The organism is Pseudomonas sp. SWRI50 (assembly GCF_014269095.1).
Taxonomy (GTDB): Bacteria; Pseudomonadota; Gammaproteobacteria; order Pseudomonadales; family Pseudomonadaceae; genus Aquipseudomonas; species Aquipseudomonas kermanshahensis.
The window spans coordinates 56308-113978 of record NZ_JABWRW010000001.1 but is presented as its reverse complement, the minus strand read 5'-3'; the positions used below and the strand labels follow the sequence as shown (position 1 = coordinate 113978).

At 63.0% G+C, this 57671-nt stretch carries 48 protein-coding genes (2 of these 48 only partly in view); 25 read left to right on the top strand and 23 right to left on the bottom strand.

Going from position 1 to position 57671, the window contains the following annotated elements:
• The 8 genes from tldD to mreB form a co-directional block, all read right to left on the bottom strand.
• Positions 1-673, bottom strand: the beginning of a protein-coding gene (gene tldD, locus HU750_RS00540) for a metalloprotease TldD (protein ID WP_099452990.1). Its footprint begins 767 nt before the window's first position; the window shows 673 of its 1440 coding nt (coding positions 1-673); the start codon lies at positions 671-673; the stop codon falls past the left edge of the window.
• A gap of 2 nt (positions 674-675) precedes the next feature.
• Positions 676-1527: a carbon-nitrogen hydrolase family protein gene (locus tag HU750_RS00535; RefSeq protein ID WP_027595594.1), complete on the bottom strand. Its 852-nt coding sequence runs from the start codon at positions 1525-1527 to the stop codon at positions 676-678.
• A 14-nt stretch (positions 1528-1541) separates the two neighbouring features.
• A complete protein-coding gene (locus tag HU750_RS00530; RefSeq protein WP_186675616.1) occupies positions 1542-5357 on the bottom strand; it encodes a YhdP family protein in 3816 nt (1271 codons plus the stop codon).
• A gap of 82 nt (positions 5358-5439) precedes the next feature.
• Entirely contained in the window at positions 5440-6897 is a 1458-nt protein-coding gene (rng, locus tag HU750_RS00525) for a ribonuclease G (protein WP_027595592.1), read from the bottom strand.
• Between the two features lie 54 nt (positions 6898-6951).
• Positions 6952-7563: a Maf family protein gene (locus HU750_RS00520; RefSeq protein WP_186675612.1), complete on the bottom strand. Its 612-nt coding sequence runs from the start codon at positions 7561-7563 to the stop codon at positions 6952-6954.
• A gap of 33 nt (positions 7564-7596) precedes the next feature.
• Positions 7597-8085, bottom strand: a complete 489-nt coding sequence (gene mreD / locus HU750_RS00515) for a rod shape-determining protein MreD (RefSeq protein WP_027595590.1) — start codon at positions 8083-8085, stop codon at positions 7597-7599.
• Complete coding sequence (mreC, locus tag HU750_RS00510; RefSeq protein WP_189674420.1) at positions 8085-9098, bottom strand: rod shape-determining protein MreC; 1014 nt, start codon at positions 9096-9098, stop codon at positions 8085-8087. Before mreC ends, mreD begins: the two co-directional genes overlap by 1 nt.
• 195 nt (positions 9099-9293) lie before the next feature.
• Positions 9294-10331: a rod shape-determining protein MreB gene (gene mreB / locus HU750_RS00505; RefSeq protein ID WP_003255163.1), complete on the bottom strand. Its 1038-nt coding sequence runs from the start codon at positions 10329-10331 to the stop codon at positions 9294-9296.
• A gap of 205 nt (positions 10332-10536) precedes the next feature.
• Here mreB and gatC point away from each other — a divergent pair, with 205 nt between their 5' ends.
• The 5 genes from gatC (at position 10537) to HU750_RS00480 (ending at position 15383) form a co-directional block, all read left to right on the top strand.
• The gene (gene gatC, locus HU750_RS00500) at positions 10537-10824 is read left to right on the top strand and encodes an Asp-tRNA(Asn)/Glu-tRNA(Gln) amidotransferase subunit GatC (RefSeq protein WP_027595588.1); all 288 of its coding nucleotides are present in this window, start codon (positions 10537-10539) and stop codon (positions 10822-10824) included.
• Positions 10825-10839: 15 nt separating this feature from the next.
• The gene (gatA, locus tag HU750_RS00495) at positions 10840-12291 is read left to right on the top strand and encodes an Asp-tRNA(Asn)/Glu-tRNA(Gln) amidotransferase subunit GatA (RefSeq protein ID WP_085272654.1); all 1452 of its coding nucleotides are present in this window, start codon (positions 10840-10842) and stop codon (positions 12289-12291) included.
• An 11-nt stretch (positions 12292-12302) separates the two neighbouring features.
• A complete protein-coding gene (gatB, locus tag HU750_RS00490) occupies positions 12303-13748 on the top strand; it encodes an Asp-tRNA(Asn)/Glu-tRNA(Gln) amidotransferase subunit GatB (protein ID WP_085272653.1) in 1446 nt (481 codons plus the stop codon).
• 155 nt (positions 13749-13903) lie between these two features.
• Positions 13904-14278 (top strand): septal ring lytic transglycosylase RlpA family protein, encoded by a 375-nt coding sequence (locus HU750_RS00485; RefSeq protein ID WP_027595585.1) that lies wholly within the window; start codon positions 13904-13906, stop codon positions 14276-14278.
• A 61-nt stretch (positions 14279-14339) separates the two neighbouring features.
• The gene (locus tag HU750_RS00480) at positions 14340-15383 is read left to right on the top strand and encodes a calcium/sodium antiporter (protein WP_027595584.1); all 1044 of its coding nucleotides are present in this window, start codon (positions 14340-14342) and stop codon (positions 15381-15383) included.
• Between the two features lie 25 nt (positions 15384-15408).
• Here HU750_RS00480 and HU750_RS00475 read toward each other — a convergent pair whose 3' ends face one another.
• From HU750_RS00475 to HU750_RS00460, 4 genes are all read right to left on the bottom strand, one after another.
• A complete protein-coding gene (locus HU750_RS00475) occupies positions 15409-16764 on the bottom strand; it encodes an amino acid permease (RefSeq protein ID WP_027595583.1) in 1356 nt (451 codons plus the stop codon).
• A gap of 56 nt (positions 16765-16820) precedes the next feature.
• A complete protein-coding gene (locus tag HU750_RS00470; RefSeq protein ID WP_186675610.1) occupies positions 16821-17762 on the bottom strand; it encodes an AEC family transporter in 942 nt (313 codons plus the stop codon).
• 206 nt (positions 17763-17968) lie between these two features.
• On the bottom strand, positions 17969-18529 hold the full coding sequence (locus tag HU750_RS00465) for a response regulator transcription factor (RefSeq protein ID WP_027595581.1): 561 nt from the start codon (positions 18527-18529) through the stop codon (positions 17969-17971).
• Positions 18529-19785, bottom strand: a complete 1257-nt coding sequence (locus HU750_RS00460; protein ID WP_027595580.1) for an ATP-binding protein — start codon at positions 19783-19785, stop codon at positions 18529-18531. The genes HU750_RS00465 and HU750_RS00460 overlap by 1 nt, the downstream gene beginning before the upstream one ends.
• A 202-nt stretch (positions 19786-19987) precedes the next feature.
• Between HU750_RS00460 and HU750_RS00455 the strand changes: the two genes are divergently transcribed.
• The 9 genes from HU750_RS00455 (at position 19988) to HU750_RS00415 (ending at position 31743) form a co-directional block, all read left to right on the top strand.
• On the top strand, positions 19988-20704 hold the full coding sequence (locus HU750_RS00455; RefSeq protein WP_027595579.1) for an SIMPL domain-containing protein: 717 nt from the start codon (positions 19988-19990) through the stop codon (positions 20702-20704).
• A 398-nt stretch (positions 20705-21102) separates the two neighbouring features.
• The gene (locus HU750_RS00450) at positions 21103-22728 is read left to right on the top strand and encodes an ABC transporter substrate-binding protein (RefSeq protein WP_186675606.1); all 1626 of its coding nucleotides are present in this window, start codon (positions 21103-21105) and stop codon (positions 22726-22728) included.
• 153 nt (positions 22729-22881) lie between these two features.
• Positions 22882-24474, top strand: coding sequence for an ABC transporter substrate-binding protein (locus HU750_RS00445; RefSeq protein ID WP_186675604.1), 1593 nt, complete (start codon positions 22882-22884; stop codon positions 24472-24474).
• A gap of 223 nt (positions 24475-24697) precedes the next feature.
• Complete coding sequence (locus HU750_RS00440) at positions 24698-26077, top strand: OprD family porin (protein WP_186675602.1); 1380 nt, start codon at positions 24698-24700, stop codon at positions 26075-26077.
• Between the two features lie 84 nt (positions 26078-26161).
• Positions 26162-27757, top strand: a complete 1596-nt coding sequence (locus HU750_RS00435) for an ABC transporter substrate-binding protein (protein WP_186675600.1) — start codon at positions 26162-26164, stop codon at positions 27755-27757.
• A gap of 91 nt (positions 27758-27848) precedes the next feature.
• The gene (locus HU750_RS00430; RefSeq protein WP_016485006.1) at positions 27849-28859 is read left to right on the top strand and encodes an ABC transporter permease subunit; all 1011 of its coding nucleotides are present in this window, start codon (positions 27849-27851) and stop codon (positions 28857-28859) included.
• A 10-nt stretch (positions 28860-28869) separates the two neighbouring features.
• Positions 28870-29796: an ABC transporter permease subunit gene (locus HU750_RS00425; RefSeq protein WP_027595574.1), complete on the top strand. Its 927-nt coding sequence runs from the start codon at positions 28870-28872 to the stop codon at positions 29794-29796.
• Between the two features lie 10 nt (positions 29797-29806).
• The gene (locus HU750_RS00420; RefSeq protein ID WP_027595573.1) at positions 29807-30775 is read left to right on the top strand and encodes an ABC transporter ATP-binding protein; all 969 of its coding nucleotides are present in this window, start codon (positions 29807-29809) and stop codon (positions 30773-30775) included.
• Positions 30775-31743 carry a peptide ABC transporter ATP-binding protein gene (locus tag HU750_RS00415; RefSeq protein WP_186675598.1) on the top strand — a complete coding sequence of 323 codons (969 nt, stop codon included), beginning with the start codon at positions 30775-30777 and terminating at the stop codon, positions 31741-31743. The genes HU750_RS00420 and HU750_RS00415 overlap by 1 nt, the downstream gene beginning before the upstream one ends.
• A 210-nt stretch (positions 31744-31953) precedes the next feature.
• Here HU750_RS00415 and HU750_RS00410 read toward each other — a convergent pair whose 3' ends face one another.
• Positions 31954-32844: a hypothetical protein gene (locus tag HU750_RS00410; protein ID WP_186675596.1), complete on the bottom strand. Its 891-nt coding sequence runs from the start codon at positions 32842-32844 to the stop codon at positions 31954-31956.
• 231 nt (positions 32845-33075) lie between these two features.
• Here HU750_RS00410 and HU750_RS00405 point away from each other — a divergent pair, with 231 nt between their 5' ends.
• From HU750_RS00405 to HU750_RS00390, 4 genes are all read left to right on the top strand, one after another.
• The gene (locus HU750_RS00405) at positions 33076-33885 is read left to right on the top strand and encodes an AraC family transcriptional regulator (protein ID WP_186675594.1); all 810 of its coding nucleotides are present in this window, start codon (positions 33076-33078) and stop codon (positions 33883-33885) included.
• A 64-nt stretch (positions 33886-33949) separates the two neighbouring features.
• Positions 33950-35356 carry an NAD(P)/FAD-dependent oxidoreductase gene (locus HU750_RS00400; protein WP_186675591.1) on the top strand — a complete coding sequence of 469 codons (1407 nt, stop codon included), beginning with the start codon at positions 33950-33952 and terminating at the stop codon, positions 35354-35356.
• A gap of 32 nt (positions 35357-35388) precedes the next feature.
• Entirely contained in the window at positions 35389-35730 is a 342-nt protein-coding gene (locus tag HU750_RS00395) for a cupin domain-containing protein (protein WP_099452974.1), read from the top strand.
• 52 nt (positions 35731-35782) lie between these two features.
• The gene (locus HU750_RS00390; protein WP_186675584.1) at positions 35783-36862 is read left to right on the top strand and encodes a polyamine ABC transporter substrate-binding protein; all 1080 of its coding nucleotides are present in this window, start codon (positions 35783-35785) and stop codon (positions 36860-36862) included.
• An 85-nt stretch (positions 36863-36947) separates the two neighbouring features.
• Here the strand turns inward: HU750_RS00390 and HU750_RS00385 are convergent, their stop codons facing one another.
• The 3 genes from HU750_RS00385 to HU750_RS00375 form a co-directional block, all read right to left on the bottom strand.
• Positions 36948-38531: a peptide chain release factor 3 gene (locus tag HU750_RS00385; protein ID WP_027595568.1), complete on the bottom strand. Its 1584-nt coding sequence runs from the start codon at positions 38529-38531 to the stop codon at positions 36948-36950.
• 100 nt (positions 38532-38631) lie between these two features.
• Positions 38632-38961, bottom strand: a complete 330-nt coding sequence (gene relB / locus HU750_RS00380) for a type II toxin-antitoxin system RelB family anti-toxin (RefSeq protein ID WP_186675581.1) — start codon at positions 38959-38961, stop codon at positions 38632-38634.
• Positions 38945-39313 (bottom strand): type II toxin-antitoxin system RelE/ParE family toxin, encoded by a 369-nt coding sequence (locus HU750_RS00375; RefSeq protein WP_186675578.1) that lies wholly within the window; start codon positions 39311-39313, stop codon positions 38945-38947. Before HU750_RS00375 ends, relB begins: the two co-directional genes overlap by 17 nt.
• Before the next feature lie 400 nt (positions 39314-39713).
• Between HU750_RS00375 and HU750_RS00370 the strand changes: the two genes are divergently transcribed.
• The 4 genes from HU750_RS00370 to HU750_RS00355 are packed head-to-tail and all read left to right on the top strand — an operon-like array spanning position 39714 to position 43156.
• Positions 39714-40427 (top strand): ABC transporter permease, encoded by a 714-nt coding sequence (locus HU750_RS00370; protein WP_027595567.1) that lies wholly within the window; start codon positions 39714-39716, stop codon positions 40425-40427.
• A 13-nt stretch (positions 40428-40440) separates the two neighbouring features.
• Positions 40441-41352, top strand: a complete 912-nt coding sequence (locus tag HU750_RS00365) for a glycine betaine ABC transporter substrate-binding protein (RefSeq protein ID WP_186675574.1) — start codon at positions 40441-40443, stop codon at positions 41350-41352.
• Positions 41349-42002, top strand: a complete 654-nt coding sequence (locus HU750_RS00360; protein ID WP_008090677.1) for an ABC transporter permease — start codon at positions 41349-41351, stop codon at positions 42000-42002. Before HU750_RS00365 ends, HU750_RS00360 begins: the two co-directional genes overlap by 4 nt.
• Complete coding sequence (locus tag HU750_RS00355) at positions 41999-43156, top strand: osmoprotectant ABC transporter ATP-binding protein OsmV (RefSeq protein ID WP_186675571.1); 1158 nt, start codon at positions 41999-42001, stop codon at positions 43154-43156. Before HU750_RS00360 ends, HU750_RS00355 begins: the two co-directional genes overlap by 4 nt.
• 123 nt (positions 43157-43279) lie before the next feature.
• Here the strand turns inward: HU750_RS00355 and HU750_RS00350 are convergent, their stop codons facing one another.
• The 3 genes from HU750_RS00350 to HU750_RS00340 form a co-directional block, all read right to left on the bottom strand.
• The gene (locus HU750_RS00350; protein ID WP_186675568.1) at positions 43280-45709 is read right to left on the bottom strand and encodes a TonB-dependent siderophore receptor; all 2430 of its coding nucleotides are present in this window, start codon (positions 45707-45709) and stop codon (positions 43280-43282) included.
• 108 nt (positions 45710-45817) lie between these two features.
• Positions 45818-46780, bottom strand: coding sequence for a FecR family protein (locus HU750_RS00345; RefSeq protein WP_186675565.1), 963 nt, complete (start codon positions 46778-46780; stop codon positions 45818-45820).
• 17 nt (positions 46781-46797) lie between these two features.
• Entirely contained in the window at positions 46798-47280 is a 483-nt protein-coding gene (locus HU750_RS00340) for a sigma-70 family RNA polymerase sigma factor (RefSeq protein WP_186675562.1), read from the bottom strand.
• Between the two features lie 504 nt (positions 47281-47784).
• Here HU750_RS00340 and HU750_RS00335 point away from each other — a divergent pair.
• Positions 47785-48948: a type III PLP-dependent enzyme gene (locus tag HU750_RS00335; protein WP_027595561.1), complete on the top strand. Its 1164-nt coding sequence runs from the start codon at positions 47785-47787 to the stop codon at positions 48946-48948.
• Between the two features lie 156 nt (positions 48949-49104).
• Here HU750_RS00335 and HU750_RS00330 read toward each other — a convergent pair whose 3' ends face one another.
• Together HU750_RS00330 and HU750_RS00325 are read right to left on the bottom strand one after the other, a co-directional pair.
• Positions 49105-49854 (bottom strand): SEL1-like repeat protein, encoded by a 750-nt coding sequence (locus HU750_RS00330; protein ID WP_186675559.1) that lies wholly within the window; start codon positions 49852-49854, stop codon positions 49105-49107.
• Positions 49855-49857: 3 nt separating this feature from the next.
• Entirely contained in the window at positions 49858-50538 is a 681-nt protein-coding gene (locus tag HU750_RS00325) for a Fe2+-dependent dioxygenase (protein WP_186675557.1), read from the bottom strand.
• Between the two features lie 221 nt (positions 50539-50759).
• Between HU750_RS00325 and HU750_RS00320 the strand changes: the two genes are divergently transcribed.
• Together HU750_RS00320 and HU750_RS00315 are read left to right on the top strand one after the other, a co-directional pair.
• Positions 50760-53066, top strand: coding sequence for a TonB-dependent receptor (locus HU750_RS00320; protein WP_186675555.1), 2307 nt, complete (start codon positions 50760-50762; stop codon positions 53064-53066).
• Between the two features lie 102 nt (positions 53067-53168).
• Entirely contained in the window at positions 53169-55724 is a 2556-nt protein-coding gene (locus tag HU750_RS00315) for a PepSY domain-containing protein (protein WP_186676177.1), read from the top strand.
• 162 nt (positions 55725-55886) lie between these two features.
• Here HU750_RS00315 and HU750_RS00310 read toward each other — a convergent pair whose 3' ends face one another.
• Complete coding sequence (locus tag HU750_RS00310; RefSeq protein ID WP_085272641.1) at positions 55887-56678, bottom strand: amidohydrolase; 792 nt, start codon at positions 56676-56678, stop codon at positions 55887-55889.
• Positions 56666-57671: the 3' portion of a pyridoxal phosphate-dependent aminotransferase gene (locus tag HU750_RS00305; protein ID WP_186675553.1), read on the bottom strand. 143 nt of this gene lie beyond the right edge of the window; 1006 of the gene's 1149 nt are visible here — the last part of the coding sequence; its start codon lies off the right edge, out of view — the gene reads right to left on this strand; its stop codon occupies positions 56666-56668. The genes HU750_RS00310 and HU750_RS00305 overlap by 13 nt, the downstream gene beginning before the upstream one ends.

Below are 57671 nucleotides of genomic sequence, written 5' to 3'. Positions count from 1 at the left end.
GGGCATAGCCCATGACCTTCTCTTCGGTGAAGAACCGGTAGTCGGTACGCCCGCCACCGCCCTGGCCACCGCGTTCGCGACGGCCATTCTGTTCGACGATGACACTGACGTTGAAACGCACCAGCGGGCGCACGTCGGCGGCCAGGCTGCCATCAGCCGCGGCGATGAGAATGCGCTCCCAGACCCCGGCCATGCTCACGCTGACCTGCTGGATACGCGGGTCCAGCGCACGGGTCGCCGCGTCGACACGCTTGAGCAGGTCGACCTTTTCGGCGCGCGTCAGCACATCCAGCGGGTTGTCCGGAGCATACAGGGCGGTCACATCCTGGCTACGGAACGCCTGTACCGTGCCATTCTGCCCAGCGCGGGAAATCGAACGCGCGGCGCGGGCGGCCGAGGTCAAGGCTTCCAGGTTGATAGCATTGCTGTAGGCGAAGCCGGTCTTTTCACCGGATTGGGCACGTACGCCCACGCCCTGATCCAGGTTGAAGCTGCCCTCTTTGACGATGCCGTCCTCGAGCGCCCAGGTTTCCGAGATCTGGCCCTGGAAATACAAGTCGGCGGCATCGATGCCCGGGCCGGCCAACTCACCCAGCACAGCCTGCAGGCTGTCCAGGGTCAATCCGCCTGGGGCCAGGAGCTGCTCGCTGACGGTGGATAACATCTGGCTCATAGTCACTCCGAGGTGTGCGCAGGCCGCAAGGCGTCCTGCGAGAAAAAGCGCCGGTGCGATACCACCGGCATGCGCGCCCGAATGGACGCTTGTTCGTCAATGTCGCGCTCGGCGAGCAATACCGCTTCGCCCTGCGCCTGCTGCGCAACGATCCGCCCCCAAGGGTCGATGATCGCTGCATGGCCATGGGTTTCCCGTGGCCCTGGATGGGTGCCGCCCTGTGCTGCGGCCAACAGGTAGCACTGGGTCTCGATGGCGCGCGCGCGAATCAGCACGTCCCAGTGCGCCGCCCCCGTCACCGCCGTGAAGGCGGCAGGTGCGGTGATCAGTTCTGCCCCGGCTGCGCGCAATGCGCTGTACAACTCGGGGAAGCGCAGGTCATAGCATACGCTCAAGCCCAGGCGCCCCACCGGGGTATCGGCCACCACCACCTGTGCGCCATGGGCATAATCGTCAGACTCGCGATAACGGCCGCGGTTGTCGGCGACGTCCACGTCGAACAGGTGCAACTTGTCATAGCGCGCGGCCACTTCACCGTCTTCATCGATCAACAACGAGCAGGCATGGGCCTTGGCATCAGGTTGGCCGACCGGTGGCAACGGCAACGTGCCGGCGACAATCCATAACTTGAGGTCGCGCGCCGTGCGTTTCAACCAGGGCAGGATCGGCCCTTCCCCCAAGGCTTCGGCACGCCCGATCGCCGCAGCATCCTTGCGCCCCATCGCAGCGAAGTTCTCTGGCAGCACGGCCAGGCGTGCGCCACCGAGCGCGGCCTGCTCAAGCAGGGCGCCGGCCCGCTGCAGGTTGGCCAGCACGTCGTCCTGGCTGACCATCTGGATCACCGCTGCCTTCATGACTACTCCTGGCGCTATTTCTCGAAAGGTTTCACAAATGTGATTCTAGGCTCTTTCCACGGCCCCTCGACGCGGTAATGCACGCTGGCAAAACGTGAGACCCGGTCGCCGATCAACCGATCCACAAGGAACAGCGCGCCCCCGACCGCTGGAGCACCGACGATCAACGCAGCCAGCGGCAGGTTGTTGGTGACCGGCAGGGTCACCTGCAGGTTGGCATCCACCCGGTCACGGACCATGTCCAAGGTGCCCTCGAGCTCGAAGTTGCTCGAAGGGCCGGTCACCGTAATCGGTTCACGGGTCACGTACACGCCATTACTGGCCACCAGCAGGCCCTTGACCCGGTCATAGGCCAGCCCTTTTTCGAACAGGTCGGAGAAGTCCAGGCGCAGGCGACGACCGATGGAGTTGAAATTGAGCAGGCCGAACACGCGCAAGGCCTGGGCACTGCCTTCGACTTCGACAAACTGGCCGGTACGCAATGCCGCGTCCATGCTCCCAGAGAAGCGGTTCAGGCCCACCCAGGCAGGTGAACCGGGCCAACGGCCATCGACATCCAGGCGGAAATCGCGGCTGGTCACGGTAGGCGCGAACCCCCACGCCTTGAGCACATCGGCCAGGTTTTTGCCATCCAGGCGCCCTTTGTACCAGCTGCTGGTGCTGCCCGGCTGGCCTTCCCAGCCACCGCCGCCATCGATGCGCAGGCCTTTGAAGTCCAGGTCGATATCGTCTGCCGACACGCCGCGCGCGGTTGGGCGCAGCTTGATCGAGGCGCTGCCGAACAGGTCGTCGCCGCGGTAGAGCTTGTCGATGCTCAGGTCCAGCGCAGGTACCTTGCGCGGGTCGAACGAGGCTAACGGGTCAGGCCCTTCCTCGGCCTGGGCCTGGGCCGGGTCGGCCGCCGGCAGGCGCAAGGTCTGCAAGCGAATCGACATGGGCGCGCCCTTGGCATCCGGCACGCGTGCGTTGCCGATGACTTCCTTGCTGTCCAGCCGCAGGTCCCACGCCGGGCCACCCCGGGCCAGGCGTACCACCGCCTGGTTGAGGTCCATGCCGAAGGCCTTCAGTTGGCCAATGCTCAGGTCGACGCTTTGCAGGATCTGCCGCGCACTGCCACCGGGGTCATCACCGCCCAGGCTGGCCACCTTGGCCTGCCACGGGGCCAGGTCGAGTGTTTCCAGTCGCCCACGTACGCGCAAGCCTTGGCCGGCCGGTACTTGTGCCTGGCCCGTGCCCAGCAGCAATTCGCCGCGGCCCTGGGCCAGCTTGTCGGAAGGCGCGGCATAGGCGAAGCGCGCGAGGTCGGCATAACCGGCGTCAATGCGTCGCTCCGAGCCTTGCAGGTTCATGCTGAAACGGCTGTCACGGGTGTCCGCAGCGGCCTTGCCGAAGGGCGCAGGCAAGTCGATGGCAAGGCCCTTGAGTGAGGAATTGACGCTAAGGCTGTTGTCCCGGCTGCCGAGGTTGAGCTGCAACTGATACGGCAAGTCGCCCGAGGCCGGCAAGGCCTGGTTGAATTGCAGCCACTCGGTCAGCGCCTTCAGCGCGACCTGGCCATTGGCGTTGATGCGGGTCTGCATCTGCCCTGGCGCGCCCTCGGCAACGATCTGCGCGGTGACCGGCTTGCCGAACGCCTGCAAGCTGATGTTCTTGCCACTGAGCCCTTTGTCCAAATCGAAGCTGAAGTCGCCTTTCAGGCGGTTCAACTCCAGGCTAGGCGGGGCCACCTTGAGGCGGGCATCAGCGGTGGCGAAGTCCACCTGAACTTTGGGCCGTTCCCCGTGGGCCAGGGGGATATCGAGCTTGACCTTGCCCTTGAGCGGGCCCTCGCCTTCCCAGCCGGCGAAGATCTCGCCCGTGCCGATCGGCGCCTCTTTGAGAATTTTCAGGCCGTCGTCCAGGCTGCCGTCGAAATCGCCATCGAGATACAGGTGGCTGTGCTGGTCACCCTCGACGTGGGGGATATCGACACTGACGTCACTGACCTTGGTGTCGAGCAACAGGCCATGGTGAGCCTTGATGCGCACACCGCTGTCCTCGATCAGCACATCACCGTCCACCTGCTGCACCTGTGGCCAGCCGGGCTGGAAGTCCAATACCGCGTCGCGCACCTTGAAGAACAGGCTGATACTGCGCGCCTCTGGCGCGGCGCCATGGTTCAGCGAGCCTTGGTACTGGAAGTAACCCTCGTCCACGGTGCCTTTGACGATCGCACTGCGCAGCCATTCGTCGAGGGCCGGGCTCAGCACTTCGGGCAGGTACTTGGCCGTGTAGCGGCCATCGCCCTCGGTCAAGCCGACGCGCAGGTCCATGTAGTCCTCGCGGCCCTCTTCGAACAGCAGGCGAATGAGGAAGTCACCGGCGATCTTGCCCTCCTCGCCCAGTACCTTCAGGTAGGGCGCGACGAGGGTGAAGCCTTCTTTGTCGAGGGCCCAGGTCAGGCGCGCATTGGCCTGCTGGTAATGCCAGGGTTTGGCGAAGATCGGGTACAGGTGCAGCATGAACGCATCGGTATCCAGCCGCAGCTCGCCGTGCCCCAGGTCACCACTGACGCTGCCGCTGACATTGCCGGCCGCCGGGGCACCGTGGTATGCGTTGAAACCAACCTTCTCTAGGTTGGCGGCAAACTGCAGGCGCTGGTCGCCTTCGGCTTTGGGCCGCGCCTCCAGGCGCACGTTGCGCAGGGCGCCGGTGACTTTCAGGCCATCAACCACGGCCATGAGGTTGTCCGGCAGCGGTGCCAGGGCATTGATCAACGGGGTCAAAGGGGTGAGGTCGAGGCGGTCGGCCTGCACTTGCCAGCGCTCATCAGCGGGGGCCTGCCCTGGGCGCTGACGTAATTGAAGGTGGGACTCCCAACGGTTCTTGCCGATATTCATGGCCAGGGAATCGACCATCACATCAAAACCTTGCTCGTTGCGCTGGAACCACGCAGACAACGCCAGGTTCTCCACGGTCGCGGCTTTGCGCTCGGCATAAGCGCCTTGTAGCTGGGGCGCATTGAGCCGGACCACGGCTTGCTGCAACTGGCCTTTGCCCCAGTCGACCCAGAACTCGCCACCCGCGCGCAATGCGCTGGCGTGCCACTTGCCCAGCAGGCTCGGCGGCAACCAGCGTGCCCAGTCGCTTTGCGGCAGGCTCAGGTAGGCGGCAACCTGGCCATCGCGCCAGGCCTCGGCCGACGCGCGGCTGCGCAGGTTCAACGCCAGGGGCTGGCCGTCAGGCAGCGTGGCGCGCAGGTCGAGGGCCTGGCGCGAGGCACCGGCCTGCAAGCCCACGCTCACGTAGGTCAAGGTCAGGGGGTCGCGCTGCCAGGGATGCAGGGTTACCTGGCTGTCGAACACATCGATGCGCCCCAGCTGGCGCAGGCGCTGCAGCAACTCGGCGGGGTCGAGCGGGGCATCATCCTTCTTCGGCAGCCCTTCGAGGTTCCAGGCGCCTTGCGCGTCTTCGCGCAGGATCAGTTGCAAGCCACCCAGCTGGATACGTGCCAGGCGCACCTCACGGGAGGTCAGGCTGGCCCAGAGGTCTGGCACCAGCTTGACCTCGTCCAGGCGCAACGCGCCAGCACCTTCGCCCAATTGCAGGTCGCGAACGCGCAGTACAGGCGCAAGCCCGCTCCAGCGGCCCTCCAGGGCACCAACGTGCACCGGCAAGCCCAACGCTTGCTCGGCCTTGTGCTCGACATCGGCCCGGTATTCGGCCACCAGCGGCACCAGTTGCCGGCCAACGCTAACGTACAGCGCCACCAACACCGCCAGCAGCGCGCAAATGCCCAGCCCCCAGCGGGTCGAGGCGACAAGAACGCGGGTCAGACGTCCCATGGCCATGGCCCTCCAGGTCGTTTATCCATGATGGCCCTAAGTGCCGGTTTTGCCAGCCCGGCCATCCTGTGGCGCGTTTCGCGAAACCTCAGAGCAGCACCACATCGTATTGTTCCTGCGAGTACATCGACTCGACCTGGAAGCGGATAGTTCGGCCGATGAAGGTTTCGAGCTCCGCAACGTTGCCGGACTCCTCGTCCAGTAGCCGGTCGACCACCTTCTGATTGGCCAGCACGCGGTAGCCCTCGGCCTGATAGGCACGGGCCTCGCGGAGGATTTCACGGAAGATTTCGTAGCAGATGGTCTCGGGGGTTTTCAGCTTGCCGCGCCCCTGGCAAGCCAAGCACGGCTCGCACAGCACCTGCTCGAGGCTCTCGCGGGTGCGCTTGCGGGTCATCTGCACCAGGCCCAGCTCGGTAATGCCAATGATGTTGGTCTTGGCGTGATCACGCTCGAGCTGTTTTTCCAGGGTGCGCAGCACCTGGCGCTGATGCTCTTCATCTTCCATGTCGATGAAGTCGATGATGATGATGCCGCCGATATTGCGCAGACGCAGTTGCCGGGCAATGGCGGTGGCGGCTTCGAGGTTGGTCTTGAAGATGGTCTCTTCGAGGTTGCGATGGCCGACAAAGGCGCCGGTGTTGACGTCGATGGTGGTCATCGCTTCAGCCGGGTCGACCACCAGGTAGCCACCGGATTTGAGCGGCACCTTGCGCTCCAGGGCGCGCTGGATCTCGTCTTCGACGCCGTACAGGTCAAAGATCGGCCGTTCGCCAGGGTAATGCTCGAGGCGATCGGCGATTTCCGGCATCAGTTCGCCGACGAACTGCGTGGTTTTCTGGAACGTTTCGCGCGAATCGATGCGGATTTTCTCGATCTTCGGGTTGACGAGGTCGCGCAGGGTACGCAGTGCCAGGCCGAGGTCTTCGTAGATTACCGTGGGTGCGCCGCAGCTCTGGATCTGGCTGCCGATCTGCTCCCACAGGCGGCGCAGGTAGCGAATGTCCTGGAGGATTTCTTCAGCGCGCGCGCCTTCGGCGGCAGTACGCAAGATGAAACCACCGGCATCCTTGATGTTCTCGCTGTCCATGCAGCTGCTGACTACCTGCTTGAGGCGATCACGCTCAGCTTCGTCTTCGATCTTCAGGGAAATACCGACATGGCTGCTGCGCGGCATGTACACCAGGTAACGCGAAGGGATCGACAACTGCGTGGTCAGGCGTGCGCCCTTGGTGCCGATCGGGTCTTTGGTCACCTGTACCACCAGGGCCTGGCCTTCATGCACCAGCGCGGTAATGTTCTCTACCGCCGAGCCTTCGCGCTGGGAGATCTCCGAGGCGTGGATGAACGCCGCGCGCTCCAGGCCGATGTCGACGAAGGCCGCCTGCATGCCGGGCAGCACGCGCACCACCTTGCCCTTGTAGATATTGCCGACGATGCCGCGGCGCAGGGTGCGCTCGACGTGCACTTCCTGCAGCACCCCGTTTTCCACCACCGCCACACGTGACTCCATCGGGGTGATGTTGATCAGGATCTCTTCACTCATGGCAGGCTCTCGTCAAAGGTCTTGGATAATGATGGATCGCGTACGCGGTACTGGCTACCGCGGGTTTGTTACCTCTGAAGAAAGCGCGGGCAACTGCCAGCAGGCAATGCCGAACTGGGCCAGCAGATCGGCGGTCTCGCTCAACGGCAAGCCGACCACGGCGGAGTAGCTGCCCGTCAGGGCGGTGACGAATACCGCCGCCAGCCCCTGGATGGCATAGCCACCGGCTTTGTCGGCAGGCTCGCCGCTGGCCCAATAACGGGCAGCTTCATCGGCGCTGATGGTACGAAAACGGACGTTGCTGCTGACGCACAGGCTTTGCCTGCGCTGGCCATCGCTCAGGGCGACAGCCGTCAGCACCTGATGCTCGCGGCCAGACAGGTCGGCCAGCATGGCCAGGGCATGTTCGCGGTTTTCGGGTTTGCCGAGAATACGGCCTTCGAGGACCACCGCCGTATCTGCGCCCAGGACGACAGCCGGGCCCTGGAGGCAGGCCAGGCCAGCCTCTGCCTTGGCCCGGGCAAGGCGCTCGACATAGGCTGCGGCGCCTTCGTCGGCGAGCGGGGTTTCATCGATGGGGGCGCTGACCGCAGTGAACGGTACGCCGATCTGGGTCAGCAATTCACGACGACGTGGCGAGCCAGAGGCCAGGTAAAGCGGGTTCATGTAGACATCTCCCTGTCAGTCGCGGCAACGCCGTCAATTTATACGCAAGCGTCGGCGCAGGTCGCGCAGGGCAAAGCTGATCCATGGCCAGAGCAAGGCACTGATGACGGCTGACCACACCAGCGCCAAGGTCGGCAGGCGGTTACCGGTCAAGGCACTGAGCCACAGCTGGATCAACTGGGCAATACCGAAAATCACCAGAATCACCAGGCTCTGCTGCCACATCGGGAACATGCGCAGGCGCTGTTGCAATGACAGCACCAGGAAGGTGATCAAGGTCAGGATCAGCGCGTTCTGCCCCAGCAACGTGCCATACAGCACATCCTCGGCGAGCCCTAGTACGAAGGCCGTGGTCATGCCGACCTTGCTCGGTACCGCGAGTGTCCAGAACGACACCAGCAACGCCAGCCACATAGGCCGGAACACTTCCATGAACTGCGGCATCGGCGAAACGCTGAGCAGCAGGCCGATGGCGAACGTCAGCCAGATGACCCAGCCATTATTACGGCGTGATGCAGCCATCATTGCCTCCGAGGTTGGGCGGGCGCTGCCGCAGGTGCGGTCGGCGCTATAGGGGCCGCGGTTGGCTGCGGGGTAGCGGCTGCAGGTGCTGCAGGCGTCGCCGCCGGGGTGGCAGGCGCGCCCTGCTCGCCATTGGCGCCAGGCTGGACGCCCACCGACGTGCCTTTGCGGTCGGCCTCTTCCTGCGCGATCGCAGCGTCAGTGGCGCGTTGCTCCGGGCTGCGTCGGTCGCTGAACACCAGCAGCATGTAGCGGCTGCGGTTGAGCGCGGCGGTAGGGATGGCACGAACGATGGCGAACGGCTGGCCGGAGTCGTGAATCACTTCGTTGACCGTGGCCACCGGGTAACCCGCGGGGAAGCGCTGGCCCATGCCGGAACTGACCAGCAGGTCGCCTTCCTTGATGTCGGCGGTATCGGCCACATGGCGTAGCTCCAGGCGCTCCGGGTTGCCGGTGCCACTGGCGATGGCGCGCAGGCCGTTGCGGTTGACCTGTACCGGAATGCTGTGGGTGGTATCGGTCAGCAACAGTACCCGCGAGGTGTAGGGCATCAACTCGACCACTTGGCCCATCAGGCCGCGGGCATCGAGCACCGGCTGGCCGAGGAACACGCCATCGCGCTCGCCCTTGTTGATCAGGATGCGGTGGGTGAACGGGTTAGGGTCGACGCCGATCAACTCGGCCACTTCAACCTTTTCGTTGACCAGGGCGGACGAGTTGAGCAGTTCACGCAAGCGCACGTTCTGCTCGGTCAGGGCCGCCAGCTTCTGCAGGCGCCCCTGCAACAGCAGGGCCTCGGTCTTGAGCTTTTCGTTTTCCGCGATGAGTTCGGTACGGCTGCCGAACTGGCCTGCCACGCCTTGCCACAAACGCTGCGGCAAATCGGTGATCCAGTACGACTCCATCAATACCAGGCCCATCTGGCTGCGCACGGGTTTGAGCACGGCAAAGCGCGCATCGACCACCATCAGCGCGACCGACAGCACCACCAATACGAGCAGACGAACGCCCAGCGAAGGGCCCTTGGAGAAAAGCGGTTTAATGGGCCGTTCCTCGTGGACGACTCAGGAGGTCATTGGACATGGGACAACGCACCAGCCTGGTTGCGGGTTGACGGAAACGACGCCCGGACGGACGCCAGCCCAGCGCATACAGGTAGCACTGTGCGTGCTACCTGTAAACCGGGCGCTCAGGAACAGCGAGCAGCATCACTCGCTGGAGAGCAGGTCCATCGCGTGCTTGTCCATCATCTCCAGGGCGCGACCGCCGCCACGGGCGACACAGGTCAGCGGGTCCTCGGCGACGATCACCGGCAGGCCAGTTTCCTGGGCCAGCAGTTTGTCGAGGTCGCGCAGCAGTGCGCCACCACCGGTCAGCACCAGGCCACGCTCGGCGATGTCGGAGGCCAGCTCCGGCGGCGATTGCTCCAGGGCGCTTTTGACCGCCTGGACGATGGTCGCCAGGGATTCTTGCAGGGCTTCCAGCACTTCGTTGGAATTCAGGGTGAAGGCACGCGGTACGCCTTCGGCCAGGTTACGGCCACGGACATCGACTTCGCGCACTTCGCCACCTGGGTAGGCGGTGCCGATTTCCTGCTTGATGCGCTCGGCGGTGGACTCGCCGATCAGGCTGCCGTAGTTGCGGCGCACGTAGGTCACGATGGCTTCGTCGAAGCGGTCGCCACCCACGCGGACGGATTCGGCGTAAACCACGCCGTTCAACGAGATCAGGGCGATTTCAGTGGTACCACCACCGATATCGACGACCATCGAACCACGGGCTTCTTCGACCGGCAGGCCCGCACCGATGGCGGCGGCCATTGGCTCTTCGATCAAGAACACTTCACGGGCACCGGCACCCAGGGCCGACTCGCGAATCGCGCGGCGCTCTACCTGGGTCGACTTGCACGGCACGCAGATCAGCACGCGAGGGCTGGGCTGCAGGAAGCTGTTCTCGTGAACCTTGTTGATGAAATACTGCAACATTTTTTCACAAACGCTGAAGTCGGCAATGACGCCGTCCTTCATCGGACGAATGGCAGCAATGTTGCCGGGCGTACGGCCCAGCATGCGTTTGGCTTCGGTACCGACGGCGACGACGCTTTTCTGATTGCCATGGGTACGGATGGCAACAACCGAGGGCTCATTCAGGACGATACCGCGCTCACGCACGTAAATAAGGGTGTTGGCAGTACCCAGGTCGATGGAAAGATCGCTGGAAAACATGCCACGCAGTTTCTTGAACATGGGAAAGTGACCCTGGGGAAAGCGTGGGTAAAAAAGTGCGGCAAACTCTAACAATGGCAGGGATTTTGGGCAAGGAGCCAATATGTTAAATTGGTCGTTTTTCCGAGCACGCCAGCAGATGATCGCGGCCGTATGACCGCCAGAATGCCGACATGTTCCTCATCACGGACCCTAATTCCGTTCTTTGTTTCCCCTGGAGATCCCCATGGCGCTTGAACGCTGCGACGTGGAAAAGATCGCCCATCTGGCCCGTCTGGGGCTGAATGATGGCGAACTGCCACGCATTACCGATGCACTGAACAGCATTCTCGGGCTGGTCGACCAGATGCAAGCGGTCGACACCACTGGCATCGAGCCCCTCGCCCACCCCCTGGAGGCCAGCCAGCGACTGCGTCCCGACCAGGTCACCGAAAGCAACCAGCGCGAGGCCTACCAGGCCATCGCACCGTCGACCGAAAGCGGTCTGTACCTGGTTCCCAAAGTCATCGAGTAAGGGATAGAGCCTGCCATGCACCAATTGACCCTGGCCGAGATCGCCCGCGGACTCGCCGACAAGTCGTTTTCCTCCGAAGAGCTGACGGGCGCCCTGCTGGCGCGCATCAAACAGCTCGACCCGCAAATCAACAGCTTCATCAGCGTCACCGAGGAACTGGCCCTGGGCCAGGCCCGTGCCGCTGACGCCCGTCGCGCCGCTGGCGAGGCTGGCGCCCTGCTGGGTGCGCCCATTGCCCACAAGGACCTGTTCTGCACCAACGGCGTACGCACCAGCTGTGGCTCGAAGATGCTCGACAACTTCAAGGCGCCGTACGATGCCACCGTGGTCGCCAAGCTGGCTGAAGCCGGCATGGTCACCCTGGGCAAGACCAACATGGACGAATTCGCCATGGGTTCGGCCAACGAATCCAGCCACTACGGCCCGGTGAAAAACCCGTGGAACCTGGAGCACGTCCCGGGCGGTTCGTCGGGCGGCTCGGCTGCGGCAGTCGCCGCGCGCCTGCTGCCGGCCACCACCGGCACCGACACTGGCGGCTCGATCCGACAGCCGGCAGCGCTGACTAACCTGACTGGCCTGAAACCGACGTACGGTCGTGTTTCGCGCTGGGGCATGATCGCTTACGCCTCCAGCCTCGACCAAGGCGGCCCGCTGGCCCGCACGGCCGAAGACTGCGCGCTGCTGCTGCAAGGCATGGCCGGTTTCGATACCAAGGACTCCACCAGCATCGAAGAGCCGGTGCCGGACTACAGCGCCAACCTCAACGCTTCGCTGCAAGGCCTGCGCATCGGCCTGCCGAAGGAATACTTCGGCGCAGGCCTGGACCCGCGCATCGCTGACCTGGTGCAAGCCAGCGTCAAGGAGCTGGAAAAGCTCGGCGCCGTGGTCAAGGAAATCAGCCTGCCGAACATGCAGCACGCCATCCCGGCGTACTACGTGATCGCGCCTGCTGAGGCATCCTCCAACCTGTCGCGTTTCGACGGCGTGCGCTTCGGCTACCGCTGCGAAGCGCCAAAAGACCTGACCGACCTGTACAAGCGTTCCCGTGGCGAAGGCTTCGGTGCCGAAGTGCAGCGCCGCATCATGGTGGGCACCTACGCCCTGTCGGCCGGTTACTACGACGCCTACTACGTCAAAGCCCAGCAGATTCGTCGCCTGATCAAGAACGACTTCATGGCCGCGTTCGAAGGTGTTGACCTGATCCTCGGCCCGACCACGCCGAACCCGGCCTGGAAGCTCGGCGCCAAGAGCAGCGACCCCGTCGCCGCCTACCTGGAAGACGTCTACACCATCACCGCCAACCTGGCGGGCCTGCCGGGCCTGTCGATGCCGGCTGGCTTCGTCGATGGCCTGCCGGTCGGCGTGCAACTGCTGGCGCCCTACTTCCAGGAAGGCCGCCTGCTCAACGTCGCGCACCGCTACCAGCAAGTGACCGACTGGCACACCCGCGCCCCCAACGGCTTCTGAGGAGTTCACACATGCAATGGGAAGTTGTGATCGGGCTGGAAATTCATACTCAGCTCGCCACCCAGTCGAAGATCTTCTCCGGCAGCGCCACCACCTTCGGCTCCGAGCCGAACACCCAGGCCAGCCTGGTTGACTTGGGCATGCCCGGCGTACTGCCGGTGCTGAACCAGGAAGCCGTGCGCATGGCGTGCATGTTCGGCCTGGCGATCGATGCCGAGATCGGCAAGCGCAACGTGTTCGCGCGCAAGAACTACTTCTACCCCGACCTGCCCAAGGGCTACCAGATCAGCCAGATGGACCTGCCGATCGTCGGCAAGGGCCACCTGGACATCGCCCTGGAAGACGGCACCATCAAGCGCATCGGCGTGACCCGTGCGCACCTGGAGGAAGACGCCGGCAAGAGCCTGCACGAAGACTTCAGCGGCTCCACCGGCATCGACCTGAACCGCGCCGGCACGCCGCTGCTGGAAATCGTTTCCGAGCCGGACATGCGCAGCGCCAAGGAAGCCGTGGCCTACGTCAAGGCGATCCACGCCCTGGTGCGCTACCTGGGCATTTGCGACGGCAACATGGCCGAAGGCTCGCTGCGCTGCGACTGCAACGTGTCGATCCGGCCAAAAGGCCAGGCCGAGTTCGGTACCCGCTGCGAGATCAAGAACGTCAACTCGTTCCGCTTCATCGAACGTGCGATCAACAGCGAGATCCAGCGCCAGATCGACCTGATCGAAGACGGTGGCAAGGTCATCCAGGAAACCCGCCTGTACGACCCGAACAAGGACGAGACCCGCTCCATGCGCAGCAAGGAGGAAGCCAACGACTACCGTTACTTCCCCGACCCAGACCTGCTGCCGGTGGTCATCGAGGACAGCTTCCTCGACACCATCCGCGCCGGCCTGCCAGAGCTGCCGCCGCAGAAGGTCGAGCGCTTCCAGAGCCAGTACGGCCTGTCGGCCTACGACGCGAACGTGCTGGCATCGAGCCGCGAACAGGCAGACTACTTCGAACAAGTGGTGAAGATTGGTGGCGACGCCAAGCTGGCAGCCAACTGGGTCATGGTCGAGCTGGGCAGCCTGCTGAACAAGCTGGGGGTCGAGATTGACCAGGCACCGGTCAGCGCCGAGCAGTTGGGTGGCATGCTGCTGCGTATCAGTGACAACACCATCAGCGGCAAGATCGCCAAAACCGTGTTCGAGGCCATGGCCGCCGGTGAAGGCGATGCCGACAGCATCATCGAGAGCCGTGGCCTGAAGCAGGTCACCGACACCGGTGCGATCGACAAGATGCTCGACGAAATGCTGGCTGCCAATGCCGAACAGGTCGAACAGTACCGCGCCGCCGATGAGGCCAAGCGCGGCAAGATGTTCGGCTTCTTCGTCGGCCAGGCGATGAAGGCGTCGAAGGGCAAGGCCAACCCGGGGCAAGTGAACCAATTGCTCAAAGCCAAGCTCGAAGGGTGAGCTGAAAAATGCGGCGAGGGCTGCGCCCTCGTTCGCGGGGCAAGCCCGCTCCCACAGGTATTTCATTGGCCTCAATGCTGTGGAGTTCCTGTGGGAGCGGGCTTGCCCCGCGAAGGCCGCACAGCGGCCCCAATGGCAGCACCGGAGCATCAGACTTGCTAAAACGATCCCTCGGGACCCTCGCCCTATTCTCCCTGCTGGCCGGCTGTGCCAGCCACGACATCGACCCCCGCGGCTACGACAAGACCGGCACCGCCTCCTATTACGGCTCGCGCCACCACGGCAAACGCACGGCCAGTGGCGAACCGTTCAACCAGCACGGCCTTACCGCCGCTCACCGCAGCCTGCCGTTCGGCAGCCGCGTGCTGGTCACCAACCTCGCCAACCAACGCAGCGTGGTGGTGCGCATCAATGACCGCGGCCCGCATACACGCGGCCGGCTGATTGACCTGTCACGCGCTGCAGCAGAAAAAATCGGCATGCTCCGTAGCGGAACGGCGCGCGTGCGGGTACAAGGTCTGAGCGACTGACCCTACTGGAGCCCTGACCATTTTCGACCTGGCCACCCTTCCCACCTTCAGCCTCCTGCAACTGGGCGTCGCCTTGTTGCTGCTGGCCTGCGGTGCCGAGCTGCTGGTACGCATGGCCCTGCGCCTGGCCTTGCGCCTGCACGTGCGCCCACTGATCATCGGGCTGAGCCTGGTGGCCTTCGGCAGCACCGCACCGCAGCTCACGGTAAGCCTACAGGCCGCCTTCCAGGGCGCACCGGATGTCGCCGTCGGCAGCGTGATTGGCAGCAACATCTTCAACGTACTGGTGATTCTTGGCCTGGCCGCGCTGATCATCCCGCTGCGTGTTTCACGCCAACTGGTTCGTCTGGACATCCCCTTGATGATCGTCGCCAGTGCGCTGGTGTATGCGCTGGCCGCCAATGGCTACCTGGGCCGCGGGGAGGGCCTGCTGCTGTTGCTGGCGCTGGTGGGCTACCTGGTCATGCTCTGGCATCAATCACGCCATTACGCTCGCACCTACCCCGCGCCCAGCAACATCAAGGTCAGTGGTGCACGCTTTTGGTCAAGCACGCTGCTGCAGATTGCGCTTGGCCTTGGCCTGCTGAGCCTGGCCGGCCACTTGCTACTGGAAGCCGCCGTTGAGGTGGCGACTGACCTGGGCCTTTCCGAACGCATCATCGGCCTGACCGTGGTCGCGGTCTGCACGTCATTGCCAGAGCTGGCCGCCGCGATGATTGCCGCCCTTCGCGGCGAACGGGAAATCGCCGTTGGCACGGTGATCGGCAGCAACCTGTTCAACCTGCTGGGCGTGCTGGGCCTGACCGCGCTGATCACCCCTGAACCGCTGTCGATCTCACCCAACGCGCTGGCCTTCGACCTGCCCGTGATGCTGGGCGTCGCCGTCTTGAGCCTACCCGTGTTCTATTCGGGCTACCGGATCACCCGCGCTGAAGGCCTGGTGTTTCTCTGCCTGTACCTGGCCTATGGGCTGCATGTGGTGGCCTTTACCACCGGCATGCCATTGGCCGGCCGCCTGGAGCGGCTCATGCTGTTCTATGTCCTGCCAGTGCTGGCCTTGGTGCTGCTGTACACCACCGTACGTGCGTGGCGGCGGCAGCACTGAGGCCAGCGGAGGGCGCCACAAGCCCTCAGCCCTGCCGGGCCTTCTTCAACCGGAACGCGACCCAAAGCACCGCAATCCAACCCGGAATCAGCATCACCGAGATGCGAATCGGCGGCGTCAGGTACATCACGACCAGAATCAGCACGATGAATGCCAGGCACAGGTAATTGGTAACCGGGTGCCCCCAGCTCTGGTAGAACGGGGTAATACCCGACGCCAGCTTGGCTTTGCGGAATTTGAGGTGGGTGATGCTGATGCTCGCCCAGTTGATCACCAGCGCCGACACTGCCAGGGCCATCAGCAAGCCAAAGGCTTCACCGGGCATCAGGTAGTTGATCAGTACGCACATGCCCGTGGCAAACGCCGAAACACCCAGCGCCGTCAGCGGCACACCACTGCGGCTGACTTTGAGCAGCTGGCGCGGCGCATCACCCTGGCTGGCCAGGCCGAACAGCATGCGGCTGTTGGCGTAGACGCAGCTGTTGTAGACCGACAGCGCCGCCGTCAGCACCACGACATTGAGGATGGTCGCCACCAGGTCGCTGTCCAGCTCATGGAAAATCATCACGAACGGGCTGCCCCCCTGCACCACCTTCTGCCACGGGTACAGCGACAACAGCACCGCCAGGGCGCCGATGTAGAAAATCAGGATGCGGTAGACCACTTGGTTGGTGGCCTTGGGGATGCTCTGACGCGGGTTATCTGCCTCGGCGGCGGTGATACCCACCAGCTCCAGCCCACCGAAAGAGAACATGATCACAGCCAAGGCCATGATCAGGCCAGTGACGCCATTCGGGAAGAACCCGCCGTATTGCCACAGGTTGGCCACGCTGGCGTCCGGGCCGCCGTGGCCGCTGCTCAGCAGCCAGGCACCAAAGCCAATCATGCTGACGATGGCCACTACCTTGACCAGGGCGAACCAGAACTCCATCTCCCCGTAGACCTTCACTTGGGTCAGGTTGATGAGGTTGATCGCCACGAAGAAGATCGCCGCCGTCGCCCAGGTGGGGAAATCGGGCCACCAGTACTGCACATAGATGCCCACGGCGGTCAGTTCGGCCATGCCCACCAGCACGTACACCACCCAGTAGTTCCAGCCCGAAACGAAGCCTGCGAACTCGCTCCAATACTGGTGGGCGAAGTGGCTGAAGCTGCCGGCTACCGGCTCTTCGACCACCATTTCGCCCAGCTGGCGCATGATGAAGAAAGCCATCAGGCCGGCGATGGCGTAGCCCAGCAATACGGAAGGGCCGGCCAGTTGAATGGTCTGGGCGATCCCCAGGAACAGCCCGGTGCCGATGGCCCCACCCAGCGCGATCAGCTGGATATGGCGATTCTTCAGCCCGCGCTGCAAGCGCTCGGGCGTGCTCTGGTCTTGCATGAAGTGTCCTTTAGCTCAGTGAGGCAGTGTTATTGCTGTTATTTGCAGTCAAGGATCTAGATCCATCCGCCCCACTGCAAGATGAAAATACCGATATTGGTGGTGATCGCCGCCATTAGCGTAGTGATCACGATGATCGAAGCCGCCAACTCATGGTTGCCGTTGGCCGCCCGCGCCATGACATAGCTGGCTGCCGCCGTCGGGCTGCCGATGTACAGGAACAGGATGCCCAGCTCGGCACCGCGGAACCCGCACAGCCACGCACCCAGTGTGCCGATCAGCGGCAACCAGACCATCTTCACCAGGCTGGCATCGATGGCCAGCCTGCCACTGTCACGCAGCGCCGCCAGCGACAGGGTGCCACCGATGCACATCAATGCCAGCGGCAAGGTCATCTGCGCCAGGTAGTCGCCTGAAGTGAGCAACCAGTTGGGCAACGGCACCTGGCCATAGGCCATGGGCGTTGCCACCAGCACACTGATGATCAATGGGTTGCTGAAGATGTTCTTGCAGATGCTCCACGGGTCGGACTTGAGGTCCGGGCTGTACACCGCTAGCACCACCGCCGACAGCGAGTTGTACAGGAGGATCACCAGGCCTGCCAGCACCGCGCCCAGCGAGATGCCGTAGTCGCCATACAGGCTGGCGGCCAGGGCCAGGCCGATTACGCCGTTGTTGCCGCGAAATGCGCCTTGGGTGTAGATGCCGCGGTCCGCTGACGGGCAACGCCAGATGGCCAGCCCCCAGGCCACGCCAAAGCCAACCAGGGTGGCCGCGACGAAGTACAGCAACACGCCAGGTTTGACCGCCGTTGCCAGGTCGGCGTGGTAGATGCCGAGGAACAGCAGCGCCGGCATGCAGACGTTGAACACCAGCTGTGAAGCGACGCGGTTGAAGTTGTCGTCGATCAGGTGGATGCGTTTGAGCAGCACGCCCATGAACAGCATGGCGAAGACCGGTGCCGTGATGTTCAGCGTCTGGATAAGAAGGGCGAGCATGCGCAAGCGATCCTGCAGGGTTGCCGTTAGGGGGCTAATGATACGTCAACGGCTGCGAGTTGCGGGGATCGGGATGCGATACAGGGCAATTTCTGTCAGTGGCGACCCCTTCGCGGGGCAAGCCCGCTCCCACAGGTGCCCACCCTTCTCGGGCTCAGTGGTGTCCCTGTGGGAGCGGGCTTGCCCCGCGAAGGGTCAACGCCGATTCAGCGCCGAACCGGCCGCTTCTGCAGTTTGCGCTGCAAGGTCCGCCGGTGCATGCCCAGCGCCCGCGCCGTGGCCGAGATATTGCCCTCGTGCTCGTTCAGCACGCGCTGGATGTGCTCCCACTGCAGGCGGTCGACCGACATCGGGTTTTCTGGCACCAGGGCATCCAGGTCGGCATGCTCGGAAAGCAACGCAGCCAGTACATCGTCGGCATCGGCCGGCTTGCACAGGTAGTTGCAGGCGCCGCGCTTGACCGCCTCCACCGCGGTGGCGATGCTGGAATAACCCGTCAGGATCACCACGCGCATTTCCGGGTCCAGCTCTAGCAGCTTGGGCAGCAGCACAAGCCCCGAGTCGCCTTCCATCTTCAGGTCCAGCGTGGCGTAGTCTGGCAGGTCCTGCTGGGCCAGGATCAGCCCTTCTTCGGCGGAGCCTGCAGTGCTCACGCGGAACCCGCGACGGCTCATGGCGCGCGCCATGACCCGGGTGAAGGTGGCATCGTCATCCACCAGCAGCAGGTGCGGCAGCTCTTCGCTTTCAAGCTGGGTTTCGTCACTCATCATTCATCTCCTCGCTTGCCATGGGGCAGGCGCAATTCGGTCAGGGTGCCACCCTGCTCATGACTATAGAGTTTCACCGAACCGCCCGCACGCGTCACGCTGGCCTTGCTCAAGAACAGGCCCAGGCCGAAGCCTTTGCCCTTGGTGGTAATAAAGGGTTTGCCAATCGCCTCGGCGATCGCTGGGGGTACACCGGGGCCATGGTCACGGATACTGATGACAATGTCCTGGGCGTCCCAGTCAAGGCGCACCTCAAGGTCGTCCGGACACGCGTCGGCTGCATTGTTCAGCAGGTTCAGCAGCGCCTGGGTCAGGTCCGGTGGCGGGGTCAGGCGCGGTACCTGGCCATCCCTGAGGCGCTGGAAGCGGTAGCTGGCCTCGGGCCGCATCAGGTGCCAACGGTTCAGCGCTTCGTCCAGCCAGGCAGTAACGTCCTGCTCGACCATCGCCAGGCGGCGGTTGGCCTCGGCAGCACGCACCAGTTGCTGCAAGGTCTCCTTGCACAGTTTGACCTGGTCCTGAAGGATCTGCAGGTCTTCCTGCAACAGTGGGTCGGGGTGGTCCTGGCGCATTTCATTGAGCAGCACGCTCATGGTCGCCAGCGGGGTGCCCAGTTCGTGGGCAGCGCCAGCAGCCTGGGTGGCCACGGCCAGCAACTGCTCATCGCGCAGGCTCTCCTCACGGCGCTCGGAACGCAGCTGTTCCTGGCGGCGCAGTTCTTCGGCCATGCGCGCGGCAAAGAAGGTAATGACCGCTGCCGCCAGGGCGATGCTCAGCCACATGCCGTAGACCTGCATCTTGTCGCGCGCCAGCGGCAGCCCTTCCAGCGGGTAGAACTGCACCAGCAGCAGGCTGTAGGCCGTCAGGGCAATGCCCGAAAGAATCAGCGAATAGAGCCAGGGCAAGGTCACCGCAGCAATGGCCAGCGGCACCAGGTAATACGAAACGAACGGGTTGGTCGAGCCGCCGGAGTAATACAGCAAGGCACTGTGGATCAGCAGGTCACAGGCAAGCTGCAGTGCATATTCCATTTCGGTGACCGGCAGCGACAGGCGCAGGCGCAACGCGGTGAAGGCGCACAAGATGGACGACAGGGCCAGCGTCGCCGCCAGCGAAAACCACGGCAAGGGCAGCAGGTCGGTCCAGTAGGCGACGCCCACGGAGCCTGCCTGGGCAGCCAGGACCAGCACGCGAATAACAGTCAGGCGCCAGAGGTTCTGACGTGTAGCGGACAACGGTTGTACGTCGGCGAGCATGAGCTCTCCTGATGAGTGCTCCAGAAAATCGGCTGGAGTATACCGAAGCCGGGCGCCTCGCTGCAGCGATGCGGCAAAGCGCCACACTTTGTCACAGGTTCATGATGGCACTTTTGAACCCACTACACTGTTCCCGGTCTGATGGGCCATGCGTGGAATGGAGAGCCAGCACCCACGCCCTTTTATTGCCAAGGAGTCTTACATGCAAATCCCTCGTCGCGGCACTGCCTTGATCCTGTCTTGCGGCCTGCTCGCCAGCCTGCCTGCGCTGGCGGCCGATGAGCCGCGCTTCAACCAGGTGTCGCTGCGTGCCGAAGTCAGCAAGGAAGTGCCACGCGACCTGATGGTCGTGACCCTCTACAGCGAAGCGCAGAACACCGACCCGGGCAAACTTGCCAAAGAGATCACCGAGACCATGAACAAGGCTGTGCAGCAGTCTCGCCAGGTCAAGGATGTGAAGATCAGCCAGGGCAGCCGCAACAGCTACCCGGTCTATGACAGCAAAGGGCAGAAGATCACCGGCTGGCGTGAACGCGCCGAGCTGCGCCTGGAAAGCGCCAACTTCCCAGCCCTGTCGCAATTGACCGCCGACCTGCTGCAAGACCTGAAAATGGGCGGCATGGACTTCTCCATCGCCCCGGCCACGCGCAAGGCCAGCGAAGATGATTTGCTCAAGGACGCGGTCAATGCCTTCAAGGCACGCGCACAGCTGGCCACCGAGGCGCTGGGGGGCAAGGGCTACAAAGTGGTCAACCTGAACCTCAACAGCAGCGGCTACCCACGCCCGTACCTGCGCAGCGCACCGATGGCCATGAAAGCCATGGGCGCTGACGAAGCGGCGCCGGCCCCGGATATCGAAGCGGGTACCAGCGAAGTGAGCATGAATGCCGATGGTTTGATCGAAGTTCAGATGCCCTGATCTGAATGGGGCCGCCTTGCGGCCCAATCGCCGGCAAGCCGACTCCCACAGGGGCAGCGCAGATCCTAAGGCTTGCGCTGCAGCTGTAGGAGCGGCCTTGCGTCGCGATGGGCTGCAAAGCAGCCCCAATTCTGCAATTTAAGACATTTCCTACGCACTTTTAAGGTGCAGCTTACATATCCCTCCCCCTCGAAACATGCTGCAATTGCCATCATTTTGCCCGCGCAAACGTTCAACTTCGTCGAAAGTTATACCGATGCGACATCCATGTACGCTCGTGCCACCTTTCTGGCGCCAACTATCCTTCTGAGTGTTGCATTGGGAACAGCCCCTGCATAAGTATCCTCAGGTCGGCTCACGAGGCCACCTCAATCAAAAATGACAACAATGAGGCCACCATGCTCAAACACGCAGTCATTCCGTTCTTGCTAGGCGCAGGTTTGCTGGCCGGCGCCCCGCTCGCCCACGCAGCGTCCAACCTGGTGTTCTGCTCCGAAGGCAGCCCGGCTGGCTTCGACCCAGGGCAATACACGACGGGAACCGACTTCGACGCCTCGGCCGAGACCGTGTTCAACCGCCTGACCCAGTTCGAACGCGGCGGTACCGCCGTGATCCCGGGCCTGGCGACTAAATGGGAAGTGTCCGACGACGGCAAGACCTACACCTTCCACCTGCGCGAAGGGGTCAAGTTCCACACCACCGACTACTTCAAGCCCACCCGCACATTCAATGCCGATGACGTGCTGTTCACGTTCAACCGCATGCTCGACAAGAACCACCCGTTCCGTAAGGCCTACCCCACCGAATTCCCCTACTTCACCGACATGGGCATGGACAAGAACATCGCCAAGCTCGAGAAGGTCGACGAGCACACCGTGCGCTTCACCCTCAACGAGGTGGACGCCGCGTTCATCCAGAACCTGGCGATGAGCTTCGCGTCCATCCAGTCGGCCGAGTACGCCGACCAACTGCTGAAAGGCGGCAAGGCCGCCGACCTCAACCAGAAACCGATCGGCACCGGCCCATTCGTGTTCAGCAAGTACCAGAAAGACGCGCAAATCCGCTTCAAGGGCAACAAGGACTACTGGAAACCCGAGGACGTGAAGCTCGAAAACCTGATCTTCGCCATCACCACCGATGCCTCGGTGCGCATGCAGAAGCTCAAGAAAGGCGAGTGCCAGGTCACGCTGTTCCCGCGCCCGGCCGACATCGAGCCGCTCAAGGCCGACAAGAGCCTGCAGATGCCGCAACAGGCCGGCTTCAACCTCGGCTACATTGCCTACAACGTGATGGACAAGATCAAGGGCAGCAGCGTGCCCAACCCCATGGCCAAGCTCGAAGTGCGTCAGGCACTGGACATGGCGGTGGACAAGAAGAAGATCATCGAATCGGTTTACCAGGGGGCCGGCCAGCTGGCGGTAAACGGCATGCCGCCTACCCAGTGGTCCTATGACGACAGCATCAAGGACGCCCCCTACGACCCGGAAAAGGCCAAGCAGTTGCTCAAGCAAGCCGGCATCCCGGAGGGCACCGAGATCACCCTGTGGGCCATGCCCGTGCAACGCCCGTACAACCCCAATGCCAAGCTGATGGCCGAAATGCTGCAATCGGACTGGGCCAAGATCGGCATCAAGGCGAAGATCGTCAGTTATGAATGGGGCGAATACATCAAGCGCTCCAAAGGCGGTGAACAGGGCGCCATGCTAATCGGCTGGAGCGGCGACAACGGTGACCCGGACAACTGGCTAGGTACGCTTTATGGCTGCGATGCGATCGACGGCAACAACTTCTCCAAGTGGTGCTACAAGCCCTACGACGACCTGATCAAACAGGCCAAAGCCACCTCTGACCAAGCCAAACGCACCGAGTTGTATCAACAGGCGCAGCACATCCTCAAGCAGCAGGTGCCGATCACTCCGATCGCCCACTCCACCGTGTACCAGCCCATGAGTGTCAAGGTGAAGGACTTCAAGATCAGTCCGTTTGGGCTGAATGCCTTCTACGGCGTCAGCGTGGACAACTAATAGGGTAGCCCCCGGCACCCGGCGCGCGGCGGGTGCCTGCCCCACCACAGCCAACCTCCATAACGCCTGCCTGCTGCTACCCGCAGCGGGATAGGCAACCTGTTGCCGCCATTCGTACCCCGAGGCGGCGAAACAGACGAACAAGGACTTGCCATGCGCCATGCCACCGCCGTTTCGACCCTGCTCGCGCTGGGCCTGATGAGCCAATCCCCGGCCCTGCTCGCGAAAAACCTGGTGTTCTGTTCCGAAGGCAGCCCGGCGGGTTTCGACACCGCCCAGTACACCAGCGCCACCGACAACGACGCCGCCGAGCCGATCTACAACCGCCTGGTCGAATTCGAACGCGGCGGCACTGCCGTGCACCCGGCCCTGGCAACCAAATGGGACATCTCCGAGGATGGCCTGCGCTACACCTTCCACCTGCGCGAGGGCGTGAAGTTCCACGCCAACAAGGCGTTCACCCCAGGCCGCGACTTCAATGCCGACGACGTGCTGTTCACCTTCAACCGCATGCTCGACAAGGGCCACCCGTTCCGGCTGGCCTACCCCACCGAGTTCCCCTACTTCGTCAGCATGGGCCTGGACAAGAACATCGCCCGCATCGAGAAGGCCGGCCCGTTGACCGTGGTGTTCACCCTGAACAAGGTCGACGCCGCGTTCATCCAGAACCTTGCCATGAGCTTCGCGTCCATCCTGTCTGCCGAATACGCCGAGCAGTTGATGACCCGCGGGCGCCCTAGCGACATCAACCAGCAGCCCATCGGCACCGGGCCGTTCGTGTTCCAGCGCTACCAGAAGGACGCGCAGATCCGCTTCAAGGGCAACAAGGACTATTGGGCTCCGGATGAGGTGAAGATCGACAACCTGGTGTTCTCGATCAACACCGACCCTTCGGTGCGCATCCAGAAGCTGCGCCGCAACGAATGCCAGGTCACCTTGCACCCTCGGCCGGCCGACCTGCCAGCGCTCAAGGCCGACAAGACGCTCGAGGTGCTGCAACGGCCCGGCTTCAACCTCGGCTACATCGCCTACAACACCCAGCACCCGCCCTTCGACCGCCTGGAAGTGCGCCAGGCCATGGACATGGCAGTCAACAAGCAGGCGATCTTGCAGGCGGTGTATCAGGACTCCGGGCAACTGGCGGTGAACGCCATGCCGCCCACCCAATGGTCCTATGACGACAGCCTCAAGGACGCCCCCTTCGACCCAGCAAAAGCCAAGCAACTGCTCAAGCAGGCCGGGGTCAAGGACGGCACCGAAGTCACCCTATGGGCCATGCCGGTACAGCGCCCGTACAACCCCAACGCCAAGCTCATGGCCGAGATGCTGCAGGCCGACTGGAACAAGTTGGGCTTCAAGGTGCGCATCGTCAGCTACGAATGGGGCGAGTACCTCAAGCGCATGAAAAGCGGCGAGCACGACATCGCCCTGATCGGCTGGACCGGCGACAACGGCGACCCCGACAACTGGCTCGGTACCCTCTACAACTGCGATGCCATCGGCAGCAACAACTACTCCCTGTGGTGCGACCCGCAGTACGACAGCCTGGTCAAGCGGGCCAAGCAGGTGACCGACCGCGAACAACGCACCGCCCTCTACCGCCAGGCCCAGCAACGGCTCAAGCAACAGGTGCCGATTACCCCGGTGGCGCATTCCACGGTGAACCAGCCGATCAGTGTCAAGGTTTCCGACTTCAAGGTCAGCCCCTTTGGCCGCAATGATTTTTCCGGTGTGAGTGTTGATTAGGCATTAACCAGTACTGGCCTCTTCGCGGGTCAAGCCCGCTCCCACAGGTACTGCAGGTAGTGGGGAACCTGTGGGAGCGGGCTTGCCCCGCGAAGAGGCCGTCACTGGCAACACACCTCCCCCTGATTAGCCCGGCAACCCCAGGCAACCCTGGCAACACCGCAGCAATAAACCCGGCTCACAAGGCCGGTAATAACTAGAAAAAGGAAAGGGAGCTTTCACCTTGAGAATATTCACCTCAACCGCACTGGCCTTAACCATTGGCAGCTTTTGCTCCGTGGTCGAAGCCGACCCCCAGCGCCAGGACTACGTCCCGCTCACCCTCAAGACCGGCAGCGAACAGGAACAAGCCACCGGCTTCGTCGACGGCCAGAGCCTGTCCGGCTCGACCCGCAACTGGTACGCCCGCGAGCGCGCCGCCCGCGCCCCGCTGTGGAAGTACTACAAAAGCGACGGCACCCGCCACGACACCCACAGCCGCGAGAACTGGCTGCAAGGCACCCTCCTCAACTACAGCTCGGGCTTTACCCAAGGCACCGTGGGCTTTGCCGTCGAGGCGGCCGGCTACAACGCTGTTGCCCTGCTACAAGACCGCGAGGCCATCGCCGGCCCCAACAACCGGACGCTGACCCACAGCGACGGCGACCCCATCGGCCAGTGGAGCAAACTGGGCCTGGGCAACATCAAAGCCCGTGTGTCCAACACCACACTCACCGTCGGCCGCCAGTCGGTGGACACGCCGATGATCGCTTACATCGGCAACCGCGCCCTGCCTTCGAGCTTCCAGGGTGCCTTTCTGCACAGTGCCGAATTCGACAACCTCTCGTTCGACCTGGGCACCTTCGACCGCGTCTCGCCGCGCACCGAGCAAAGCCTCAGCAAGTTCCGCAGCGAGTATGGCGCCGCTGGCGTCGAGACCGACCGCGCCAGCACCACCGGGGTCAACTACCAGCCGTTCAAGAGCCTGACCACCAGCCTGTACGCCACCAAAGTCGACGACTTCTGGAACCAGTACTACTTCGGCGCCAACCACGTGCTGGGCGACAGCGCCGTACTCAGCCTGAGCACCGGTCTGAACTACTACAAGACCGTGGACGAAGGCAGCAAGAAGATGGGTGAGATCGACAACGACACCTACAGCCTGTCGCTTGGCCTGACCCACCAGGCCCACACACTCTCCGCCGCCTGGCAGCAGGTCAACGGCAACGAGTACTTCGACTACCTGCACGAAACCAACGGCATCTACCTGGCCAACTCGCTGCTCTCGGACTTCAACGGCCCCAACGAGAAATCCCTGCAGATTTCCTATGTGCTGAACATGGCGCCCTACGGCGTGCCGGGCCTGAAGTTCAACCTGTACAACGCCCGCGGCTGGGGCATCGACGGCACCCACTACCGCGGCACCGCCTATGACGTGAAGGGGCTGGACGGCGAGACCCACTACGAGTGGGGCATCGGCACCAGCTACGCGGTGCAGAGCGGCCCGCTGAAAGACACCAGCATCCGCGCCACCTATACCGCACACCGCGCCAGCAAGGCCCAGGCCGATGGCAGCCTGGACGAGTTCCGCGTGGTGACCACCATTCCGTTCAACATCCTCTGACCCATGACGCCACGGCCTACTTCGCCCACTGAAAAAAACAGGCCGTGGCGGCTACGCTGGAATCAAAGCTTGCAGGGAGTATTCATGAAATCGCTACCGCTCCGCGCTGCCCTGGCAGCGCTCATCCTGGGCAGCGCCGCGCCGCTTGCGGCCAAGCCGCTGGTGGTGTGTACCGAAGCCAGCCCCGAGGGCTTCGATGTCGTCCAGTACACCACGGCCGTGACGTTCGATGCCTCGTCCGAAACCCTGTTCAACCGCCTGGTCGATTTCACCCCCGGGACGACCGACATCCAGCCGGCACTGGCGGAACGCTGGGACATCTCCGCTGATGGCCTGACGTACACCTTCCACCTGCGCCAGGGGGTGAAGTTCCACACCACCGACTACTTCACGCCCACCCGCGACTTCAATGCCGACGACGTGCTGTGGAGCCTGCGCCGCCAGCTCGACCCTCAACACCCCTGGCACGACAAGACCAGCGTCGGCTACCCGTATTTCGAAAGCATGGCCTTTGGCAAATTGCTCAAGTCGGTAGACAAGACTGACGATCACACCGTGGTGATCACCCTCACCCGCCCGGAAGCACCGTTTCTGCGTGACATGGCCATGGGCTTCACCTCGATCTACTCCGCCGAATACGGCGACCAGTTGCTGAAGGCAGGGAAGACAGGCGACCTCAACAGCAAGCCGATCGGTACCGGCCCGTTCATCTTCCAGCGCTACAGCAAGGACGCACAGGTCCGCTACAAGGCCAACCCAGACTACTTCCGTGGCAAGCCACCGGCCGATGCCCTGATCTTTGCCATCGCCAGCGACAGCAACGTCCGCCTGCAGAAGCTGCGCGCCAACGAATGCCAGGTAGCGCTGTACCCCAAGCCCGAGGACGTGCCGTCGATCAAAGCTGACCCTAAGCTCAAGATCGCCAACACCGAAGCACTGGTTACCGGCTACATCGCCATGAACACCGAGCACAAATACCTCAGCGATGTGCGGGTGCGCAAAGCCATCGACATGGCCTTCGACCGCCAGACCCACGTCGATCAGCTGTTCGGCAAAGGCAACGCCCTGGTCGCTATCAACCCCTACCCGCCGTCAATGATCGGCTTCAACCGCGACAACAAAAACCCGCCCCGCGACCTGGACAAGGCACGTGCGCTGCTCAAGGAGGCCGGTGTACCGGAAGGTACGGTCATCACCCTGTTCACCCGCAACGGCGGCGGCCCGACCAACCCCAACCCGCGGCTGTCCGCCGAGATGTTGCAATCAGACCTGGCCAAGGTCGGCATCAAGCTCGACATCCGCGTCATGGAGTGGGCCGAGATGCTGCGCCGGGCAAAAAAAGGCGAAGCCGACCTGGTGTCCACCGGCTGGGCCAGCGACAACGGCGACCCAGACAATTTCCTCACCCCGCTGCTCAGTTGCGAGGCGGCGAAAAATGGCGAGAACTACGCGCGCTGGTGCAACTCGAAATTCCAGGCGTTGATCACCCAAGCCCGCGAGGTGATCGATAACGACGCGCGTGCAAGGCTCTATAGCGAGGCATTGAAGGTGTACGATGACGACCAGCCCTGGATCAACATGGCCCACCCGAAGGTGTTTACCGCCATGCGTGACAACGTGGAGGGTTACGTGATCAACCCTCTGACCAACAACAACTTCGCCACCACCCGGGTGAAGTAGAAAAACAACGACCGCCGGCAGCCCACACGGGGACCGGCGGCACTGCCGTGGCGTGCTGACTGCCGCCTGGCCTGAAGAGGTAACCCCGACAATGTTGAGTTTTATTGCCCGGCGCCTGGGCCTGCTGATCCCGACCTTCTTCGGTATCACCTTGCTCACCTTCGCGCTCATACGCCTGATCCCCGGCGACCCGGTGGAAGTGATGATGGGCGAGCGCAGGGTCGACCCCGAAATGCACGCCCAGGCCATGGAGCGCCTGGGCCTGAACAAGCCACTGCCGGTCCAGTACCTGGACTATGTGGGCAAGCTCGCCCAGGGTGACCTGGGCGAATCGCTGCGTACCCGCGAGAGCGTGTGGACCGAATTCCTCACCCTGTTCCCCGCCACCTTGGAGCTGGCCTTCGCCGCCCTGCTGTTCGCCGGCATCGTCGGCCTGCTGGCCGGGGTGATCGCGGCACTGAAGCGGGGCTCGCTGTTCGATCATGGGGTGATGGGCATCTCGCTCGCTGGCTACTCCATGCCGATTTTCTGGTGGGGCCTGATCCTGATCATGTTCTTCTCGGTCAGCCTGGGCTGGACGCCGGTGTCCGGGCGCATCGACCTGCTCTACGACATCGAGCCGAAAACCGGTTTCATGCTGATCGACACCCTGCTGAGCGACGAAGAAGGCGCGTTCAAGGATGCGGTGATGCACCTGATCCTGCCGGCCATCGTGCTGGGCACCATTCCGCTGGCGGTGATCGCCCGCATGACCCGCTCGTCCATGCTCGAAGTACTGCGCGAAGACTACATCCGTACCGCCCGCGCCAAGGGCCTGTCGCCCGCCCGCGTGGTGTTCGTGCACGGCCTGCGCAACGCGCTGATCCCGGTGCTCACCGTGTTCGGCCTGCAAGTCGGCACACTGCTGGCCGGCGCCGTGCTCACCGAAACCATCTTTTCCTGGCCGGGCATCGGCAAATGGCTGATCGAAGCCATCGGTGCCCGTGACTACCCCGTGGTCCAGAACGGCATCCTGTTGATCGCCTGCCTGGTGATTCTGGTCAACTTCGTCGTGGACATCCTCTACGGCCTGGCCAACCCACGCATCCGTCATCAGCGCTGAGGCCTTCGCCATGACTAGCCCGATTGCAAAATCCGTCGCACCGGCCAGCCCGGTGGACCAAAGCCTGCTCTACCCCTCGCCGTACAAGGAATTCTGGCACGCCTTCTCGCGTAACAAAGGCGCGGTGATGGGCCTGGCCTTCATGTGCCTGGTGGTGTTCTGCGCCCTGTTCGCCCCTTGGGTCGCCCCGCATGACCCGAGCGAGCAGTACCGTGACTTCCTGCTGACCCCGCCGGTGTGGCTCGAAGGCGGTACCTGGCAGTTCATCCTCGGCACCGACGAACTGGGCCGCGACCTGCTGTCGCGCTTGATCCAGGGCGCCCGGCTGTCATTGCTGATCGGCCTGTCGTCGGTGGTGATGTCGCTGATCCCAGGGATTCTGCTGGGCCTGCTGGCCGGCTTCTTCCCGCACTTCCTCGGCCCCTCGATCATGCGCCTGATGGACGTGATGCTGGCCCTGCCCTCGCTGCTGCTGGCCGTGGCCATCGTCGCCATCCTCGGCCCTGGCCTGATCAACACCGTGATCGCCATCGCCATTGTCTCGCTGCCTGCCTATGTGCGGCTGACCCGCGCCGCGGTAATGGGCGAACTCAACCGCGACTACGTCACCGCCGCCCGCCTGGCCGGTGCCAGCTTGCCGCGGCTGATGTTCGTCACCGTGCTGCCCAACTGCATGGCGCCGTTGATCGTGCAGGCTACCTTGAGTTTCTCCTCGGCGATCCTCGACGCCGCGGCCCTGGGCTTCCTCGGCCTGGGCGTGCAACCGCCCACCCCCGAGTGGGGCACCATGCTGGCTTCGGCCCGCGACTACATCGAGCGGGCCTGGTGGGTGGTGAGCCTGCCGGGGGTGACCATTCTGCTCAGCGTGCTGGCAATCAACCTGATGGGCGACGGACTGCGCGATGCGCTGGACCCGAAACTCAAGAACGCCGCCTGAGGAGAACGCCATGTCACTGTTGCAGATCAACAACCTCAATGTGCGCTTCGGCGACGCCCATGCAGTACCGGTAGTGGACGGCCTGGACCTGGCCGTGGATGCCGGAGAGATCCTGGCCATCGTTGGCGAGTCCGGCTCGGGCAAATCCGTCACCATGATGGCCCTGATGGGCCTGATCGACGCCCCCGGGCGCATCACCGCCGATACCATGACGTTCAACGGCACCGACATGCTCAAGCTCAGCGGCCGCCAGCGGCGCAAGGTGGTGGGCAAGGACATCGCCATGGTCTTCCAGGACCCGATGACTGCGCTCAACCCGAGCTTCACCGTGGGCTATCAGATCGAAGAAGTGCTGCGCCAGCACCTGGGCCTGAAGGGCAAGGCTGCGCGCCAGCGGGCCCTGGAACTGTTGAAAAAAGTCGAGATCCCGGCCGCGGAAAGCCGCCTGGACGCGTATCCGCACCAGCTGTCTGGCGGCATGAGCCAGCGCGTGGCGATCGCCATGGCGATTGCCGGCGAACCCAAGCTGCTGATCGCCGACGAACCTACCACCGCCCTCGATGTGACCATCCAGGCGCAGATCATGGAGCTGCTGGTCAACCTGCAGAAAGAGCGCAACATGGCGCTCATTCTCATTACCCATGACCTGGCCGTGGTGGCTGAAACCGCCCGGCGCGTGTGTGTGATGTACGCCGGGCAAGCGGTAGAAGTGGGCCAGGTGCCCGAGCTGTTCGACGTCCCCGCCCACCCCTACAGCGAAGCCCTGCTGGCGGCGATCCCCGAGCACAGCCTGGGCGCCGAGCGCCTGGCCACCCTCCCCGGCATCGTCCCTGGCCGTTACGACCGGCCGCAAGGTTGCCTGTTGTCGCCGCGCTGCCCGTACGTGCAGGACAACTGCCGGCAACAGCGCCCGCCCCTCGCCCCCCAGGCACACAGCCTGGTGCGTTGCTTCTACCCGCTGAACCAGGAGGTGGCGTGATGGCCGTCGTACTTACTGCCCGCGAGTTGACTCGCCATTACGAAGTGTCCCGCGGCCTGTTCAAGGGCCACGCCCTGGTGCGTGCGCTCAATGGCGTATCGTTCGAACTGGAGGCCGGCAAGACCCTGGCTGTGGTCGGTGAATCCGGCTGTGGCAAATCGACCCTGGCCCGCGCCCTGACCTTGATCGAAGAGCCCTCCTCCGGCTCGCTGCAGATCGCCGGCACCGAGGTCACAGGCGCCAGCAAGGCCGAGCGCAAGCAATTGCGCCGCGATGTGCAGATGGTCTTCCAGAGCCCGTATGCCTCGCTGAACCCGCGCCAGAAGATCGGCGACCAATTGGCAGAGCCACTGCTGATCAACACCTCGCTGAGCAAGGCCGAACGGCGCGAGAAAGTGCAGAAGATGATGGAGCAGGTCGGCCTGCGACCCGAGCACTACCAGCGCTACCCGCACATGTTCTCGGGGGGGCAGCGTCAGCGTATCGCCCTGGCCCGGGCCATGATGCTGCAGCCCAAGGTGCTGGTGGCGGACGAGCCGACCTCTGCACTCGACGTGTCGATCCAGGCACAGGTGCTGAACCTGTTCATGGACCTGCAGAAGGAATTCAACACCGCTTACGTATTCATCTCGCACAACCTGGCGGTGGTTCGGCATGTGGCGGATCAGGTGTTGGTGATGTACCTGGGGCGGCCGGCGGAGATGGGGCCGAAGGCGGATATCTACGAGAAGCCGCTGCACCCATATACCCAGGCATTGCTGTCGGCAACGCCGGCGATTCATCCAGACCCGTTGAAGCCTAAGATTCGCATTGCAGGGGAATTACCCAACCCGTTGAACCCGCCGGATGGCTGCGCGTTCCACAAGCGTTGCCCGTATGCGACGGAGCGCTGTGCTGTTGAAGTGCCGGCCTTCAGGCAAGTGGGAACCCGGCAAGTCGCCTGCCATTATGCAGAGCAATTTCTCTAGGTCGGTGTGACATTCATCGCCGGCAAGCCGGCTCCCACAAGTACGGCGCAGGCTTCAAACCTGCGCCGCACCTGTGGGAGCCGGCTTGCCGGCGATGGGCCGCAAAGCGGCCCCACATTCTCAGTGCATGAATATCGCGATCAAGATGATCACCGGAATCGGTACCCCAAGCATCCACAGCAGTAATGAGCGCATGTTGTTTCTCCTTCCTTAACGTTGAATGCTTCGATGGGTCGTGTAGCCCACGCCTTCCCCTTCCAGCCACAGCACGCGATCACGCTGACGGCCACCGAACAACGCAGCCAGGCTGGCAAAGAACGCACCGCAGAGCAGCGCAACGAAGGTCCACAGCGCCGTCCAGGCTGCCACTTTGGCCGCCGTATCAGCTGCCTGTTTTGCCTGCACCTTGGCCTGCTGCACTTGGGCGTACACTTCATCCACCCGTGCTTCGGCTTCCGCCTGGCTCAATCGGGTACGCTGGGCCACCAATTGCGCGAGATACGCGCGGTCACCTTCAGCCATCGCGCCACCCTGGGCGATAGACTTGGCCAGGATGCGCGCCGCTACGCCGTTGGCAGCATCGTCGCTGACCGCTGCCGGGCCATCGCTACGGAACAGGCTGTCGACGAAGTAACCATTGGCATCAGGCTTGGGCGCCATGCTCGCAGCCGCCCCAACCGCCGTCGCCCCCGCCTGCACGCCCGCACCGGCCAAACCACCGACGGTGCCAACGATCAGCATGGCCGCAACCAGCGTGGCCACTGCCCAGGCGAGGAAGCCATGGGCCGTGTCGCGGAAATACACTTCATCGCCATGCAGATTGGCCCACTTCACCCGCAGCCGGCCGGCGATATAGCCGCCCAGGCCTGAAGCGAGAATCTGCGTCAACAACAACCAAATGATCGCCGACACGCCCAAGGTCTGGGCGCTGGCGCCTTCATCTGCCCATGGCGAAGTGGCGGCAAAGCCAAGCCCCGCACCGAGCACCACAAGGATCAAAGACAGCGCGGCAGCAGCAGCGGCACCCGCGAAGATGGCCGCCCAGGACACGCCTGAACGATTCTGGGAATCGACATAGGGATATTCGGCAGAGGGGATCATGGTTTTTCGCCTTTATTGTGAGCATCGGGACCAGTCGCGTGATGATCGGTGCAGAGGCCGTGCCACATGTGTCAAAAAATGACTTTCAAGCGAATCAACGGGTTAGCTCAAACGCGTTTCCTGGAGTCGTGCAAAACACCCGGATTGCTCGTATAGGCTCAGGGTTTATGCAATGTCCGCTGGCCGCGCCCCTGGCTTGCCTACCGCCCCTGCCCCCGGCACTATTTGCGAATGCGTTCTAACCCCCCTGCCGACGGCCCCGAACAGACGCCCATCACCGCCGAGACCGTGATGCGCTATCACCTGTGCTGGAAGCACCGCGACCTCGACGGCGTCATTGCGCTGTATCACCCAGACGTGCGGTACCACGACTTCTTCCAGAACCGCGTGCTCGGCTTCAACGACCTGCGCGACTACGTACGCGCCAGCCTGCCACGTGAGGCGGGTGAAGATATCGTTCACAGCGACCGTATCCGCGTCGATGGCTGCACAGCTTTCATCCAGTACCAAGTCACCGTGCAAGGCGGCGAAGGCCTGGTCGCGTTCCAGTCCAGCGAGGCCATCACCGTCAAGGATGGCCTGATCTGGCGGGTCAACGAATACGCCACGCTGGTGCGACAACAGGGCAAGGGCCTGACCAACGCCGGCCCGCGACCGGCCACCAGCCGCCTCGGGCTTTCGCCGCGCCAGCTGTCGACCATGGCCCAGGACCTTGAGCACTACTTTCAGCGTCAACGCCCCTACCTCGACCCGGAACTGGACCTGCAACAGGTCGCCGATGCCAGCGGCTACAGCCGCAACCAGATCTCCTACCTGCTCAACCAGGTGCTGGGCCAAAGCTTCTACCGTTACGTCAACCAGGCGCGCCTGCAGCACCTGATGGCCAGCCTGGACGACGATACTGCCCAGGCTCCGATCGACGACCTGGCGTTCAGCGCGGGCTTCAATTCGCTGTCGGCGTTCTACAAGTGCTTCCGCGAAAACACCGGACTCACGCCCAAGGCCTACCTCAAGCAAATTTCTCTGCGTGCACGCACGTAAGACAGCCGCTGGCTGACAGCACTAGGATCGCCCACAGACCTTGACCGATGTGGAGCCGACCCCGATGCAACCCCTGCGCACGCTCAGCCTGTGGATGGACCAGCTCGACGAGCCGCTGTGCGCGCGCCCGGCACTGCGCGATGACCTCGACGTTGACGTGTGCATCATCGGCGCCGGTTATACCGGCCTGTGGACCGCGTACTACCTCAAGCGCCAGGCGCCACAGCTGAACATCGCGGTGATCGAGGCCAACATCGCCGGCTTCGGCGCCTCCGGGCGCAATGGCGGCTGGCTGATGGGCAACCTGCTCGGCGAGGACCGCCTGCTCGCCACCCTGTCGCCGCAACAACGCCGCGCCAGCATCGACCTGTTGCACGGCATTCCCGATGAAGTGCACGCCGTGCTGCAACGCGAAGCCATCGACTGCGACTACCGCAAAGGTGGCGTGCTGTATTGCGCTGCCCGCTACCCCGAGCAGGAGCGCAGCCTGCGCGCCTACCTGGACGACCTCTATCGCCAGGGCATGACCGAGGATGACTACCGCTGGCTGCGCCCCGAGCAGTTGGACGCCCAGTTGCGGGTCAGTAACGCCTACGGTGCGATCTACAGCCCGCACACCGCAACGATCCAGCCGGCCAAGCTGGCGCGCGGCCTGGCCCTGGCGGTAGAAAACCTCGGCGTGCCGATTTACGAAAACACCCCTGCCATCGACTGGCAGCCGGGTGAAGTGCGTACCCCGCTGGCACGCATCCGCTGCCAGTGGACAGTACCCGCTGTGGAAGGTTACGCCGCCAGCCTGCCACCGCTGGGCAAGCATCAACTTCCAGTGCAGAGCCTGCTGGTGGCTACCGAGCCACTGCCGGAGTCGACCTGGGAGCAGATCGGCCTGAGCCAGGGCCAGGCGTTCAGCGAAAGCAGCCGCCAGGTCACCTATGGCCAGCGCACGGCCGACAATCGCCTGGTGTTCGGCGCCCGCGGCGGCTACCGCTTCGGTGGCCGGCTACGCGAAGACTTCACCCTGACCGATGCCGAAGTTGACCTGCGCCGCTACCTATTCAGCGAGCTGTTCCCCCAGCTCAAGCATGTGCGCATCACCCATTCCTGGGGCGGCAACCTAGGCATGGCCAGGCGCTTCCGCCCGCACATGCTGTGCGACCGCCAACGCGGTATTGCCCTGGCCGGTGGCTATGGCGGCGAAGGCGTCGGAGCCACCAACCTCGGCGGGCGCACCCTGGCTGCGCTGATCCTCAACCAGCACAACGCACTGACCGCACAACCCTGGGTGCTCGACAATCGTCCGCTGTCGAGCCTGGCCACCTGGCCTGCCGAGCCCTGCCGTTGGCTGGGCTACAACGCGATCATCCAAAGCTTCGTGCACGAGGACCGAACCCTCGCCAACCCCGCCAGCGCGCCTTGGAGGCGGCGCCTGGCCAGCTCGCTCGCAGACTTCATGGAAGGCTTCATGCACTGACTTCCCTTTCACCTACACAGGATCCACCGGTCATGAGCATCACCCAGTTCAAACACACCGACAGCGCCGTCCTGGACAGTTCCAACCCCGTAGCAGTCCCGCTCGGCGACCCCGTCGCGGTCACCTCGGTCACCTGCGTGGAACGCAGCGATGGCGTCGAAACCGGCATCTGGGAGTGCACCCCGGGGCGCTGGCGGCGGCAGATCGTGCAACAGGAGTTCTGCCACTTCATCAAGGGCCGCTGCACCTTCACCCCCGACGGTGGCGAGCCCCTCTCCATAGAAGCCGGAGACGCACTGATGCTACCGGCCAACAGCACAGGCACCTGGGACATTCAGGAAACCGTGCGCAAGACCTACGTTCTGATTTTCTGATCCGCTGATCGCCTGCCTTCGATAACAACAGACAAAGCAAGGTAAACCCGACATGCGCACCTTCCTTCTCGCACCCCTGATGCTGGCCGCCAGCGTGGCCAGCGCCGCCGACACGGTGAAAATCTACAACTGGTCCAGCTACGTTGCCCCTGACACCCTGAAAAACTTCCAGCAAGCCACGGGCATCGTGCCGACCTACGACGTGTACGACAGCAACGAAACCCTCGACGGCAAGTTGATGACCGGCAACTCCGGCTACGACGTGGTGTTCCCCTCCAACCACTTCATGGCCCGGCAGATCCAGGGCAAGGCCTTGAAGCCGCTGGACAAGTCGCAGTTGCCCAACTGGCACAACCTCAACCCCGTACTGCTCAAGGCGCTTGAGGTCAATGACCCGGGCAACCAGTACGGTTTTCCGTACCTGTGGGGCAGTACCGGTATTGGCTATAACATCGACAAGGTCAAGGCGATACTTGGCGAAAACGCGCCAGTGGACTCGTGGGACCTGATCTTCAAGCCTGAGTACATGAGCAAGCTGAAAAGCTGCGGTGTCGCGGTGCTGGACAACGGCCCCGAGCTGCTGCCAATCGCCCTTCACTACCTGGGCTTGGCGCATCACAGCCAGGATCCGAAGGACTACGAGAAGGCCAAGGACCTGTTGATGAAGGTACGGCCGTACATCAGCTACTTCCATTCTTCCAAATACACCGGCGACCTGGCGAATGGCGATATCTGCGTGGTGGTGGGCTTCTCGGGTGACGTGCTACAGGCGAAAAACCGTGCGGATGAAGCGAACAATGGTGTGAAGGTGGGGTATTCAATCCCGAAGGAAGGTGCGCCAATGTGGTTCGACATGGTCGCCATGCCAGCCGATGCACCGGATGAGAAGGCCGGGTATGCCTACATGAATTACTTGTTGCAGCCAGACGTGATGGCCAACATCAGCAACCATGTGCAGTACGCCAACGGCAACCTCAAAGCCGACGGGCTGGTGGACCCGGCGATGAAGGGCAATACGATGATTTACCCCAGCGACGAGCTGATGGGCAAACTGTATGCACTGGAGGCGATGCCGGCCAAGATCGACCGCATCCGGACGCGGATCTGGACCAGTATCAAGGCAGGCAACTGAATGCGGCCGTAACACGGTCACTGTGGGAGCGGGTTCACTCGCGGGTAAACCCGCCCCCACAGGGTCAGTTAGCAGGCTCTCGAAATCAGTGGTGTTCGCGGGTAGCGCGGAACTTGACGTCCGGCCAGCGCTCTTCCATCAGCGACAGGTTGACCCGGGTCGGCGCCAGGTAGGTCAGGTGACCGCCACCGTCGATGGCCAGGTTCTCCATGGCCTTGGTCTGGAATTCCTCGAGCTTCTTCTTGTCGTCACAGCTGATCCAGCGCGCGGACCACACAGTGATCGGCTCGTAGGCGCACTCGACCTTGTACTCTTCCTTCAGGCGGCTGGCGACCACGTCGAACTGCAGCACACCGACGGCACCGAGGATGATGTCGTTGCTGCGCTCGGGGAAGAACACCTGGGTCGCGCCCTCTTCGGCCAATTGCTGCAGGCCCTGACGCAACTGCTTGGATTTGAGCGGGTCTTTCAGGCGCACACGGCGGAAAAGCTCTGGAGCGAAGTGCGGAATACCGGTGAAGCCCAGCGCCTCGCCTTCGGTGAAGGTGTCGCCGATCTGGATGGTGCCGTGGTTGTGCAGGCCGATGATGTCGCCAGCAAAGGCTTCTTCCAGCTGCTCGCGCTCGGAAGAGAAGAAGGTCAGCGCGTCACCGATGCGCAGGTCCTTGCCGGTGCGCACGTGGCGCATTTTCATGCCCTTCTCGTACTTGCCCGAGCAGATGCGCATGAAGGCGATACGGTCGCGGTGTTTCGGGTCCATGTTCGCCTGGATCTTGAACACGAAGCCTGTGAACTTCTCTTCCACCGGCTCCACGGTACGCTCGTGGGCCACACGGGCCAGCGGGCGCGGCGCCCAGTCGACAACAGCGTCGAGCACATGGTCGACACCGAAATTGCCCAGTGCGGTACCGAAGAACACCGGTGTCAGCTGGCCATTGATGAACTCGTCCTGATCGAATTCATGGCAAGCGCCCTGAACCAGCTCAAGCTGCTCAAGGAAGCGATCATATTCGTCACCCAGGTGCGCACGGGCTTCATCGGAATCGAGCTTCTCGATGATCTTGACCTCAGTACGCTCATGGCCGTGGCCCGGGGTGTAGACGATGATGTAGTCGCCGGCCAGGTGGTACACGCCCTTGAAATCGCGGTAGCAACCGATCGGCCAGGTGATCGGCGCGGCCTTGATCTTCAGAACGGCTTCGATCTCGTCGAGCAGTTCGATCGGGTCGCGGATGTCACGGTCGAGTTTGTTGATGAAGCTGACGATGGGCGTGTCGCGCAGGCGGCAGACGTCCATCAGAGCGATGGTCCGCGGCTCTACACCTTTACCGCCGTCGAGCACCATCAGCGCCGAGTCCACCGCGGTCAGGGTGCGGTAGGTGTCTTCCGAGAAGTCTTCGTGGCCGGGGGTGTCGAGCAGGTTGATCATGTGCTCGCGGTATGGGAACTGCATCACCGAGGTGGTGATGGAGATGCCGCGCTGCTTCTCCATTTCCATCCAGTCGGAGGTGGCGTGGCGGTCGGACTTGCGCGACTTCACGGTACCCGCGACGGCAATGGCCTTGCCCATCAGCAGGAGCTTCTCGGTGATGGTGGTCTTACCGGCGTCGGGGTGGGAAATGATGGCGAAAGTGCGGCGCTTCGCGACTTCGGCGGCCTGGTTGGTCATGGGAAATCGCCTGACTGGGGGATTCAAAAAGGGGCGATATCATACCTGAAGTTGGGCGGGGACCAAAATTTGATCCCCGCCGTTGGTCAATGACGGTCAATCAGGCGCGCTTTGCCTGATCCTCACAAAAGCCGTCAAGCGTTACAGGTGGACGGCCAGGCATATGAACGACGAGCTCCAGGGTGCCACCCAATGCCTCCACATAACTACGCAGGGTCGAAATCAACATGTCACTGCGCTTCTCCACCTTGGATATGTTGGCCTGACGAATGTCCAGACGCTCTGCCAAACCTTCTTGAGTGAATTCGAGCTGTTTACGCAATGCCTGAAGCGTCATTTCTTCGCGAATCAATTGACGCCCCAGCTGCTCCACCCGCTCCCTGCGTTCAGGGGACAATCCGTTGATGACCTCATCAAGTGTCTTGGACATCTTTCTCTCCTCTCGACAGGTGATTCTCAAAGCGAGCGTCTGCTTGCTTGATCAACCCCTGATAAAACCTGTGCTCCCCAACACCGCACTTGTCACCGGCCACCAGGATGACTGCCTGGCGGTCAGGATCGAAAGCAAATGCGACCCGCCAGACCGCATTGCGCCCAGTGAATCTCAACTCTTTCATGTTCGGATATCGGGATCCATTCAATGTATCGACATGAGGTCGCCCAAGCGCTGGCCCTGATGATTGCAGCAACCGCAGGTGACCCAGCATTCGCTCCTGAACGCTGTCATCCAACGCATCGAAATCGCTGATGAACTCCTCACAAAATCTGATCGTCCACGCCAACAAAATACCTCCAGAGGAATATTCCCTCAAGTAAATATTGAAAGAACCGAGAGGGGAATTTTGTCCATCAGCACAATTGGATTGATAGCAGGTAAACCAACGCCTTTACGTAGGAATAACGTTGTTTTCTCGTATGAAAAAACACCTCTCCCAGTGATTAACACTGGCCAAATGCCGCCTCAGATGGGAACCTTTACGCCCTCGGAGACGTCCACTCCCCTGCAACCCGCTTCGGTTGGGGACTGGTTTCATCAGCTTTTTCGGGCCCGACGGGGTTCGGCTCATGGCCTGATCGCAGCCTTCGGTTGCTTCACGCTGCTACTCGCGAACACACCACTCGCTGCCAGGTATGGCCGGCCAAAAAAAGAGTGTGCTCGCCGACAACACAAGGAGTCCGCCTGTGGCTACACGCTACGGAAAAGGGCTGTTGGGATGCGCCACCGTGCTCGTCATCCTGGCCCTGCTGATCCACTGGATCGGCATCGACACGATCGCGCGTTACCGCGACGATCTTGGGTTCTACCTGCAAGCGCACCTGATACTGGTGCTGGCTTCGATGGCGGCGGCGTTGGCCGTGGGCATCCCCGCTGGCATTGCGCTTAGTCGACCGCACCGGGTCGACAAAGCCGAGCGCTTCATGCAGTTCTTCAACGTTGGCAATACCATTCCCCCGCTGGCCGTTCTGGCCATCGCGCTCAGTATCCTGGGCATCGGCGCCGGGCCTGCGATCTTCGCGCTGTTCCTCGCCTCCCTCCTGCCCATCGTGCGCAACACTTACGAAGGCCTGAAAAACGTCCCCGCCTCGCTCAAGGAAGCCGCCACCGGCATCGGCATGACCCCGCGCCAGCAACTGTGGCAGGTGGAACTGCCCAATGCCGTGCCAATCATCGTCGGCGGTGTGCGTGTGGCCCTGGCGCTGAACGTGGGCACCGCACCCCTGGCATTCCTGATTGGCGCCAACAGCCTGGGCAGCCTGATTTTCCCTGGCATTGCCCTGAACAACCAGCCGCAGCTGCTGCTGGGCGCCGCATGTACGGCGCTGCTGGCCTTGCTGCTCGACGCCCTGGTGAGCTTCTCCAGCAAGCGCTGGCTGGAACGTGGCCTGGCCCAATAAGACGAGGGAACGTATGAAGAAGAGAATCGCCTTGCTGCTCGGCGCAGCCCTGCTGTTTGCAGGTGTTGCCCAAGCAGCGGACAAACCGCTGGTGCGTATCGGCGCGCGGGTGTTCACCGAACAGACCGTGCTTGCCGAAATCACCGCCCAATACCTGCGCGCCAACGGCTTCGATGTGCGCGTGACCACCGGCCTTGGCAGCAGCATTGCACGCCAGGCGCAGGAAACCGGTCAGCTCGACCTGATGTGGGAGTACACCGGTGTGTCGTTGGTGTCGTACAACCACATCGATGAACGCATGCCAAACGCCGAAGCCACCTACGCCAAGGTCAAGGCGCTTGATGCGAAAAAAGACCTGATCTGGCTGACCCCGTCGAAATTCAGCAACACCTATGCCCTTGGCCTACCGAAACAGGTCGCCGAGGCCTACCCGCAGGTGAATACGATCAGCGACCTCAACCAGGTGCTACGTGACGAAAGCAAACGCAACCACCTGGTAGCCCTGGACACCGAGTTCGCCAATCGCCCGGACGGCCTGGTCGGCCTCAAAGCCATGTACGACCTGCAAGTCGGCAGGGCCAACATCCGCCAGATGGACGCGGGGCTGGTTTACACCGCCATGCACAACAACCAGGTGTTCGCCGGGCTGGTCTACACCACCGACGGGCGCCTGAACGCGTTCGACCTCAAGTTGCTCGAAGACGACAAGCACTACTTCCCTGACTACACCGCTGCGCCTGTCGTACGCAAAGCCGTGCTCGACGCCAACCCGCAATTGGCCGCCCTGCTCAAACCGCTGGCCGAGCAGCTCGACGACGAAACCATGCGTCAGCTCAACGCCAAGGTCGACGTCGAACACCAGAACCCGACCGCCGTGGCCGCAGCCTTCCTGCGTGAACACCCCTTGAAGGAGGTACAGCCATGAGCCTGCTCGACACCTTCGCCCACCTCGATTGGGCCCAGGTCCTGCAATTGACCTGGCAGCACATCATGTTGGTCGGCATTGCCGTCAGCCTGGCCATCCTCGTCGGCGTGCCACTGGGCATCCTGATGACTCGCTTCCCGGCCGTCGCCGGCCCCCTGCAAGCCAGTGCCACAGTGCTGCTGACCATCCCCTCGATCGCCCTGTTCGGCCTGCTGCTGCCGTTCTATTCCAAGTTCGGCCAGGGCCTCGGCCCGCTGCCGGCGATTACCGCCGTGTTCCTTTATTCACTGCTGCCGATTCTGCGCAACACCTACCTGGCGCTGACCAACGTCGAGCCCGGCATCCGTGAAGCCGCGCGCGGCATCGGCATGACCTTCGGCCAGCGCCTGCGCATGGTCGAGCTGCCCATCGCGGTGCCGGTAATCCTGGCCGGCGTACGCACCGCCGTAGTGATGAACATCGGCGTGATGACCATTGCCGCGACCATCGGTGCTGGCGGCCTGGGCGTCCTCATCCTCACCTCCATCAGCCGCAGCGACATGTCGATGCTGCTGGTCGGCGCCGTATTGGTCAGCCTGCTGGCGATCATCGCCGACCTGCTGCTGCAAACCCTGCAACGTGCCCTGACTCCAGAAGGACTGCGCTCATGATCGAACTCAAGAACCTCAGCAAAACCTTCAACGTCAACGGCAAGGACGTCAAAGCCGTCGACGCGGTCAACCTCACCGTCAACGAGGGCGAAATCTGCGTGTTCCTCGGCCCTTCGGGCTGCGGCAAGAGCACCACGCTGAAGATGATCAACCGCCTGATCACGCCCACCTCGGGCCAAGTGTTCATCAATGGCGAAGACACCAGCGCGCTGGACGAAGTGACCCTGCGCCGGCGCATTGGCTACGTGATCCAGCAGATCGGCCTGTTCCCCAACATGACCATCGAAGAGAACATCACCGTGGTCCCGCGCCTGCTCGGTTGGGACAAGCAGAAGTGCCACGACCGCGCCCGCGAGCTGATGCACATGATCAAGCTCGAACCCAAGCAGTACCTGCAGCGCTACCCACGCGAGCTGTCCGGCGGCCAGCAGCAGCGTATTGGCGTGATCCGCGCCCTGGCGGCCGAGGCCCCGGTGTTGTTGATGGACGAGCCGTTCGGCGCGGTCGACCCGATCAACCGCGAGATGATCCAGAACGAGTTCTTCGAGATGCAGCGGGCGCTGAACAAGACCGTGATCATGGTCAGCCATGACATCGACGAAGCGATCAAGCTGGGCGACAAGATTGCCATCTTCCGTGCCGGCAAGCTGTTGCAGCTGGACCACCCGGACACCCTGCTGGCGCACCCGGTGGATGATTTTGTCAGCAACTTCGTCGGCCAGGACAGCACATTGAAACGCCTGTTGCTGGTGCGGGCCGAGGATGCGGCAGACAACGCACCGTCGGTAAGCCCGGAGACGCCGGTGAGCGATGCGCTGGAGCTGCTGGACGAGCACGACCGCCGCTATGTGGTAGTGACCGATGCGCAGAACAAGGCGATGGGCTATGTGCGCCGGCGCGACATGCACCGCCAGCAAGGGACCTGTGGCGACTTCCTGCGCCAATTCAACGCCACGGCGTCGCACGATGAGCACTTGCGCATCCTGCTGTCGCGGATGTACGAGTTCAACCGAGCGTGGTTGCCGGTGCTGGATGCCGAGCAGGTGTTTTTGGGCGAGGTGACGCAGGAGTCGATTGCGGCTTACTTGAGCTCGGGGCGTTCGCGGGGGGCGAAGACTTCGATCGTGTCGCCGGCTGAGGCAGTGCTTTCATAAAAGCCGGGGGCGCTTTGCGCCCCATTCGCGGGGCAAGCCCGCTCCCACAGGTTAAGCACCAGCCTCAAGGCTTGCAAAAGTCCTGTGGGAGCGGGCTTGTCCCGCGAAGCAGGCGACGCACTATCAGAACCCTACACTGGCCTGCACATAGAACGTCCGCGGCTCACCCACATAAATGCCCGCATTGTTATCGCTGGAGCGGGTGAAATACTGCTTGTCGAACAGGTTCTTCACCCCCGCCGCCAGCGTCAGGTTGGACAACTTCGGCCCGAAGTCGTACCCACCGCGGGCATGCCAGGTCACGTAGCCCGGAATGTCGCCGTACTGCCCATCGGCACTCGGTTCGGTGATGTAGTCGCCATTGAAGCTGCCATCGGCATTGATACCGGTACCCGGCGCGCGCTGTTTGGATTGAGCGTAGGCGTCCAGGTTCCAGGTCCAGTGGTTGACCGCGTAACGCACGCCGGCAGTGGCCACCTGGCGTGAGTAGAACGGCAGGTCACGGCCCTTGAAGCCAGGAATCTCCCCCTCGTATGTCGCGCGGGTATAGGTATAGCCGCCATTGACCGACAACCCCTCCAGCCGTGCATCCAGCCCGGCCAGGTCATAGCGCACCGACGCCTCGATCCCTTGGTGCTTGGTCGCACCCAGGTTGGTCCAGCCGACATCGTTGCTGATGTACTGCAGCTCGTCATCGAAGTCGATATAGAACGCTGTCAGCTCACCGGCGAAGCCGCCATTGTCATAACGCGTACCAACCTCGTAGGTCCTGGCCTTTTCCGGCTCTAGGCCATTGGCCGTGCTGTTGCCGGTGCCGCCTTGGCCCAGCTGGAAGTACTGCAGGCTGCCGAACGAGGTCTCGTAGTTGGCGAACACCTTCCAGGCATCGGAGAGGTGGTACATCACACTCAGCGCCGGCAGCGGCTCGTTGCTGGTGATGCTGCGCTTTTTCTCCGCCACCGGGCGGTTGTTGGCGTCCAGCACCGGGCGGTCGCGCCAGTCGGTGTTGATGTGCTCAAAGCGCACGCCCGGGGTGATGGTCCAGTTGCCGACGTCGATCTTGTCATCGATGTAGTAGGCGCTGGCTTCGGTGCCGCCGCTGCGGTCCTGGAACACGTGGCCATCGGCGGTCGGGGTCGACGTCGGTACGTTGTCGATCAGCGCCAGGCGGGTCGACTGCTCGCGCATGGCTTCTTTCAGGTAGCGATAGCCAACACTGACTTCCTGGGTGGTCGGGCCGGCGAAGAAGATCCGCGACACCCGCGGCTCGATGGCGAAGGTGTGGTAGTTGCGTGGGTACGAGGACAGGGTCTTCATGTCACGCGAGGCGATGGCACTGCCGCGAAAACTGTCGGTGTAGTAGGTCAGCACTTCGAACTGGGTGGCGTCGTCGAGCTGGCGCTGCCACTTGAACGACACGTCTTTGCGCCGGCCGGCAAAGTAGTCGTAGTCACGCAGCGACTGGTACGGGTTGCTGTCGTACTGAGCTTGGGTCAAGCCACCGGGCATGTCGGCACGGCCATCGTAGTAGTGGAAGTTGAGCCAGAACTCGTCGACGTCGGTCGGCGCCCAGTGGGTCTTGAGGATGACGTCGTCGATGTCGTTGCCGTTGTTGCTCTCGCGGTAGCCGTTGCCGTTCACCCCGGTGTACAACAGCGCAACGCCGATGCCGTTGTCGGCGGTGCCGCCGACGAAGGCCGATTCGGTGTGCTTCCAGCCGCCGTGCTGCGAGGTTTCAAGGGTGGTGGAAAGTTGTGCCGAGGCCTGCTCCGGGATTGCCCGGGTGACGAAGTTGATCACCCCTCCGACGTTCTGCGGGCCATAGCGCACAGAGCCGGCACCGCGCACCACGTCGATGCTGTCGAGGTTGCCCGAAGAGATCGGCGCCATCGACAACTGCGGCTGGCCATAAGGGGCGAAGGCAGCCGGGATGCCATCGATCAACACGGTCGAGCGTGGCGACAAACGCGAAGTCAGGCCGCGCACGCCAACGTTCAGTGACAGGTCGCTGCCACCGGTGCCGTTGGAGTCCTGCACCTGTACGCCAGGGATACCGCGCAGCACGTCGCGCACGTTCATCGCGCCCTTCTCCACCATGGCCTCACGCCGCACCACGGTGCGCGCGCCTGGGTGGTTCTGGACCACGGCCTGGTCAGCATCGCCCAGCCAGTCGCCGACAACCTTGATGTCAGTGGGCGCCAGCTCCAGGCTACCGCTGCCCAGGTCGAGCGTGGTGGGCAGTGGCTTGACCACCACGGTGTCCTGCGACACCTCGAACGTCAGCCCGCTGCCTTGCAGCAACTGTTGCAGCGCCTGCACCGGCGCCAGGTTGCCGGACACTGCCGGGGCCTGCTTACCAGCCACAAGCTCCGGGCTGTAGAACAGCTGCAGGTTGGTTTGTTGGCCCAGCTGGCTCAGCGCCGAAGCCAGCGGTTGCGCCTGGATCTGAATGGCAGTGTCGGCCTGCTCGGCCTGGCTGTTGACGGCCACGGCACTGACCGCAAGGGCCAGCGCCAGGGCGCGCACGCGTGGGAAAGGCTTGTTGTTGTTCACGTCGTCGAGACATCCTGAAGTTCGGGATAAACGCCAACCGCATGCAAATGGAAATGCTTGGCAGTTGCAGCTGGCGAGGAAGACGAACGGGCTGAAAAAAACCTGAATCTATTTCGCGATTATTTCGCGAGAACCGTCTTCATGGGCTTTGATGGCCACCGGCAGAATGCTCGGCAAGGCGCGCAGCAAGGCATCGGTGTCGTCGCTGCTGAAGGTGCTGGACAGGCGCAACTGCGCCACCTTGCCGGGGGCAACGCGCAGCGGCTCAGTGCGGTAGCGCGACACTTCGGCCACCACCTCGGCCAGGGTGGCGTTGTCGAACACCAGCTTGCCCTGGCGCCAGGCGGTGAGCGCGGCGGCATTGACCGCGAAGGGAGGCGTCACCTTGCCTTGTGCATCTATGTGCGCGCCCAGGCCGGCCGTCAGTTGCGCCTGCGAGGCATCCTTGCCCTGCACACGCACCGAACCCTGCTCCACCGCCACGCGGGTGGCGGCCGGGTCCAGGCGCACATCGAAGCGGGTGCCGGTGACGGTCACGCTGCCTTGGGCGGTATCGACCACAAACGGCCGGCTGCTGTCGTGGGCCACGATGAACATGGCTTCGCCGGCATTCAGCTGGATGTGCCGACGCCCGGCGCTGAAATCAACCTGCAGTTGCGTGCCGCCGTTCAGCGTCAGCTGCGACCCATCCGGCAACTCGACCTGCCGACGTTCGGCAAAGGCGGTCTGCAACTGGCCCTGATGGTTGAGGCGCTGGTACTGCCAGCCACTCCAACCCAGCCCCAGGGCAACCACTGCCACCCCGGCCGCCAGTGCCTGGCGTACCAGGCGCCGCCGTGGCAGTTGATGCACGGGCTCTGCTTGGCACAGCGCCTCGAGGCGCTGGCGCGGAATGAAGTCGGCGGCGCGCCACAGGCTGGCAAGCTGCTCGAATTCATCGCGATGGCGCGGGTCCGCTGCCAACCAGGTGTGCAAGCGCGCCTGCAGCTCGGCATCCCGCGGCGCGTCCTGCACGCGGGCGAACCATTCGGCCGCCTGCTTGCGGACGGTGTCGGTGCCGTGCTGTTTCATCGAGGTCTCCTGACTCATCATCCCGACACATCCAGGTGTTCACGCAGGTGTCGGAGCGTGCGGATCATATACTTTTCGACCATGTTCTTGCTCAAGCCCATGCGCTGAGCGATCTCGGCCTGGGTCAGGCCTTCGAGCTTCTGCCAGATGAACACACAGCGGCAGTTGAGGGGCAATTCGGCCAGCGCCCGTTCGACGCTGTCGGCCAGCTCCAGGGCGTGCACGTAGGCTTCGGGGTCGCCGCTGCTGCTTGTGCTGCTTTCATCGAACACTTCCAGCGCCTGGCGCCGATCCTCGCGGCGAAAACCATCCACCGCAATGTTGCGCGCCGTCTGGTGCAGGTAAGCGCGTGGCTGCTCGACCTGCTCGCGGGGGTTCTCCAGAACCCTGACGAAGGCATCGTGCGTGAGGTCCTCGGCCTGCTGGCGACTGCGCAGCTTGCGCGTCCAGGTGCCGATCAGCTCATGGTAGTGGTCGAGGAAGCCTTTGTGTGCGGACACGGTGGGGGTCGTCAGGGAGGCAGACTAGGGTGCGAATAGTAATGTTTCTCATCAAAACCGGCAAATCCGCCAGTCGGTAACAAAAAATTTTTGCGGATTTCATGGACGGAAGTGCCTGAAGAGCGTGGCCATAAATATGAACACCTTGCGCCTGTTCGCGGGCAAGCCCGCTCCCACACAAGCCCTGCAAACCCTGTGGGAGCGGGCTTGCCCGCGAAGAGGCCGGGAGGGTCCTTCCACAATATTTAACGCTTCAAACATCGAGGGGAACATCTGCCGGTCACATGAGTCGGTTATTCAAATGGCAGGTCGTCGATCCGCGACGAACACGCCCGGATTGCCTGTTGATCTTGCATTCTTCACGCCCTAAAGTGCGCGCCGAACGTCCATGCTGGAAACGATCCATCCGGCTCAAGTACTGAGTAGGCGAACCAAAGTGGGGATACGGAGGACGTTCAGTTTGCAGCCACTTATCTTTTCAGTTTGCCCATGGAGTCCCTGAGCATGTCGATCCAGGTCGAAGACTATTTCGCGCGTGACACCTTCCAGAAAATGAAGGCGTTCGCCGACAAGCAGGAAACCCCGTTCGTACTCATCGATACCCAGATGATCAGCCAGGCCTATGACGACCTGCGCGCCGGTTTCGAATTCGCCAAGGTCTACTACGCGGTCAAGGCCAACCCGGCGGTCGAGATCATCGACCTGCTCAAAGAAAAAGGTTCGAGCTTCGACATCGCCTCGATCTACGAGCTGGACAAAGTGATGGACCGTGGCGTCAGCGCCGACCGCATCAGCTACGGCAACACCATCAAGAAATCCAAGGACATCCGCTACTTCTACGAGAAGGGCGTGCGCCTGTATGCCACCGACTCGGAAGCCGACCTGCGCAACATCGCCAAGGCCGCACCGGGCTCCAAGGTTTACGTGCGTATCCTCACTGAAGGCTCGACCACTGCCGACTGGCCGCTGTCGCGCAAATTCGGCTGCCAGACCGACATGGCCATGGACCTGCTGATCCTCGCCCGCGACCTGGGCCTGGTGCCCTACGGCATCTCCTTCCACGTGGGCTCGCAGCAGCGCGACATCAGCGTCTGGGACGCTGCCATCGCCAAGGTCAAGGTGATCTTCGAGCGCCTGAAAGAAGAAGACGGCATCGAACTGAAGCTGATCAACATGGGTGGCGGCTTCCCGGCCAACTACATCACCCGTACCAACAGCCTCGAAACCTACGCCGAAGAGATCATCCGCTTCCTGAAGGAAGACTTCGGTGACGACCTGCCGGAAATCATCCTCGAGCCAGGCCGTTCGCTGATCGCCAACGCCGGCATCCTGGTCAGCGAAGTGGTGCTGGTGGCGCGCAAGTCGCGCACCGCGGTCGAGCGCTGGGTGTACACCGACGTGGGCAAGTTCTCGGGCCTGATCGAAACCATGGACGAGTCCATCAAGTTCCCGATCTGGACCGAGAAGAAAGGCGAGATGGAAGAAGTGGTCATCGCCGGCCCGACGTGCGACAGCGCCGACATCATGTACGAGCACTACAAGTACGGCCTGCCGCTGAACCTGGCGATCGGTGACCGCCTGTACTGGCTGTCGACCGGTGCCTACACCACCAGCTACAGCGCGGTGGAATTCAACGGCTTCCCGCCGCTGAAGGCCTACTACCTGTAATGAACAACGGGGCCGCAAGGCCCCGTTTTCATGTGTGCTGGCTTGTGCCGGCCTCTTCGCGGGGCAAGCCCGCTCCCACAGGACCCTGATGTGCCACAGGCAACAGATAACTTGTGGGAGCGGGCTTGCCCCGCGAAGAGGCCAGCCGTCTAGGCATCATTCCCCGCGCTGTTCGAGTTCCTCGGCATACCCTGCTGCATACCCCGCCAGCAAAGGCCCTGCCCCGCGCAATGTCGCTACCGCACTGCGCAAGAAATTCACATTCCCCTCAACCCGTGCCCGCTCCAGCCAAGGCCCGGCTTCAGCCAGTTGCCCCCGCTCAACCAGCACCATCGCCAAACTGAACATCCCGCGAAAGTCCCCCGCCTCGGCCGAACGCCGATACCAGCGCACCGCCCGCGCCGGGCTTGCCGCCGTGGCAATGCCCTGCTCCAGGTAACGCCCGTACAGGTTCATCGACTTGGCATGCCCCAACTGCGCGGCCTTCTCGTAACAGACCAAGGCCTGGGCCTGATTGGCCGGCACCCCGCGCCCGGTGGCCAGCAGGTTGCCCAAATTGTAAAGGCCCCAGTCCAGCCCGGCGTCTGCCGCCCGGGCATAGTGAATGGCCGCCTGCGTTAGGCTGACTTCACCGCCCCAGCCATGCTCCAGGCAACGCCCCAGCATGTTGCAGGCCATGACACTGCCTCCCTGCGTGGCAATGGCGAACCAGCGCCGGGCCAGGTCTACATCCTGCTCAATACCGCGCCCATCCAGCAGAATCTGACCCAGCAGCAACTGCGCCTCGACCACCCCCTCCCCCGCTGCCGCCAGGATCGCCTGGGCCGCCTTGCCGGGGCTGTCTTCGAGCATGGCCTTGAGGCCTGCAACATCCACCACTTCTTCACGACGCAACGGGTATGACACGGTTCAGACCTCAGCCCAGCGGCGCAGCAGGTTGTGGTAAGTCCCCGTCAACTGCAGCAGCGATGGGTGATCGGGCACATCGGCAGTGAGTTGCTGGATGGCATTGTCCATCTCGAACAGCAGCGCACGCTGGCTGTCCTCGCGTACCAGGCTCTGCGTCCAGAAAAACGCCGCATAACGCTGGCCGCGGGTCACCGGGTTGACCTTGTGCAGGCTGGTGCCGGGGTACAGCACCAGGTCACCAGCTGCCAACTTGACCTGCTGCTCGCCGTAAGTGTCCTGAATCACCAGTTCGCCGCCGTCGTAGCTGTCCGGGTCGCTGAGGAACAGCGTCGAGGACAGGTCGGTACGCACGCGCTCCGGGCTGCCCTTGGGCTGGCGCAGCGCATTGTCGATGTGGAAGCCGAAGTTGCCGCCTTCGCGGTAGCAGTTGATCAGCGGTGGAAACACCTTGTGCGGCAGCGCTGCCGACATGAAGCGCGGGGTGTTCCAGAGGCGGTCGATCAGCGCGCTGCCCAGCTCCTTGGCCAGCGGGTGGCCTTCAGGCAACTGCAGGTTGTGCTTGGCCTTGGCCGATTGATACCCGGCAGTGACCTTACCATCGGCCCAATCAGCCTGCTCCAGCGCCTCGCGGATACGCGTGAGTTCGTCGGCATCGAACAGGCCGGGAATGTGAAGCAGCATGGCGGCGGCACCTGGGCAAATGTAAAGGCGTCAATGATATTGATTCCCTTTTACATACCACAAGCCCCATTCGCCGCTTAAGACGTTTCAGCCACTGAAAACCGTAAAGGCAAACTGTAAAGATTGTAAATTCTTCACGAATGGTAACGACTCTCAATTGTTAGTCACAATTGCTTACATTAAGATCCGCCGCCTTATCACCTTGGGGAAGGTCCTTACCAATGCGTCACTACGTGCCATCTGCTGTGAGTTCACCACGCCTGATCGTGACTGCCATCGGCGTCGCCATCACTGCCTCGACCGCCTACGCTGCCGAGCCTGCCGCCAACAACGCCGTCACCCTGGATGCCACCAGCGTCAACGGCAAGGCCGAACAGGCCAGCACCGACTACAAGGTCGAGAAAGCCTCATCGCAGAAGTACACCGCGCCGCTGGTAGACACCCCACGCTCGGTCACGGTGATCCCGCAACAGGTCATCAAGGACACCAACGCCCTCAGCCTGCAGGACGCCCTGCGCACGGTACCTGGCATCACCTTTGGTGCCGGTGAAGGCGGCAACCCGCAAGGTGACCGGCCGTTCATCCGCGGCTTCGACGCCCAGGGCGACACCTACCTGGACGGCGTACGCGATACCGGCGCGCAAACCCGCGAGATCTTCGCCATCGAGTCGGTGGAAGTGGCCAAGGGCCCGAACTCGGCCATCGGCGGCCGTGGCGCCGCGGGCGGCACCATCAACCTGGTGAGCAAGCGCGCGCACCTGGGCAACTCGCTGGATGGCGCCTGGACCTGGGGCAGTGACCAGACCCAACGCTACACCTTCGATGGTAACTACCAGTTCAGCGACACAGTGGCCGGTCGTCTCAACCTGATGACCCACGAGAGCAACGTCGCCGGCCGCGACAAGGTCAACTACGACCGCTGGGGCATCGCCCCGTCCCTGGCTTTCGGCTTGGGCACCCCGACCCGCGTCAACCTCGACTACTACCACCTGGAAAGCGACGACCTGCCGGACTCCGGCATCCCGTACACCATTCCTACCGGTGGTAGCGGCGCCCGTACCTCGGCGCACCCGAGCAAACCGTACGATGGCGGGGACAGTGATAACTTCTATGGCCTGACCGGCCGCGACTTCCGCAAGAGCCGCGTCGACATCGCCACCTTCGCGATCGAGCACGACCTGACCGACGCGCTGACCATCAAGAACACCCTGCGTCACGGCAACAGCATGCAGGATTACATCCTGACCCAGCCCGACGACAGCAAGGGCAACGTCAACAACGGCAGCGTCTGGCGCCGCGCCAACAGCCGCGTTGGCAACACCGCCACCACCACCAACCAGACCGACCTGTTTGGTGAGTTCTATGTGGGTGGGATGAAAAACAGCTTCTCCACCGGTATCGAGCTGAGCCGGGAAGAGAGCAAGCGTTCGTCGTACACCGTTGATACCAACACGGGGGGCTCCACTGCCTCGACGTGCAACCCAAGCCTGATCGGTGCAAACAGTGGCTACAACTGCACCTCGTTGAGCAATCCGAACCCGGATGATCCGTGGAATGGCGCGATCTCGCGCAACTACGCTGGCACCGACACCAAGAGCAACACCCGCGCCCTGTACGTCTTCGACACCTTGGAGCTGACGCCTGACTGGCTGCTGAACATGGGCCTGCGCTACGACCACTTCGACACTCAGTACCGCACCTACGATGCCGCTGGCGCCACCGTGGTCAACGCCAAGGGCGTGGCCTCCAAGGGCCGTGATACCAGCGAGTTCATCACCGGCCAACTGGGCCTGGTCTGGAAGCCGGCCGAAAACGGCAGCATCTATGTCTCCTACGCCACCTCCGCGACGCCACCCGGCGCGATGCTCGGCGAGGGCACCGAAGGCAACCCATTGGGCAACACCAGCGACCGTGCCGGCAACCTGCTGAGCAGCGACATGGAGCCGGAAGAAACCACCAACTACGAAATCGGCACCAAGTGGGACCTGCTCGACCAGCGCCTGTCCCTGGCCGCCGCGCTGTTCCGTACCGAGAAGGAAAACGCCCGCGTTCAGGTGGACACCACCACCTACGAAAACGTCGGCGAAACCCGCGTGCAGGGTATTGAGCTGTCGGCCAGCGGCAAGCTCACTGACAAGTGGCAGGTCTTTGCCGGCTACACCTACATGCAGGCGCGCCAGATCGATGGCGGCGCGCTGGGCAAGGCCAACGATGGCAACCAGCTGCCGAACACGCCGAACAACAGCGCCAGCCTGTGGACCACGTATTCGATCACGCCGAAGCTGACCGTCGGGGGTGGCGCGTTCTATGTCGATGACGTGTACGGCAGTGTGGCTAACACCACCATGGTCGACAGCTACGTGCGCTACGACGCCATGGCCGCCTACAAGCTGACCAAGAACGTCGACCTGCAGCTGAACGTGCAGAACCTGACCAACGAGGTGTACTACGACAAGGCGTTCTCCACCCACTTCGCCAACCAGGCGGCCGGGCGGACAGCGTTGCTGACCACCAGCGTTCACTTCTAAAGCAACACCCCGGAGCCCCGTTCATTCCAGTGAGCGGGGCTTTTGCGTACCAAGGCATAATGCACGCCGCCTGAACTGAAACGGCAAGACAAGGTGATCGATGTGGTGAAGAAGATGCTGTTCCAATTGCACTGGTTCTTTGGCATCACCGCTGGCCTGGTGCTGGCCTTGATGGGCATCACCGGGGCGATCTGGTCGTTTCAGGAAGAACTGCTTCGGGCCTTCAATGCCGATGTGCTGAAGGTCGAAGTACGCCCCCAGGGCGTATTACCGCCCGCCGAACTGGTGCAGCGAGTCGAGGCCGCACGAGGCGACAAGGTCGCGATGCTGTGGGTGGACCTGCACGAAGGCAACGCTGCGCGGATCTTCTTCACACCGCCGCCAGGCCAGCGCCGTGGTGAGCTGCGTTATGCCGACCCGTACACCGGCGAGCTCAAGGGTGAAGTGGCCGGGCAGGACTTCTTCAACCTGATGCTCAACCTGCACCGGTTCCTGGCCATGGGCGACAGCGGCCGGCAGATCACCGGTGCCTGCACCCTGATGCTGATCTTCTTCTGCCTCTCTGGCCTGTACCTGCGCTGGCCGCGCAAGGCGCTCAACTGGCGGGTCTGGCTGACCTTCGAGTGGGCCAAGAAAGGCCGCGCCTTCAACTGGGACCTGCACGCCGTGGCCGGTACCTGGTGCCTGCTGTTCTACCTGCTGTTCGCCCTCACCGGCCTGTTCTGGTCCTATGAATGGTACCGCGAAGGCCTGAACAAACTGCTGGCCGATACGCCGGCAGCGGGCCAGCAGCAAAAACGCGGCGAAGGCCGAGGCCGCCACGGGCCACAGAAGGTCGACAAGAACGCACCGCCGCTGGTGGTCGACTACGACGCCATCTGGGCCAACCTCAAAGAGGCCGCAGGCCCGGGCCTGGCCATGTACAACCTTCGCCTGCCACCGGCAGGTGGCCAGCCGGCCAACCTCTTCTACCTAGTGGACGATGCCGCGCACCCGCGCGCCTTCAACACGCTGGTCCTCGACCCGGCCACCGGCCAGGTGAAAAGCCACGACCGCTACACCGACAAATCCTTCAAGGCGCAGTTGCTGCAGAGCGTTTACGCCCTGCACGTAGGCGAATACTTCGGCTTGCCGGGCCGGATCATCGTCACCCTCGCCAGCCTGACCATGCCGCTGTTCTTTGTCACCGGCTGGCTGCTGTACCTTGACCGCCGCCGCAAGAAACGCCAGGTTCGCGCTGCCCGAGGCGGCGTCGACAGCACCCAGGCTGGCAGCGACAGCTGGCTGATCGGCTTTGCCAGCCAGAGCGGCTTCGCCGAACAGCTGGCCTGGCAAAGTGCCGGGCAATTGCAGGCGGCTGGCCTGCCGGTGCAAGTCCGCGCCTTGGCCGAACTGGGCGAGGATGACTTGCGCCAGGCCCGTCGCGCCTTATTCGTGGTCAGTACCTTCGGCGATGGCGAAGCGCCAGATAGCGCCCGCGCGTTCGAGCGCAAGGTGCTTGGCCAACCCTGGGCGCTGAACAACCTGCACTATGCTGTGCTCGCCCTAGGCGACCGCCAATACCCGCACTTCTGCGGCTTTGCCCGTCGCCTGCAGGCTTGGTTGGGTGAACGCGGCGCCAGCACGGCGTTCAGCCCGGTGGAGGTGGACAACGCCGACCAGGCGGCGCTGCAACAATGGCAACAGGCACTGGCGCAGCTGACGGGGGCCCAGCCGGTCACGGCCTGGCAGCCGCCGAGTTTCGGCAACTGGACGCTGGTGCAACGTGAGTTGATGAACCCGGGCAGCCAGGGCTTGCCGGTCTACCTGATCGGCCTGCGCCCTGAGGAGCCTGCCAGCTGGCAAGCCGGCGACCTGGTGGAAATCCTGCCGCGCAATGCTCAGCTGCGGGTCGACGCCTTCCTCGACGGCCTGGGCCTGGATGCCAACGCAACCGTACAGCTCGACGGCCTGAGCGAAACCTTGGGCCAGGCGCTGGCCAGCCGTCAGTTGCCCAGCCGGCGCGATCAGTTGGTGGGCTTGCACGCACAGGCGCTGGTCGATGCGCTGGTACCGATCGGCACGCGTGAATACTCCATCGCGTCGATCGCCAGTGACGGTGTATTGGAATTGATCGTGCGCCAGGAACGTCACCCGGATGGCAATTTCGGGCTGGGGTCTGGTTGGCTGACCGAGTACCTGCCGGTGAATGGCCTGCTGAGCATGCGCCTGCGCCGCAACAGTGGCTTCCACCTGCCCGAGTCACCGGTGCCGATGATTCTGATCGGCAACGGTACTGGCCTGGCTGGCCTGCGCAGCCTGCTGCGCGCGCGGGTCAACGCGGGCGAACAACGCAATTGGCTGCTGTTCGGTGAACGTAACCGCGCGCATGACCTGCTGTGCGGCAATGAACTGCAGGGCTGGCTCGACAGCGGCGACCTGGCGCGCCTGGACCTGGCGTTTTCGCGGGATCAGGCCGAGAAGGTGTATGTGCAGGATGTGTTGCTGCAGCAGGCTGATGCGTTCAAACGCTGGGTGGCGGATGGCGCCTGTGTGTATGTCTGCGGCAGCTTACAGGGCATGGCGGCCGGCGTTGATGCGGCGCTCAAGGGCATGCTTGGAGAAGCCGTTGTACAGCAACTGATCGAGGATGGGCGGTATCGGCGGGATGTGTACTGATACTGGCCCGTGCTAGCCACTGAGGGCCTGTAGGAGCGGCCTTGCGTCGCGAAAGGGCTGCAAAGCAGCCCCAGCAATTTATGCTGTAACGCCGAAACCCCGGGGCCGCTTTGCGGCCCTTTCGCGACGCAAGGCCGCTCCTACAACTGGGCCAGTACTGCCTTAGTGCAGCTCGAAGGTATCGGCATCCAGGTTCGCCGGGAACTTGGCCCGGTACGCCGCCAGCTCCGCCGCTCTCAACACCACCGTGAACACCCCGTCCGCTTCGCCAGCACTGAGCAGGCTCTCGCCCTGGAAGTCCAGCACTTGGCTGTCACCGGAATAGGCGAAGCCTTTGCCATCGGTGCCCACGCGGTTCACCGCCGCGACAAAGCACAGGTTCTCGATGCCCCGCGCCGGCAGCAGTCGGTTCCAGTGCTGGCGGCGCGCCGCCGGCCAATTGGCGGTGTACAGCAGCAGGTCGGTGTCCTGGGCATCACGGCTCCACACCGGAAAGCGCAGGTCGTAGCAGATCAACGGGCGTACCCGCCAGCCCTTGATCTCGAACTGCACCTGACGCTCGCCGGGGGTGTAATGCTTGTGCTCACCCGCCATGCGGAACAGGTGGCGCTTGTCGTAGTGCAGGATCTCACCGTCCGGGCGCGCCCACAGCAGGCGATTGCGGTGGCTACCATCGGCGGCCTGGATGATCACGCTGCCGGTGATCACCGCGTTGTACTTCTTCGCCTGGGCCTTGAGCCATTTGTAGGTCGGGCCGTTCTCGGGCTCGGCCAGGCTTTCGGACTCCATCGAGAAGCCGGTGGTGAACATCTCTGGCAGGATCACCAGGTCCACCTCACCCACTTGCTTCAGCAGTTCCTCGAAATGCGCATAATTGGCCTCGCGGTCGTGCCAGGCCAGGGTGGTCTGCACCAAGGCGATTTTCAGGTCGGGCAGTGTACTCAGATCGCGCATAGTTTTTCCGCCGCCTGACGCAGCGTCTCCTCACGTTTGGCAAAGCACAGGCGCACCAGGCGTTGCTCGGGGATGGGTTGCTGGTAGAACACCGACACCGGAATGGTCGCCACGCCGTGCTCACGGGTCAGCCACAACGACATCTCGACATCGTTCAGGTCCGGGCGGATCTGCGAATAGTCCACCAGCTGGAAATAGGTGCCGGCCGTGCGGCGGAAACTGAAGCGCGAACCTTCGAGCAAATCGCAGAACAGGTCGCGCTTGGCCTGGTAGAAGCCTGGCAGTTCATCGAGGTGCTCGGGGTGCTCGGCCATGAAGTCGGCCAGCGCGCACTGCAACGGCGTGACGCCGCAGAAATTGACGTACTGGTGCACCTTGCGCAGCTCGGCACTCAGGGCCGGTGGCGCGATCACGTAGCCGGTTTTCCAACCGGTCACATGGTAGGTCTTGCCGAACGAACTGACCACGAAGGCACGGCTATAGAGCTCGGCATGGGCCAGCACGCTGGCGTGGTGTACGCCGTCATAGACCAGGTGCTCGTAGACTTCGTCGCTGACCAGGTAGATATCGCGATCAGCGATCAGCTGCGCCAGCTGGTCCAGGTCTTCTCGGGTGATCAGTGCGCCGCTGGGGTTGTGCGGCGAGTTGAGAATGACCATGCGGGTACGCGGGCTGAGGGCATCGCTGAACCGCTGCCAGTCGATGCGGAAGTCGCCGTCGCTCAGTTGCACATGCACACAACGGCCACCGGCCAGTTCCACCGACGGCTCGTAGCTGTCATAGCACGGGTCGAAGACGATGACTTCGTCACCGGCCTGGATCACCGCCTGAATGGCGCAAAAGATTGCCTCGGTGGCACCTGGGGTGATGGTCACTTCGTGATCGGCATCCACCTGTGCGCCATACAACCGTGCGACCTTGGCCGCTACCTGCTGGCGCAGGGCCGGCAGGCCAGTCATTGGCGCGTACTGGTTATGCCCGGCGGCCACATGC

Bases quoted from the DNA above. Each gene is read 5' to 3' on its own strand.
- HU750_RS00520 (WP_186675612.1), bottom strand. From the start codon at position 7,563: ATGAACCCGCTTTACCTGGCCTCTGGCTCGCCACGTCGTCGTGAATTG.
- HU750_RS00475 (WP_027595583.1), bottom strand. From the start codon at position 16,764: ATGCAAGACCAGAGCACGCCCGAGCGCTTGCAGCGCGGGCTGAAGAAT.
- relB (WP_186675581.1), bottom strand. From the start codon at position 38,961: ATGTCCAAGACACTTGATGAGGTCATCAACGGATTGTCCCCTGAACGC.
- HU750_RS00420 (WP_027595573.1), top strand. From the start codon at position 29,807: ATGTCACTGTTGCAGATCAACAACCTCAATGTGCGCTTCGGCGACGCC.
- HU750_RS00425 (WP_027595574.1), top strand. From the start codon at position 28,870: ATGACTAGCCCGATTGCAAAATCCGTCGCACCGGCCAGCCCGGTGGAC.
- HU750_RS00445 (WP_186675604.1), top strand. From the start codon at position 22,882: ATGCGCCATGCCACCGCCGTTTCGACCCTGCTCGCGCTGGGCCTGATG.
- gatC (WP_027595588.1), top strand. From the start codon at position 10,537: ATGGCGCTTGAACGCTGCGACGTGGAAAAGATCGCCCATCTGGCCCGT.
- HU750_RS00325 (WP_186675557.1), bottom strand. From the start codon at position 50,538: ATGCTGCTTCACATTCCCGGCCTGTTCGATGCCGACGAACTCACGCGT.
- mreB (WP_003255163.1), bottom strand. From the start codon at position 10,331: ATGTTCAAGAAACTGCGTGGCATGTTTTCCAGCGATCTTTCCATCGAC.
- HU750_RS00390 (WP_186675584.1), top strand. From the start codon at position 35,783: ATGCGCACCTTCCTTCTCGCACCCCTGATGCTGGCCGCCAGCGTGGCC.
- HU750_RS00400 (WP_186675591.1), top strand. From the start codon at position 33,950: ATGCAACCCCTGCGCACGCTCAGCCTGTGGATGGACCAGCTCGACGAG.
- gatA (WP_085272654.1), top strand. From the start codon at position 10,840: ATGCACCAATTGACCCTGGCCGAGATCGCCCGCGGACTCGCCGACAAG.
- rng (WP_027595592.1), bottom strand. From the start codon at position 6,897: ATGAGTGAAGAGATCCTGATCAACATCACCCCGATGGAGTCACGTGTG.
- HU750_RS00405 (WP_186675594.1), top strand. From the start codon at position 33,076: ATGCGTTCTAACCCCCCTGCCGACGGCCCCGAACAGACGCCCATCACC.
- HU750_RS00470 (WP_186675610.1), bottom strand. From the start codon at position 17,762: ATGCTCGCCCTTCTTATCCAGACGCTGAACATCACGGCACCGGTCTTC.
- HU750_RS00455 (WP_027595579.1), top strand. From the start codon at position 19,988: ATGCAAATCCCTCGTCGCGGCACTGCCTTGATCCTGTCTTGCGGCCTG.
- gatB (WP_085272653.1), top strand. From the start codon at position 12,303: ATGCAATGGGAAGTTGTGATCGGGCTGGAAATTCATACTCAGCTCGCC.
- HU750_RS00310 (WP_085272641.1), bottom strand. From the start codon at position 56,678: ATGCGCGATCTGAGTACACTGCCCGACCTGAAAATCGCCTTGGTGCAG.
- HU750_RS00395 (WP_099452974.1), top strand. From the start codon at position 35,389: ATGAGCATCACCCAGTTCAAACACACCGACAGCGCCGTCCTGGACAGT.
- HU750_RS00335 (WP_027595561.1), top strand. From the start codon at position 47,785: ATGTCGATCCAGGTCGAAGACTATTTCGCGCGTGACACCTTCCAGAAA.
- HU750_RS00320 (WP_186675555.1), top strand. From the start codon at position 50,760: ATGCGTCACTACGTGCCATCTGCTGTGAGTTCACCACGCCTGATCGTG.
- HU750_RS00385 (WP_027595568.1), bottom strand. From the start codon at position 38,531: ATGACCAACCAGGCCGCCGAAGTCGCGAAGCGCCGCACTTTCGCCATC.
- HU750_RS00450 (WP_186675606.1), top strand. From the start codon at position 21,103: ATGCTCAAACACGCAGTCATTCCGTTCTTGCTAGGCGCAGGTTTGCTG.
- HU750_RS00360 (WP_008090677.1), top strand. From the start codon at position 41,349: ATGAGCCTGCTCGACACCTTCGCCCACCTCGATTGGGCCCAGGTCCTG.
- HU750_RS00415 (WP_186675598.1), top strand. From the start codon at position 30,775: ATGGCCGTCGTACTTACTGCCCGCGAGTTGACTCGCCATTACGAAGTG.
- mreD (WP_027595590.1), bottom strand. From the start codon at position 8,085: ATGGCTGCATCACGCCGTAATAATGGCTGGGTCATCTGGCTGACGTTC.
- HU750_RS00345 (WP_186675565.1), bottom strand. From the start codon at position 46,780: ATGAAACAGCACGGCACCGACACCGTCCGCAAGCAGGCGGCCGAATGG.
- HU750_RS00535 (WP_027595594.1), bottom strand. From the start codon at position 1,527: ATGAAGGCAGCGGTGATCCAGATGGTCAGCCAGGACGACGTGCTGGCC.
- HU750_RS00460 (WP_027595580.1), bottom strand. From the start codon at position 19,785: ATGCTCGCCGACGTACAACCGTTGTCCGCTACACGTCAGAACCTCTGG.
- HU750_RS00430 (WP_016485006.1), top strand. From the start codon at position 27,849: ATGTTGAGTTTTATTGCCCGGCGCCTGGGCCTGCTGATCCCGACCTTC.
- HU750_RS00410 (WP_186675596.1), bottom strand. From the start codon at position 32,844: ATGATCCCCTCTGCCGAATATCCCTATGTCGATTCCCAGAATCGTTCA.
- HU750_RS00355 (WP_186675571.1), top strand. From the start codon at position 41,999: ATGATCGAACTCAAGAACCTCAGCAAAACCTTCAACGTCAACGGCAAG.
- HU750_RS00365 (WP_186675574.1), top strand. From the start codon at position 40,441: ATGAAGAAGAGAATCGCCTTGCTGCTCGGCGCAGCCCTGCTGTTTGCA.
- HU750_RS00465 (WP_027595581.1), bottom strand. From the start codon at position 18,529: ATGAGTGACGAAACCCAGCTTGAAAGCGAAGAGCTGCCGCACCTGCTG.
- HU750_RS00530 (WP_186675616.1), bottom strand. From the start codon at position 5,357: ATGGCCATGGGACGTCTGACCCGCGTTCTTGTCGCCTCGACCCGCTGG.
- HU750_RS00435 (WP_186675600.1), top strand. From the start codon at position 26,162: ATGAAATCGCTACCGCTCCGCGCTGCCCTGGCAGCGCTCATCCTGGGC.